This is a genomic window from Streptomyces sp. NPDC048434 (assembly GCF_043200375.1).
Taxonomy (GTDB): Bacteria; Actinomycetota; Actinomycetes; order Streptomycetales; family Streptomycetaceae; genus Streptomyces.
In genome coordinates, this window is the sequence record NZ_JBICXQ010000014.1 from 113197 (window position 1) to 169439 (window position 56243).

The following is a 56243-nucleotide window of genomic DNA, read 5'->3' on the forward strand; positions in this document are numbered from 1 at the left end:
GTGGTCGCGCAGCACCTGGACATAGGCCTCCCACTGGCTCAGGGCGAGCGCGGGGTCGACCGGGCTCCGCTCGATATGGGTGACCAGACCTTCGGCGATGCGGAGGCCGGGACGGCGGACGAGCGCCTGCTTGCTGGGCATGCGGCTCCTTTCGGGCGTGAACTCGGCGGCTATGGTCAGGAGTCGGTGCGGTAGGTGGCGCGCAGGGCGTCCTCGACGGCGGCGAGGGCGGCACGGTGGTCCAGGCCCAGGCGCAGCGCGCGGCGGGCGTAGCTCTCGGCGGCCGCGGCGGCCTCCTTGTCCGCGGCCTCGCCGGCCGCCGCGATGAAGCTGCCGTTGCGGCCGCGGGTTTCGATCACGCCGTCGGTCTCCAGGGCGCGGTAGGCCTTGGCGACGGTGTTGGCGGCCAGGCCGAGGTCGTCGGCGAGGCCGCGGACGGTGGGGAGTTTGTAGCCGACCGGGAGGCCGCCGTCCCTGGCCTGGTCCGCGATCTGGGTGCGTACCTGCTCGAACGGCGCGGCGGCCGCCGCCGGATCGATGGTGATGGTCAAGGTCTGCGGGGACACGGTGGCGCTCCTGGTGCTGGTGGTGGGCGGGCGGATGCGCGACGGTCCGTACCCCTGGGGCCGTCCCCGGGAATGCGTGACGTGCTCACACCCGTCGGTGCGCGGTTTTGTCGCACCCATTGTGCGTCAGGAGGGCCCGCCGTGCGGGGAGGTGTCATCCCTCGGGGGGTGTCACGGGGTGTCACGGTGCGAGGGCGGTGCCCGTGGTGCGCGGCCGGGCGTTCCGATCGAGGGCCGGCTCGACGCCGGGCCGGAGGGGCGGATGCCGCAGGCCGCGCCGTCGGGCCTGCGGTGGCCTCCGCGGATGCCGCAGGCCGGTGGCCTCCGCGGTGGCCCGACGGCGATGCCCGCCCTCCACCACGCCTGCGGCTACCGGCCGTTCACCGGAACAGGGCGGTACGTGCGGGAGCTGACGGGGGAGGACCGGCGCGCCGTCCGTGCCCGCCCGTTCAGCCGCTCGGCCACGCCCCGTCGAGAGGGACCGCACGGGAGGGGGCCGACGGATCGTGGGCGACGGCGTCGCCGGGCCGGTGCCAGTGGAGCAGGAAGCGGTGGCCCGCGCGCAGTCCGTCCAGCCCGGCGCGGCAGTACGCGACCATGTCGTCCGGCAGCGCGTCCAGCCGGAACCACGCCAACTCCGCGCACTTGTCCGGCTCGCGGTTCCACGGCTCGCCGCCCGCGCCGTACGCCGCCTCGAAGAACCAGCCGATCCGGGGCCGCGCCGGGGGCGGGGCGCAGTGCTGCATGACGAGCGCGACCCTCAGGTCCTCGGGCGCCAGCCGCAGCCCGATCTCTTCCGCGGCCTCCCGGATCACGGCCTCCCTGACGTCCTCGCCGTCCTCCGCATGGCCCGAGGGGGCGTGCAGCAGACCGTCCGCATAGCCGGTACCGGCCCGGCGGGCGAGCAGCACCTCCTCGCCGCGGCGCAGGACGAGGTGGACATCGACCACCTCGGTGTGCCGGCGCGGGAGCTCGGCGATCAGCACATACCGCTCGTCGGCCACCTCCTTGCCCCACAGCGCCGGATCGTGCGAAAGGCTCTCCACGGAGGTCCGTGACACCAACGGCTCGACCAGGGCCGCGAGTTCGGCGGCCGGGATACCGATCGGGTCGGACTCGCCCCAGCGGCCCTCGACCAGCACCAGCCGGCCGCCGGGAGCGAGCAGCCCGGCCCAGCGGCGCAGCGCGGCCCGAGGATCGGGCAGCGCCCACAGGACATGGCGCACCAGCACGACATCGAACCGCCGCTCCCCCACGGGTGGTTCGGCGGCCTCCCCGACGAGAAACGCGGCGTCCCGGCCCGCCGGCTTGCCGCGCGCCTGGGCGATCATGCGCGGTGAGCGGTCGACGCCCGTGACCCGGTGGCCCTGCTCGGCGGCGAGCAGGGCCAGGCTTCCCGTGCCGCATCCCAGGTCGAGGACGTCGGCGGGAGAGGACGGGAGCCAGGAGCGCAGCCGGGCGGCCCAGGCGGAGCGGACGGCGGGGTCGCGCAGGCCGTGGTCGGGCTCGTCGTCGAAGGAGGCGGCGGCCGCTTCCCAGTAGGCGGCGTCGGTGGTGGGCAGGGTCGATTCCCCCTGGCCGGCAGGGAGGTTGAGGGGTTCGGCGGTGGGCTGAGGGGCCGGGTCGGCGGGCGCGTCGGTACTCATACGTCCATGGTGCCGTCGGCCACTGACAACGGGGCGGGGGAACGCGTTCCGGCCGCGTGCCGGGCGGCCTGCGGCGGGCGCCGGGAAGAGCGCCCGGACAGGGTGAGGGAGTACCGTTGTAGGGGCCGGTCGGATGCGACGGCGCCGCCCTGGAATGAGCGTCTGCCGCATGGTGGGACCGGCATTGGATTGGTCGGATGAGTGCCTCCCAGAGCAGCCGTCTCTCCGGAGACGGGGTCTTCGACCTCACACGGACGGCCGTGGTGATGGCCGATCGCGCAGGGGTGGCGCAGAGCTGGACCGAGGGCGCCGAGCGGCTTCTCGGCTATGCGGTGTCCGAGGCCGTCGGCAAGCCCCTGGCGGAACTTTTCGCCGGTGTGGGCGCCGGCTCGGAGCGGGACGGCAGGTGGGAGGCCCGGCTGGCGTCGGCGGACGGCTGGAGCGGGCTGGAGGCCGTACGTCACAAGGACGGGCACCGGCTCGACCTGGAGTTCCGTGTCCTGCCGATCATGGGTGCCCAAGAGGACTTCTCGCGTCTCGTCCTTGCCGCTGAGATGGCACGGACGCCCTGGTCAGGGGCGAGCCGGTCGTTCCTGGAGGGCATTCTCGGCATGTCGCCGATCGGTGTGGCCATGGTGAACGCCGATCTGCAGTTCGTCTGGCTGAACGACGCCCTGGAGCAGATGGGCGGCACCAGCCGCGAGGAGCGCCTCGGGAAGCGCCTGGGGGACGTACAGCCGGGCCTGGCCGTGGAATCCATCGAGGCGGAGATGCGCCGGGTGCTGCGTACCGGCACCCCCTCAGTCGGCTACGAATACCTGGGGCGCCCGCAGTCCGATCCGCAGCGGGAGCGCGCCTACTCCACGTCGTTCTTCCGTCTGGAGGACGAGGCCGGTCAGGTGCTCGGCGTCTGCTACATGGTTCTCGATGTCACGGAAAGTTATCGGGCCCGGCAGCGGATGACGCTGCTCAACAAGGCCGGTGAACGCATCGGCAGCTCGCTGGACGTCTGGCAGACCGCCCAGGAACTCGCCGACGCGGCGGTTCCGGACCTTGCCGACTTCGTCACCGTCGATCTGCTCGACGCGCTGCTCCCCGGGGAGGAGGCGGCGCCCGGTCCGCTCGATGTGGCGGATCTGCTCACCATGCGCCGGGCGGGAGCGCAGTCCGTCCGCGAGGGCTGCCCCGAGGCGGTGGTCGCCGTCGGGGAGCCGGCCGCCTATCCCCCGTCGGCGCCCGTCGTCCTGAGCCTCACCGAGGGCGACTCCACCCTGCTCCAGACGCTGGATCTCGCCGACGACGGCTGGGCGGCCGAGGACCCGGTCCGGGCCGCGCATCTGCGGGAGCTGGGCTTCCACTCGCTGATGGTGGTGCCCCTCCGGGCGCGGGGCGTCTTCCTGGGAGCGGCCGCCTTCGCCCGCTGGCAGCCCACCGGACCGTTCCAGCCCGACGACCTGGTGCTCGCCGAGGAATTCGTCGCCCGCGCCGCGATATCCATCGACAACGCCCGCCAGTACACCCGTGAGCACACCACCGCGCTCGCCCTCCAGCACAGCCTGCTGCCACGCGATCTGCCCGAGCAGTGCGCGGTGGAGGCCGCCTGCCGTTATCTGCCGGCCGATTCGCTCAGCGGGGTCGGCGGCGACTGGTTCGATGTGATCCCGCTGTCCGGGGCCCGGGTCGCGCTGGTGGTCGGTGATGTGGTCGGTCACGGGGTGCACGCAGCGGCCACGATGGGGCGGCTGCGCGCCGCGGTACAGGCGCTGGCGGACCTGGACCTGTCCCCGGAAGAAGTGCTGGCGCATCTGGACGACATGCTCAACCGGGTCGCCCACGACGCGAACGCCGACGACGGGGTCATCGGAGCCACCTGCCTGTACGCGGTCTACGACCCCGTCAGCTGCTCCTGCACCCTGGCCCGCGCCGGTCACCCCGCGCCGCTGCTCGTCGGTCCCGAGGGGGCCGGCCGGCTTCTGGAGCTGCCGACCGGCCCGCCGCTGGGGCTGGGCGGTATGCCCTTCGAATCCGTCGAACTGCCGTTGCCGGAAGGGAGCCTGCTGGCCCTGTACACCAACGGACTGCTGCTGGGGAAGGCCCTCGATCTCGACGAGGGGATCACCAGGCTGCGTCATGCGCTGGCCGATCCGCAGGCTCCGCTGGAGGAGATCTGCGAGACGGCGATCGGCGGTCTGCCGGACGGGCGGCCGGTCGACGATGTGGCGCTGCTGCTGGCGCGCACCCGGGCGCTGCCCCGGACACAGCTGGCCACGTGGGAGATTCCCGCCGATCCGTCCGCGGTCGGCGAGGCCCGCAGGACCGCGGCCGGCCGGCTGCGGGAGTGGGGTCTGGAGGAACTCGCCTTCTCCACCGAGCTGATCGTCAGTGAGCTGGTCACCAATGCCCTCCAGCACGCCTCCGGACCGATCGGCCTGCGGATGATCCGGGCGCGGGAGCTGATCTGCGAGGTCTCGGACGCCAGCAGCACCTCGCCGCATCTCCGCCATGCGCGGACCACCGACGAGGGGGGCCGCGGACTGTTCCTCATCGCCCGCTACGCCCAGCGGTGGGGCACCCGCTACACCGCCCAAGGAAAGATCATCTGGGCCGAACTGCCGCTCGGCACCGCCCCCGGAGCCGGGCCGCCGAACGACCTGGACACGTTCCTCGAAGACCTCGACGACCCGGGCGACTTCAGCGGCGCCGAGGGCCGCTGAGCACACGCACCGGGGCGGGCCCGGGAGTTGGGGCCGCCGCGGCGGCTCCCGGATCGACCGTGACTCACGCTCCCTCGGGTTTCGCGGGCACACACAGCCACGCCAGGACGGCCGCGGTGAGGTACGCGAACGCGCCGATGGCCATGCTGGTTCTCAGCCCCGCACTGAAGTCCGTCGCCGTGGCCAGCAGGGTGCCGCCCAGGGCCACGCCGGTGGCGCTGCCGACCTGACGGGTGGTGTTGAACAGCGCGGAGGCGGTGCCCGAGTAGCCGGCGGGGGCGGCGCCCATCACGGTGGCGGTGGCGCCCGTGAGGGCGAAGGAGGTGCCGAAACCCGCAGCCATCATCGGAGCCACGAGCAGCGGGTAGGGGGAGTCGGGTCCCGCGGCCCATCCGGCCAGCCCCAGGGCTGCCAGGAGCATGCCGGACACCACCAGCGGGCGATGGCCGGTCCTGCGGGCCAGCCGCCCGGACAGGACGGAGGCGAACATGGTCATCGCGACCGCCGGGAACAGCGCCGCCCCGGTGCTCAGGGCGCTGAGGCCGCGCTGACGCTGAAAGGACAGGCTGGCGGTGAACACCATGCCGTAGAAGCCGAAGTTGAAGAGCGCGCCGATGAGGGCTCCGCCGCTCATCGCCCGGGAGCGCAGCAGGCTCGGCGGAAGGGCGGGGGCCCGGGCCAGCCGCTCGCGCACCGCGAACAGAACGGCGGCCACCACGGCCAGGCCCGCCCCGGCAAGGACGGCAGGATCGGTCCAACCCCGCCGACCGGCCTCGTTGAGCGCGGCGGTCAGCAGCACGACCGCCACCACGATCGCGCACTGCGCCGGCCAGTCCAGGGGCCGGTCGGTGCGCCTGGGCGATGGCGTCACATGCCGCAGCGTCAGCGTCACACACGCGACGCCGACGGGCACATTGATGAGGAACACCCACCGCCAGCCCACCGTGGTGACGAGCAGTCCGCCCAGCAGCGGCCCGGCGGAGGCGGCGACGCCCGCCATCGAACCCCACAGCCCGAAGGCCCGCGAGCGTGCGGCCGGTGCCGGGTACGCCTGCTGGAGCAGGGCCAGCGAACCAGGCACGATCAATGCCGCGCCGAGCCCCTCCACCAGCCGGGCGGCAACCAGGTACGGGGTACCCGGCGCGATCGCGCACGCGACCGAGGCCACCGTGAACACCGCCACGCCCGAGCAGAAGACACGCCGGTTGCCCAGCCGGTCGCCCAGCGCGCCGCCGGTCAGCAGGAGTCCGGCGAGGATCATGGTGTACCCGTTGGTGATCCATTGGATGCCGGTGAGCGACGCCGACAGCTCCCGGCCGATCACCGGCACCGCGACGTTGATGATCGTCACATCCAGGATCACGATGAAGTACCCGGCGCACACCGCCACCAGAGGCGCCCAGGACCGCTGCCCGGACCCAGAAGGCGCCGCAGTCTCACCTCCACGGGCCGACTCCGCACTCGTCACGTACCCAGCTCCATCCCGGCCGCGGAGGCCAGCCGCAAAAACCACCACAAGGGACATATTGCCCACACCGCGAGAACCAGACGCGGCAGCCGAGGGCCAGCTGGTGCCGTCGAGCGGCACCACCCGGGGGACCACACGAAGCGCACGCACCCGCACGCACCCGCACGCGGACGCTCACGAGCAACTCACGGAGCGTTCCCGGCCCCTGATGCCCGTTTCCTGCCCGCCTGTCTGTGCCCCCGCTTAGCCGCCCCTTAACTCCGCCATAAAGATCCTCAGGAACGGTCCACGAGGGGCAAATCCGCTGTTCAGCGGGGCTAGCGTGCTTCTCGTAAGGCGGCGCTGCGGGCCGTCGGCGCCGCTCACCGGGGGACGGCGCCGTGGCTCGTGTCCCGACCCCCCACCACTGTGCTGCCTCGCGCCCCCGCTCGACGCAACGAATGAAGGAGACCCCCACGATGACCGCTCGTCGTAAGGCCACCGGGATCGCGCTGGCCGGTATCGGCCCGCTCGTGCTCACCGTGCTCACCGCGAGCCCGGCCGCCGCGCACGGTTCGATGACGGACCCGGTCAGCCGGGTCTCGGCCTGCTTCGCGGAGGGGCCGGAGAACCCGAAGTCCGCGGCGTGCAAGGCGGCCGTGCAGGCCGGCGGCGCCCAGGCGCTCTACGACTGGAACGGCGTACGGGACGGCAATGCGGGCGGCCGGTCCAAGACCCGCATCCCGGACGGCAAGCTGTGCAGCGCCAACAGCCCCGAGTACAAGGGCCTGGACCTGCCCCGCGCCGACTGGCCCTCGTCCGCGATGAAGGCGGGCGGCCACACCTTCCACTACAAGGCCACCGCGCCCCACCGGGGTTCCTTCGAGCTGTACCTCACCAAGAGCAGCTATGACCCGGCCAAGCCGTTGAAGTGGTCCGACCTGGAGTCGAAGCCGTTCGCGAAGGTCACCGACCCGAAGCTGACCAACGGGGAGTACGTCTTCGACGGGAAGGTGCCCGCGCGGTCCGGGCGCCATCTGATCTACAGCATCTGGCAGCGGTCGGACAGCCCGGAGGCGTTCTACACCTGCTCGGACGTCGTCTTCGGGAAGGACAGCGGGGGTTCCGCGGCGAAGCCCGCGCCCAGCGCCTCGGCGCCGACCGCCACCCAGCTCGCGGCGGGCGCCGACAAGTCGTCGATGGACATGAGCCGGCACGGCCACAAGGGGAGCGCGGCGGGCACCCACACCGATGCGGTGGCGCCGGCGGACGCCGATGCCCCTGCGCCGGGCGGCAGCTCGAAGAGCGACGGCAACGCCGCGCAGCCCCAGGGCGCCGGCAAGCCGGTCGGCGGGCAGCAGCTGGCCGAGACCGGTGGTGACGGCTCCACCGCCCCGATGGCCATCGGCGGCGCCGCCGTCCTGGCCATGGGCGCCGGGGTGCTGTTCACCACCACCCGCCGCAGGGCCGCCCGCCACCGCGGCTGATTCCGCCGCCCGGCCCTCCGGTAAGCGACGCCGCCCCTTCCTTCGCCTCGGGGGCGGCGTCGCCCTGTTGTGAGCCGTTCGGCGGCAGCGGCTCACAACGAGGGCCGGCGCGCGGGGCGCCGCCGGCTGTCCGGCAGCGCCCCGCTTCGGCCCGACCGCCGCACCGCTGCCGCTGCCCGCGCCGCACTCCCCTGTGGTGCGGCGTGTGCGCCGGTGCGCTGCCGCCGGCGGCCGGACCGGCCTTCTGCCCCCGAACCCCGCGGGCCCGGCGCGCTGCTCTCCGACGCCGCGCCGGGTGATCCGCCGAGACCGGGTCAGCCGGTCAGCCGCCGCAGCAGCCGGACGTAGCGGCTCCAGCGGGCGGGCCGGGCGACGGTGCCCGTGCAGGCGCGTTCGGCGCGGTCCAGGCTGTCCTCCAGGGCCGCGTCGTGGAGCTGCCGGAAGGCCAGTGGCCAGCTGAGCCGGGCCGGGCCGCGGGCGTGCATGGCGAGGGTGTGGCGCAGCAGGGTGCGGTCCGGGCCGAGCGGGTGGACGGTGAATTCGTGGAAGCCGTGGAAGCCGCGCGGTGCGCTGAAGGTGAAGCGCACCCATTGGCCCGGGACATGGGCCGCCACGGTGTAGCGGACCGGGCCGTGGCCGCCGGCCGCGCCCGGCGCCAGCGGGCCGTCGAAGAGCATCGGGGGCCAGTCGCGGCGCGGCCAGAGCCGGTCGGCGTCGCCGGACAGACCGTCGATCAGCAGCCCGGCCTCGGCCCGGGGCACCGGCAGCACCCTCTCGTGCACGTTGTAGACGCCCATCGCGCCCCCTCCCGTACCTGGTCAGCACCTCGTTCTAGAGGAACGTCTCCAATATAGTGGAGAGTACCCTCTAGAACATGGCCAGGCCACCCCGCTTCGATACGTCGCAGCTCCTCGACGCCGCCGTACGGCTGGCAGCCGAGTCGGGACCCTCGGGCGTCACCATGTCCGCGGTCGCGGCGGCCGTCGGCGCACCCAGCGGCTCGCTCTACCACCGCTTCGCCGGCCGCTCGGCACTGCTCGCCGAGGTGTGGCTGCGTACCGTCGAGGACTTCCAAGAGGGCTACTTCGAGGCCCTTGAATCGTCGGACGACCCGCGCACCGGAGGCCGGGCGGCCGCCCGGCACATCGTGGCGTGGAGCCGCACCCACCCGGCGGAGGCCTCGCTGCTTCTGTACGGGGCCCATGACTTCGGGCGGGACGGCTGGTCCGACGAGCATCTGCTCCGCGCGGAGGAGGGGAACATGCGGGTACGGGCGGCCGTGGCGGCGCTCGCGGGGGCGCTGGGGCTGCACGGCAGACCGGGCCTGGACCGGGTGACGCTCGCCGTCATCGATCTCCCGCTGTCGCTGGTACGCCGCCATCTGCGCGGCGGATCGCCGCTGCCCCCGCACGCCGAGGATCTGGCGGAGCAGTGCACCGACGCCCTGCTGGCCGTCGCCTGACGGAAGCCGTCCGCCCCGTACGGAGCGCGGTCCGGCCCCCGCGCGGGCGGCGGGCCGGACCGGCTCCCGGTCAGCCCGACGTGCAGGTGGTCGGGGTGGCGTGCGCCGGGTCGAGCGCGTTGGCCGTCTCGTGGAAGGCGACGCGGTCGACGAGGCCGATGGCCACATGCTCGGAGATGTCGGCGGCGCACAGGTCCTGGAGCACGACGTTGTGCACATCGGGGCCGTTGAGGAACTGGGTCCGGTAGGGGGTGACGACCTCGTCGTACTTGGTCGAGATCACGGTGTAGTGCACCCCGGGGACGGTGTCGCCGCCGTCGTTGAGGCGGTTGAGGATGTCCGACCCGACCATCTGGTCGGACAGTCCCGGGGTCAGCTTTTCGAGGTACTGCTGGGCGCCGGGGAAGTAGGGCAGCAGACGGGTCAGGCCGTCCAGGTCGGTGCCGTGGTTGTCGGGAGCCAGCCCGACCAGCGCGTTCACCTTGCCCGCACCACCGTGGAACTTCATGTACACCCGCGGCATCATGCCGCCCTGCGAGTGGCCGACGAGATCGACCTTGGAGGTGCCGGTGGCGGCCAGTACCCGGTCGACGTAGTCGGCGAGCTGCTGGGCGGAGGCGTCGACCGGCCCCAGCCCGTGGAAGAACGGGACGCCGGGCAGCTGCCCGTAGTCCAGGGAGAAGACGCAGTAGCCGCGGGCCACCAAGTAGGGCGCGAGGCCGAGCCAGTTGTCGATGGCGTTGCCCAGGGTGCCGTGTACCAGGACCACCGGCCGCGGGTGATCGGCGGAGGGCTTGCAGGAGTAGTTGTTCCAGCCGCTGCGGACGGTGGGGGCGTCGGCGGCGGCGGGCACGGTGGTGGTGACACCGAGGGCCAGGGCGAGGGCGGGGAGGAGGGTGAGCGTTCTTGACCAGCGCAGCTTCATACGATGCTCCTTGCGGGGTGAGGGGGACTCCGAAGTGCTCGGTGAGCCGTTCACCTGCGATCCGGATCGCAAGGGCCAATGCAGTTGACTGGCAAGTAAGTTACGGCCGGGTAAGCACGGTGTACCAGCGGTGTGACGGTGAAGGAAGCCACACATGACCCTCACCGGACGTCCGGGGTGCGCAGCGCCGGTTGTGTGCCTGCGCCCGGTGGTGTACGTCGCGGCCGGCTCGGACACCGGAGCCGTCCCGTACAGTCGACAACGCCTTGACCAGCGATGTGACATGAGGGGGACAGCGATGGGGACGGCAGGTACGACGGAGGTGACCGGCGTCGTGGAGGTCGCTTCGGAGGCGGAGCTGCGCGAGCTGATCGGGGAGCCCAGCTCCCATGCGGCCAACAAGACCCGGCACCGGCTGCACGATCTCGACCGCCGGTGGCTGGCCCGCTCACCGTTCTGTGTGATGGCCACCGCGGATGCGCAGGGCCGGTGCGATGTCTCGCCCAAGGGCGACCCCGCGGGCTTCACCCATGTCCTGGACGACACCACCCTCGTGATCCCGGACCGCCCCGGCAACAAGCGCCTGGACGGCATGGTGAACATCCTCGGCAATCCGCAGGTCGGGCTGAACTACTTCCTCCCGGGGCGCGGTGACACCCTGCGGATCAACGGCCGCGCCCGGCTGCTGCGCGATGCCCCGTTCTTCGACGAGCTGACCGTCAAGGGCAACCGCCCTCGGCTGGCGCTGCTGGTGGCGGTCGAGGAGGTCTTCTACCACTGCTCCAAGGCGTTCCTGCGCTCGGAGCTGTGGAATCCGGAGACCTGGCAGCCGGACGCACTGCCCTCGCGGGCCCGGATCGTCAAGGGTGTCGAGGCGCAGGACCGGGCGCTGGAGGAGCTGGAGCAGCACTACGGCCCGGGGTATGCGGAGAAGCTCTACGGCTGAGGCCGCGGCGCGGGGGCCGGGGTGTTACGGCCGGGCGGCCCCGGGGCCGAGCGGCTTGGCGCCCGGGGGCGGGAGCGTACGGCCGAGGGTCGCCGCGGGCCGTACGCTCCAGGCACCGAAGCGCGCCCTGGCCCGGTCGACGGCCGCCTCGATGCGGTGCGCCTTGTCGTCGGACGGGTCGAAGGTCAGCTGCCGCGCGGCGAGTTCGGCACGGCACAGGTCCTCCGCGCGCAGCGCCACGGACCGTACCCGCGCGCGCTGCAGTCCGAGCGCGGCATGCAGCGCGTAGGCCGCCCCGGTCAGCGCGGGCCCGTGCGCGGTCGGCCCGTCCAGCCGCCGGGTACGGGTCGTGGTGGAGCGGTCGGCGTAGCGGACGGTGAGGGTGAGCGCACGGGCCACCTGCCCGCTCGCGCGCATCCGGGCACCGAGCTCGTCGGCGAGTGAGAGCAGCGCCCGGCGGCGCCTGGCCGGGTCCAGCTCATCGTGGACGAAGCGGTGTTCCGCGCCCATCGAGCGGGCCGCGGCGTTGGGCGTCACCGGCGTCGGGTCGATACCGCGGGCCCGCTCGTACACGACGCGGCCGGTCTTCGCGCCGAGGATCCGCTGCAGGGTCGCGGGCGGTGCGGCAGCGATCCGGCCGACGCTGTCGAGCCCGTACGCACACAGGGCGCGCGCGGTCGCCGGGCCGACGCCGTGCAGCGCCGAGGCCGGCCGGCGGCCGAGGAACGCGGCGACGGCTTCGGTGTCATCGGGGACGGCCCGGATCTCCCCGGGCGCCGCGCCCTGAGCCGCCATCCGGGCGAGCAGCGGGTTGGCGCCGATCCCGATCGTGCACCGTACGCCGTGCCAGGCCAGCGCGCGCACCCGCACCAGCTCGGCGATGCCCGCCGCGTCCCGGTCGAAGTAGCGCAGCGCACCGCGCACATCCGCCAGCGCGGCGTCCGGCGGCAGCGCCTCGATCACCGGGGTGAACTGCGCCAGGAGCCGCAGCAGTTGCTCGAACCGTCCGGCGCTCACGGGGGTGTCGTCGGCGGTCCGGAACCGTACGTGGAGCAGGCTCGGCCGCCGCGGGGCGCCGGGGGGCTCCGGCGGTGCGGCGGGCGGCCTCGGCGCGGCGGTCATCCCGCGCTCCCCGGGCTGGAGTGCCACAGCTTACGGCCGGTGGCGGCGCGTTCGCCCGGGGGCTGGAGGTCGGCCCACGGGTGCAGCTCATAGCCGGTCTCCAGCCGGATGGTGCGGCCGGGGGCGGCGGCCGGCTCGGGCTCCCGGTCCGTCGCGGGTCCCTCCCCCGGCTTCTTGCCCGGCCCGGCCGGCCCGTCGTCCGTACCGGCCGCCGCCTCGTCCGGCTCCTCCGGTCCCGTCGCGAGCCGGGCGGCGACCGCCTCCAGCCCGCCCTCACGGCGGAGTTCGGCCAGCTCGGCGAGGTTCCAGGCGGCGGCGCCGACCACACTGAGGCTGCGCGGACCGCGCCGCTGGACCGTACCGCGCACCAGCAGCAGCCAGGAGTGGAAAATCGTGTGTGCGCACGCCTCGTGGCTGTCATCGAAGAAGGCGCAGTCGACCAGTCCCGTGCTGTCGTCGAGGGTGGTGAAGATGACCCGGCGGCCGGAGCGGACCGGCGGTGTCTGGGTGGCCGCCTTGGCGCCGGCGACCAGCACCGTCTCGCCGTGCCGGGCGCTTCGCAGCAGCCGGGCCGGCAGCGCGCCCAGCTCGGCGAGGAACTCCCGGTGGTCGGCCATCAGATGGCGGGAGGTGTCCATGCCGAGGACGCCCAGCTCGGCACTGAGCCGTTCGACCTCGCTGAGGTCGGGCAGCCCCGCGGGCTCGACCGGATCGGCCGGCGCCGCCCGCTCCGTGCCCGCGGCGTCGAGGGCCCCGGACGGCAGCGTCAGCTGACCACCGGACGCCTGCCGCCCCTGGTGGTGCAGCTCGGCGAGGTACAGCAGCAGGTCCCGCCGGTTCGCGCCGAAGGCGTCCAACGCGCCCACCCGGGCGAGGCGTTCGGCCACCGGGCGGCTCGGCCTGGCCCGCTGCCACAGGTCCTGAAGGGAGTGGTAGGGCTGCCCGGCCGCGATCCGCCGCGCCTCGGCCTCGCTCATGCCGTGCACATCGCAGAGCGCGAGCCGTAGCCCCCAGACCGCGCCGGAGCGGGGTCCGCCGGCACCGGAACCGGACACCAGTTCGATCCGATGGGCGACCGCCGACCGGTTCACATCCAGCGGCAGCACCGGCACCCCGCGCCGCCGCGCATCCGCGAGCAGCAGCCGCTTCGGGTACATCCCGGGGTCATGGGTGAGCAGTCCGGCGTAGAAGGCCGCGGGGTGGTGCGCCTTGAGCCAGGCGGACTGGTAGGTGGGCACCGCGAAGGCCACCGCATGCGCCTTGCAGAAGCCGTACGAGCCGAAGGCCTCGACGATCTCCCAGGTGCGCGCGATGACTTCGGACGAGTAACCACGCCCCTCGGCGCGCTGCGCGAACCAGGCACGGAGCCTGCCCTGCAGCTCCGGATGCGACAGCGCACGCCGCTTCTCGTCCGCCTCGTCCCGTGCGCAGCCCGTCATGATCCGCAACAGCTCGATGATCTGCTCGTGGAACACCACCACCCCGTAGGTCTCGCGCAGCGGTTCCTCCAGGTCCGGGTGCGGATAGCGGACCGGCTGACGGCCGTGCCGGGCCTCGATGAAGGGCCGCACCATATCGGCGGCGACCGGCCCCGGCCGGAACAGCGAGATATCGACCACCAGGTCGTGGAAGGTGGCGGGCTGCAGCCTGCCGACCAGGTCGCGCTGGCCCGGCGACTCGATCTGGAAGCAGCCGAGCGTCTCGGTCGAGCGGATCAGGTCGTAGGTCGCCCGGTCGCCGGGCGGCACCTGCGCGGGGTCGTCGAGATCGATCCGGCGCCCGCCGGTCCGGCTGATCTCGGCGACCGCATGCGCCATCGCGGACTGCATCCGTACGCCCAGCACATCGAGCTTGAGCAGCCCCAGGTCCTCCACGTCCTCCTTGTCGAACTGGGACATCGCGAAGCCCTCGCCGCTGGTCGGGACGACCGGCGTACGGTCCAGCAGCGTGGCATCGGAGAGCAGCACCCCGCACGGGTGCATGGCGATCCCGCGCGGCAGCGCGTCCAGCGCCTCGACCAGCTGCCACAGCTGCTCACCGCCGGCCTCCCGCACCCCGCGCAGCTCCGGCAGCTCGGCCAGCGCCGCCCGCGCATCGCGGGCGCGGATGTGCGGGAAGGCCTTGGCCAGCCGGTCCACCTGCGCCGGGTCCATGCCCAGGGCGGCGCCCACGTCCCGTACGGCGTGCCGTACGCGGTAGGTCTCGGGCATCGAGACCGTGGCGACCCGCTCGGCGCCGAAGCGGTCGAAGATCGCGCGGTAGACCTCCAGTCGGCGGGCGGACTCGACATCGATATCGATGTCCGGCAGCGCCGCCCGGCGCTCGGACAAGAAGCGCTCCATCAGCAGCCCGTGCTCGACCGGGTCGGCGTGTGCGATGCCGAGGAGGTGGTTGACCAGGGACCCGGCGCCGGATCCGCGGGCCGCGACCCGGACACCCATCTCCCTTATGTCGTCCACGACCTGAGCGACCGTCAGGAAGTACGAGGGGTAGCCGAGCCGTTCGATCGTGCGCAGCTCGTCGTGCAGCCGCGCCCAGCGCCCGCGGTCGCGGTCGTAGCCGCGCAGCACCATCCCGGCGGCGCAGCGCGAGCGCAGCACCCGGGCGGCGGTGCGGTGGCCCGCGCCGACCAGCCGCGGTTCGGGGAAGTGGACACGGCCGAGCCCGATGTCGTCCTGCGGGTCGACCAGACACGCGCCGGCGGTCTCCTCGGTCATGGTGAGCAGCCGGTGGGCCAGGTCGCGCCGGTATCCGGCCGCCTCGGCGATCCGCTCGGCGGTGTGGCTCATCGTGGCGGCGTCCTTGAGCCAGCGCTCGCCGCTGTCCCAGGCCTCGGGCCGGCGCCGGTCCACCGGCACCAGACGACGGGCGGAGTCCAGGACGTCGGCGACCGGCCCCTGGCCGGGGTCGGCATAGCGGACCGCGTTGGTCAGGACGGCGCGGACGCCCTGGTCGACGGCGAAGCCGAGGGTGCGGGCGGCCAGCCGCGGGGAGCCGGGGCCGCTGCCGGGCCGCCCGTGGTCGACGACCTCCAGGCGCAGTGCCTCGCCGTACAGCTCACGCCAGGGAGCGAGGAGCCGGGCGGCGCGGTCGGGGCGGCCGGCCGCCAGCGCCCGGCCGACCTCGGAGTCCGGCCCGAGCAGCACGGTCAGCCCGTCCGTGGCGGATTCCAGGGAGCTCCACGGGAGAACGGGCTGCTCGGCCCGGCCGGCGTGGGCGGCAGAGACCAGCCGGCACAGGGCGGCCCAGCCGGCCGCTCCGTCGCGGGCCAGGAAGACGGCGCGGGCGGCGGACTCGTCGAGGAAGGCGCCGCCGCGCACCGGGGTGCGTCGCCGCGCGGTGGCGGTGCCGGCCGCGGGTCCCGACGCGCGCTCCGCCACGGCGAGTTCGGTGCCGAACAGCGGGCGGATTCCGGCCTCGGCGGCGGCCTTGGCGAACCGTACGGCCCCGGAGAGCCCGTCCCGGTCGGTCAGTGCGAGGGCGTCCATCCCGCGTTCGGCGGCGCGCTCGGCGAGCCGCTCCGGATGGGAGGCGCCATAGCGCAGGGAGAACCCCGAAGCGGTGTGCAGATGCGTGAACCCGAGCATCCGCACCTCCTGTACCTCATCCGCCCCCCGGCTGACCCTGTGTCCCCCGTTCCTCCTCTCCACCATAACCCGCTCATCGAACATTCGTACGAAGGCGCGCCCGGGGGCGCCCTCGCACCATCCGCCGATCAGCCCCACCCGCTCTGCACACCCCCACCACCGACCGGAAGATAGCGGAGCGAAAGCACCAAAAGCACCGGACCGGCAGCCGGAAGTGTGGCGAGGAGCGACCGCATGGCCACGACGGACGACGGCACCCGCACCACCTTCCTCAGGGAGGTGAAGAGCGCGGTGACACCCCATGCCTCGCTGCTGGTGCTCGGGGTGCTGGGGCTGATGATCGCGTTCATCACGTCGTACACCGGCGCCTTCCACCACCCCAGGCCGGCCGATGTCCCGTTCGGCGTCGTCGCCCCCGCGCAGGCCGGCGGGAAACCGGTGGACACACTGGACCGGCTGCCCGGCTCTCCCCTGGACCCGCGCGCACTGCCCTCCGAACAGGCCGCGCGCCGGCAGCTCGCGGACCGGACGATCGACGGCGCACTGCTCGTCGACCCGCACGGCAGCACCGACCGGCTGCTGGTGGCCGGCGGCGGTGGCGCCTCCCTCGCCCAGGCGGTCGAACTGGTCGTCCGCTCGGCGGAGAAGGCCGAGCACCGCACCGTACGCACGGTGGATGTGACCCCGGCGGCCCTGGGCGACAGCCGCAGCCTGTCGTCCTTCTACCTCGTCGTCGGCTGGTGCGTCGGCGGCTATCTGTGCGCCGCGATCCTCGCGATCAGCGCCGGGGCGCGTCCCTCCAACGGGCACCGGGCGGTCATCCGGCTGGCCGCGCTCGCCCTGTTCGCGATCGCCGCCGGGCTGGCCGGCGCGATCATCGTCGGACCGGTCCTCGGTGCGCTGCCCGGCACCTTCTTCGGGCTGTGGGGACTGGGCGCCCTGGTCGTCTTCGCGGTGGGTGCCACGACCCTGGCCTGCCAGGCCCTGCTGGGCATCATCGGCATCGGCCTGGCGATCCTGCTGATCGTCGTCCTCGGCAACCCGAGCGCGGGCGGCGCCTACCCCTATCCGATGCTGCCGCCGTTCTGGCGTGCCCTGGGTCCCGCCCTCCCTCCGGGGGCGGGCACCTGGGCCGCGCGCTCCCTCGCCTACTTCCGCGGCAACGCGGTCACCGGCCCGCTCCTGGTGCTGTCCGCCTGGGCGGTGGGCGGCACCTTGATCACCCTGGCACTTTCGATCTTCCGCAAGAAGGGCGAGACCTCCTCATGACCATCTCCGCCAACCGGCTGTCCCACCCCGCGGTACGGGCCCTGGTCACGGCCGTCAACAGCAATGACGAGCAGGCGTTCTTCGCCGCCCTCACCCCGGACGCCACCATGTCCGACGACGGGTCCGACCGGGATCTGCGCGAGTGGTGCGAGCGGGAGATCTTCACCACCCGGGGACACCTGGACGTGCAGTCCGAGTCGCATGAGGGGCTGTCCCTCGTGGCGGACTACCGCAACGACACCTGGGGCGAGATGCGTACCCGCTGGCGGTTCACGGTGGAGGACGGGAAGGTGAGCCGGTTCGAAACCGGCCAGGCGTGACGTCCGGCGGACGGGACGTCCGGCAGGCCTGACGTCCGGCAGGGCGTACGGCCCCTGTACGGGAGGGCGCGGGGAAACCCGGCCGGGTTTCCGTCCACGAGCCCTGGCTCACATATGCGTTCCGCCGTCGATCCGGATCTCCGTGCCGGTGATGAACGCACCGTCCCGCGAGGCGAGCATCGCGATGACACCCGCGACCGTCTCCGGGCCGGCGAAGCCCTCACCGATGGCCGGGGTGAGCTTGGTGAACAGGCTCATATCGGCGTCCTCGGGCAGCCCCGGGCCACGGCCGCTGGTCATGCCGCTGGCGATGGAGCCCGGCGCCACGCACACCGCGCGCAGCCCCTGCTTGCCGTACTCGCTCGCGATGGCGTGCGTCATGGACTGGATGCCGCCCTTGCTCGCCGCGTACGCCGACATGTACGGATGCGCGAACGAGGCGCTGGTGGAGCTGAAGTTGACCACGACCGGCGCCCGGCCTTCCAGGAGCGCGGGCAGCGACTCACGGATCATCAGGAACGTGCCGGTCAGGTTGACCGAGATGACCTGGTTGAAGTCGTCCAGGCTGGTCTCGTGGGTGTGCGAGGAGCGCAGGATGCCAGCCGCGTTGACCAGGACGTCCAGGCCGCCGAGACCGGCCACCGCGGCGGCGACGGCGGTGCGGACCGCCGCCTCGTCGGCTATGTCCAGCACCGTGGTCGCCAGCCGCCCGGCGGTGCCCTCCTCGGCCGCACGGTCGGCGGTGACCTGCAGACCCGCCGCGTCGAGGTCCGCAGCCACCACCCGGCCGCCCTCGGCGAGGATCCGGTGGACGGTGGCCCGGCCGATGCCCGAGCCGGCTCCGGTGATCAGGATGCGGCGGCCGTCAAAGCGGTTCATGCTCCAGCTCCGTTCTTGAAGGTATCCGCGCACCGTACGCCTGCATGGCACAACGTGCCACTTTCGCCTGACGTGCCGATACGGCACGGCGCTCCGTAAGCTGAGGCCATGCCGACCGCACGCCGCCCCGCGCCGCTCCCCCGCCCCTCGCTCACCGAGCGGCGCAAGGCCGAGACCCAGCTGGAGATCGCCCGTACCGCGGCGGCCCTGTTCGCGGAGCACGGCACCGCCGTCACCGCCGACGACATCGCCCGCGCCTCGGGGGTCGCGCTGCGCACCTTCTACCGCTACTTCCGCACCAAAGAGGACGCGGTGGCACCGCTGCTCGCCGTCGGAGTGCGGCAGTGGATCGACGAGCTGGCCGCCCCCTCGGCCGGGCCGGACGCACCCCCCGTACGCGAGGTGCTGGAGCGGACCGCCCGCCGGTCGCTGACGCCCGCCGACGAACCGGCCGCGGAGGCGCTGCGCTGCACCCGGGGACTGCTGCGGGCGATGCCGGGCGATCCCGCGCTGCGCGCGGTCTGGCATCGGGTGCACCACGACACCGAGGAGGCACTGGTGCCGGCCCTGGCACGGCTGACCGGCGCGGGACCGCTGGAGGTACGGCTGGCCGCGGCCGCCGCGAATACCGCGACGCGGGTCGCGATGGAGGAGTGGGCGGCGGGAGACGGGGCGCCGGACGGGCCGCAGGGGCCCGCCGCGCTGGTAGCCCGGTGCATGCGGGCACTGACGGCCGGGCTGCCGCAGCTCGACGGGGCGCACGGCCACGAGGGCGGGGAGGGGCCGGGCGGGGGTGGGACGGACCCGGGCGGCGGTACGCACCGGGGCAGCGGGACGGACCCGGGCAGCGGTAGGCACCGGAGCGGCGGTACGCACCGGGGGCGGTAGCGCGGCAAAGGCGGCAGGGAGCGCGCCGAGCATGTCGGCGGCGGGCCTGGAACGGCGCGACAGCCGGGGCCCGGGGCCGGCAAGGCGGCGGGCCGGGGCCGACAAGACAGCGGGCGACGGGCCGGCAGCGGGCGCCACACCGGTAAGGCAGCGCGCCGCCAAGACGGCAGGCGCCGCGCCGGTAAGGCGAGCGACCGATGGCCGGTTCTTACCTCGGCGGGCGCGCCGGGCTGCACGGAGGGCGCCTCCGGCCCCCCTCTTCAGCCAATCGCCGGAGATCGAAACCCGCCCGAACGGCCGGTCGGCGGCCGGATTCCTTTCTTCCGGGTCCGGGCGACCCTTGCCACGGGCATGACCGGCACAGCATCCCCGCTGGCCGCACCCCCTTTTCACCCGACCGCCCCGCACCACCCCCGGCCCGTTCGCGCCATTACTCTCAGCTTTCAGCTAATGACTCAAAGCGATCGCCTTGTGCTCACTCAGGATGCTTTCGGGATGCGGTTGGGCCAGACTCCCGTCCGGTATCTGCACCTTCGAGCAAGGGAGTGTTCGTCATGCGGTACATCACTGGGGCTGTCGCGCTTGGCGCGGCGCTGGTTCTGGGCACGCTGGCCACCACCGCACAGGCCGCCGCCCCGGCGCAGCCGACGCGGACCGGTGGCCTCTACGCCCCGACGGAACTGGTGCTGACGATGGGCCAGGGCGAAAGCCGTGCGACCGCCACGGTGCAGCGCGCGGTGACGCTCAGCTGTATGCCGGTGGCGACTGGAAGCCACCCGAACCCGAAATCCGCCTGCGCCCAACTGCGCGCGGTGGCAGGTGACTTCAACGCGGTGACCACCACTGCGTCGGACCGCCTGTGCACCAAGGAGTGGGCCCCCATCGTGGTCACCGCGGACGGTGTGTGGCAGGGCAAGCGGGTCTCGTACACCTACACCTTCGCCAACCCCTGTGCGATGAACAACGACAGCGACGCGGTCTTCGAATTCTGACCGGAGCGGCTGCAGGTCCCCGGGCACCGGAGAGTGGTGCCCGGGGACCGTCGCGTGCGGCAGGCACCGCGGGCCGGCGCCGTCCCCGGACGTCGAGCGCGTCCCGGAGCCGGCGCCGGGCGCCGGGCGGTGCGGTGCGCCGCGGGTCAGCCGATCTCCGCGCCGTAGGCCTTCAGGGCCTCCGGGACCGGCTGGAAGAAGGTTTCGCCGCCGGCGGAGCAGTCACCGCTGCCGCCGGAGGTGAGGCCGATCGCGGCGTCGCCGTCGAAGAGCGCGCCACCGCTGTCACCGGGCTCGGCGCAGACATCCGTCTGGATCAGACCGTCGACCGTGCCCTCCTGGTAGTTGACGCTGGCGTTCAGCGCCTTGACGGTGCCGTCGTGCACCTGGGTGGTGCTGCCGCTGCGCTGCACCTTCTCACCGACGGTGGCCTCCGCGGCCTTGGTGATCTTCTGCGTGCTGCCGTTGTAGAGGTCGACCTCGCTCGGGTGCGCGGTGTCGCCCGTGTACTTGGCGAGGGAGTAGTCGTCGCCCGGGAACTTGGAGTCCTCGGTGGTCGCGATCGCCGAGCCGCCCTGCTTGTCGGACCAGCTCTTGATCTCGTTGCCGCAGTGGCCGGCCGTCAGGAAGTACGGCTGGCCGTCCTTGACGACGTTGAAGCCGAGCGAGCAGCGGGCGCCGCTCCCCCAGATCGCGTCGCCGCCGCCGATGAAGGGTTTGAACTCACCCTTGCTGTGGCGCATCTCGACCTTGTCGCCGAGGCTCTTGGCGACCTTGGTGAGCCGGTCCAGCTTGGTGCCCTTGACCGTGCGGTCGGCGGTCACCACGACCTTGTTGCTCTGCGGGTCGATGCCCCAGGACGTGCCGGGGATGGTCGCCTTCGACTTCAGCGTCTGCCGGGCCGAGTCGAGCTGGGCGAAGGTATGGGCGACAAGTCTGGCTTCCGCCCCCTTTGCCCGTACGGCGCGGGCCGCGGCCTTGTTCACGACGTTGACCACGAGCTTCTTGGCCTTGGCGTCATAGAACGCACCGGCCGTGTCCGCCTTGAGGTGAGAGGCCAGGGTGGACGCCGCGGCGGAGGTCAGCTTGGCGAGCGCCGGGGTGGGCGCGGGACCCTGGGACGCATTGGCGTTGGCGAGGGTGACAGTGGCGGTGGCGGCGAGCGCAAGGGCTCCCGCACCTGCGACGACGGCGCGTCGGTTGGGTATGCGACGGTGCTTCAACTCGGAGCCTCCGTGGGGGGAAGGGCCCGGAAACTGTGGGGAGTTGCACGGGCCCGGAGAGTGAGGAATCAGGGCAGGAACGGATTCGCCCGACGAGCGGGTACTGGGGGAGTTGCGTCCATGCCAATGCGCGGAGCCGAGTATTCCCATCCGCCTCACTCGCGCACAAGACCGAGTTCCGGTCTCACATATGGGAGTTCACGGATTCACCACACGACGGTCACACCGATGCCCGCACACCTCGGTCTCGAGTGCGGACATCAGCAGGCGCGCGAGGCGCTCGACGGACGGCAACGTGTGAGGACTATAGCTGGCCGGAAATCGGCGGCCGGGAACCGGCCCCCGCACAGCAGAGATCGCCATAAGTACCCACATCAACAGGCACGTACGGCGATCAGGCGGACATCAAGGACTTAGCGCACACCGTCGCTACGGCAGCTCCTCCGCCTCCGGGAGATCCTCCAGCTCCGGCGGCAGCGGGCCCCCCTCGCCGGTCTCGACGGCCGCACGCGAGCGCGAGGACCCGGGCTTCGCGGCCGGGCCGCCCGGCGGCTGTGCGGCACCCCGCTCCGCTTCGGCCGCCGCGGTCTGCGCCTGGGCCTGCAGCCCGGAGCGCTCCAGGAACCGCAGCAGCTCCACGGGGAACGGCAGGACGAGGGTGGAGTTCTTCTCGGCGGCGACCGCCACCACGGTCTGCAGCAGTCGCAGTTGCAGCGCCGCGGGCTGGTCGGACATCGCCTCGGCCGCCTCGGCCAGCTTCTTCGAGGCCTGCAGCTCGGCGTCGGCGTTGATCACGCGGGCGCGACGGTCCCGGGTCGCCTCGGCCTGGCGGGCCATCGACCGCTTCATCGTCTCCGGCAGCGAGACGTCCTTGATCTCCACCCGGTCGACGGTCACCCCCCAGCCGATGGCCGGGCTGTCCATCATCAGCTCCAGGCCCTGGTTGAGCTTCTCCCGGTTCGACAGCAGGTCGTCCAGCTCGCTCTTGCCGATGATCGACCGCAGTGAGGTCTGTGCCATCTGCGAGACCGCGAAGCGGTAGTCCTCGACCCGGATGACCGCGTCGGCGGCGTCCACGACCTTGAAATAGACGACCGCGTCGACCCGGACGGTCACATTGTCCCGGGTGATGCCTTCCTGGGCGGGCACCGGCATCGTGACGATCTGCATATTGACCTTGCGCATCCGGTCGACGCCCGGAACGATCATGGTGAATCCCGGCCCGCGCACCTCGGAGGCCAGCCGCCCCAGCCGGAGCACCACACCCCGCTCGTACTGCTTGACCACCCGCGCCGCGGCCACGACATACACGGCACCCACGGAGGCCAGCGCCACCCCGGCCGTCACCAGTTCTTCGACCATCACGGCTCCCTGAAATGTGCCGTACACGTCCGAATCGCGTTGTTTCCATGGTATGCCCGGCCCGGGAAGGCGGTCGAGGCCGGCGCCGGGCGCGCCCGGGCCCCCGTCCGCCGGCGGACGGGGGCCCTTGTAGCGCCGGACCCGGGCCCGGCGATCGGTGCAGGTGTCCCTCCGTGCGGGCCCCGGTGCGCACCGGGGCCGTCCGTACGGAAGTCAGCCGGCCGGCGTCAGTAGACGCTCACGCCGTAGGCGCTCAGTGCCTCGGTGACGGGCTGGAAGAACGTGGTGCCGCCGGAGGTGCAGTCGCCGCTGCCGCCGGAGGTCAGGCCCAGCGCCGTGCTCCCGGAGTAGAGCGGGCCGCCGCTGTCGCCGGGCTCGGCGCAGACGGTGGTCTGGATGAGTCCGGAGACGACGTCACCGCCGCCGTAGTTGACGGTGGCGTTCAGCGCGGTGACCTTGCCGCTGTGGATACCGGTGGTGGAGCCCCGGCGGGTGACCGACTGGCCGACGGAGGGGGTGGCGGCGCTGGTGATGTCCTGGCTGCCGACGGTGCCCCCGTGGGACACCGAGCCGGTGTACTTGATGATGCCGTAGTCGTTGCCGGGGAAGCTGCTGCCCGCGGTCGGGCCGATACTGGCGCCGGAGCTGGTGGTCCACGGCGGGTTGCCGTCGGTGCAGTGCCCGGCGGTCAGGGCGTAGTAGGTGCTGCCGCTGCGGACGTTGAAGCCCAGCGAGCAGCGCCAGCTGGGGGCGTAGATGGGGTCGCCGCCGGAGATGAACTTGCGGAAGGTGCCCGCGATGCGGTCGATACGGACCGCATCGGCGTTGCCGCCCGCGGCCTGCTCGATCTTGGCTACCCCGGCCTGGGAGACCGTGCGGTCGGCGGTGACGACCAGGGTGTGGGTCTTGCTGTCGATCCGCCAGGCGGTGCCCGCGACGTCCGCGGTGCGCACCGCCTTGCCGACGGCGGTGAGCTGGGTGGCGCTGAACGTCCTTGCGGGGGCGGGGTCCTGTGCGTTGGCGGTCGGCATGGCGATGGCGCCGACGGCCACCAGTCCGGACGCGACGGCGATCAGCCGGGTGCGTCTCGCTACGCCGCTGCGGGGGGTGGTGCGCTCGTTCCTCACTGATTCCTCCGAGGGGGATCGGGGGGCCGCCGGTGGGCAGCCCGTGAGGCGCAGCCGAAGGGCACGCGGGAATCCGCACGTTCATTTTCAGCGTGCCCCTGACAAGCGCTGAGCGGAGTTTCGGGCGCACCACCCCCGCAGCGCAAGAGGGCCACCCGAAAGACTTGTGCCGGATACACGGGTGTCACCGTGCCGGAGCCCCCAACACTCCGCCCCGGCAGCCTCGTTAAAGGCTGCCGGGGCGGCGCTGACCCCCTCGGTCAGGGCTGGGACGGATCAGCGGACGATGCGGTTCCACACCCCGGCCGGTGCACCACCCGTGCACCGTCGGGGCCGGTGCCCTCGCCGGGCCGGAACGTGCCTGCCACCGGCTGGCCGGTGGGTATTGGCCCAGGCGAGCGGCCGTACGGCGGGGACACGGTGGCCAGGCGCCCGGTGTGCCCGTCCTGCGCTTCCTGGTGGGCGGGGGTGGTCATGGCCGTCGGCCCTTCGCTGCGGGGTGTGCGGGCTCCGGCAGCCCCAGGTGGGAGCGCAGCGTCGTGCCGGCGTACTCGGTGCGGTGGACGCCGCGCTCCTGGAGGAGCGGTACGACCCGGTCGACGAACGCGTCCAGACCACCGGGGGTCAGATGGGGCACCAGGATGAAGCCGTCGGCGGCGTCGGTCTGCACAAAGGTGTCCATCTCCGCCGCGACGGCCTCCGGTGTGCCGATGAAGGACTGCCGGCCGGTGGTCTCGATGACCGTCTCCCGCAGGGACAGGCCCTTGGCCTGCGACAGCGCCCGCCACTTGTCGGCCACCGCCTGCGGATCGGTGATCCTGACGCGGCCCTGCGCCAGCTCGCTGCCCGGGTCCGGGTCGATGTCCGGGAGCGGCCCGTCGGGGTCGTACGAGGACAGGTCCACGCCCCAGATCTGCTCCGCCGCCAGCAGCGCGTTCTGCGGGGAGACCTGCTGCCCGCGGATCTCGGCGGCGTGCTCCTGGGCCTCGGCCGCGGTGTCGCCGAGGACGAAGGTGACCCCCGGCATGATCTTGAGGTCGCCGGGCTGCCGGCCGTACGCCGCGAGCCGGCCCTTGACGTCGGCGTAGAAGGCGCGGCCGGCCTCCGGCCCGCTGTGCCGGGTGAAGATGATGTCGGCGGCGGAAGCGGCGAACTCCCGCCCTTCGGGCGAGTCCCCCGCCTGGATGACGACGGGGTGGCCCTGCGGGCTGCGCGGCACGGTGAACTCCCCGCGGACGGTGAAGTGCGCACCGTGGTGGTCGACCGGACGGGGCCGCCCGTCGTCCGTCCAGGAGTCCCACAACTCGCGTGCCGTGGCGACGAATTCGGCGGCGCGGGTGTAGCGGTCGGCACGGTCGAGGTAGCCGCCGCGGCGGAAGTTCTCGCCGGTGAAGGCGTCGGAGGTGGTGACGACGTTCCAGGCCGCCCGGCCGCCGCTGAGGTGGTCGAGGGAGGCGAGCCTGCGGGCCAGTTCATAGGGTTCGTTGAAGGTGGCGTTGACCGTGGCGGCCAGGCCCAGCCGCTCGGTGACCGCTGCCAGCGCATTGAGCACGGTGAGCGACTCGGGCCGGCCGACCACGTCGAGGTCGTGGATGCGGCCCTTGTGCTCGCGCAGCCGCAGCCCCTCGGCCAGGAAGAAGAAGTCGAACAGTCCGCGCTCGGCGGTGCGGGCCAGATGCTCGAAGGAGGAGAAGGCGATCTGGCTCTCCGACCGGGCGTCCGCCCAGACGGTGGTGTTGTTGACGCCGGGGAAGTGCGCGGCCAGATGGATCTGCTTGCGGGCCGGAGAGTCCGGTTCGGTCGGGGACATCAGGAGGCCTCTCGGGCGGCATAGCGGTTGGCGGGGCGCGGCAGTCCGAGGCGCTCGCGGAGCGTGGTACCGGGGTGGAAGCGGCGCAGCAGGCCGCGGTGCCGGAGCACGGGGACGGTGCCGTCGACGAGCCGCGCGAGGTCGCGCGCCGGGTCGGCGGGCCGCAGGTGGAAGCCGTCGGCGGCGCCGTCGGCGTGCCAGTCGCCGATCAGGTCGGCGAGCCCCACGGCGTCGGCCGGGCTGTCCAGCTCGACCGGCAGCGAGGCGAGGACGAGCAGACGGTCGGGGTCCCGGCCGTGTGCACGGGCGCGGGCGCGCAGTTCGGCGCGAATGGCACCGGCGGTCCCCGGATCCTCCGCACGGACCAGCGCGACATCGGCATGGGCGGCGGCCACCTCCCCGGCGGTCCGGTCCGCCGGCGCCGCGGCGTCCTCCCCCGCCGCGCCCACCTCGACGACGATGACCGGCCGGCCCTGCGGGGGCCGGGGCACGATGGAGGGGCCGCGGACGGAGAAGGAGCTGCCGGTGAAGTCGACGCGGTGGAGCTTGTCCCGGTCGATGAAGCGGCCGGTCGCCCGGTCGCGGATCTCCGCGTCGTCCTCCCAGCTGTCCCACAGCCGGGCGGCGACATCGGCGACCTCACCGGCCTCGCGCCAGACCTCGGCGGGCGGCGCCGCGCTCCGGCGGCCGAAGAGCGCGGCCTCGGCCTCGGTGGTGGACACCTCGACGGACCAGCCGGCCCGGCCGCGGCTGACCCAGTCCAGGGTGGAGACGGCGGTGGAGACATGGAACGGCTCGGTGTGGGTGGTGCTGACGGTGGGCACCAGGCCGATCTGTTCCGTGGCGGGCGCGACCCGGGCCAGTACGGCGAGCGCGTCGAGTCCGGGGCGGGCGAAGCTGTCGCCGAGGGTGACGAAGTCGAGGGTGCCGCGCTCGGCGAGCCGGGCGAGCGCCACGAAGTGCGCCGCGTCGTAGGGGGCCGGGTCGTCGGGGCGTTGTTGCGGGGCGTCCAGCGCGACGGCCAGATGCAGGGGGCGTGGGGGCAGGGACATGGGCGGGGCTTCCTTTCTGCGCCGGGCGCCGGTCAGCCGGCGGTCCTGGGCAGGCCGGGCGGATTGATCTGCGAGGTCTTCAGGTGCTCTCCGGTCAGCCCCCAGCGCGCCAGCACCTTGCCGTAGCGGCCGTTGTCGATGACCTTCCGCAGGGCGGCGGCATAGGCCTTGACCAGGCCGCTGCCCTTCTTGGTGGTGGCGGCGATCTTGCCCTGGACGCGGTCGCCGCCACCGGAGAAGGTGCCGGTGATCTCCGTCTGCCCCGCGGTGTTCACGTGGTACGCGGCGGTCGGGTTCGGGCCGAAGTAGCCGTCGATACGGCCCGATTGGAGCGCGAGGTAGGTGTCGGAGGGCTTCTGGAAGTACTTGATGTCGACCGGTTTGCGGCCGGCCTTCTCGTTCTCCTTGCTCCAGTCGACCAGGATCTTCTCCTGGTTGGTGCCGGTGCCCACCGCGATGGTCTTCCCCGCGACGTCCTTGGCGCCCCGCACCTTCCAGCCGCTGCCCTTCTTGGCTTCCATGGCCAGCTGGTCGAGCCGGTAGGTGGCGAAGTCGTACTTCTCCTTGCGCTCCTCGGTGACCGTGACATTGGCGAAGACCGCGTCGAGCTTGCCGCTGTCCAGGCCGACGAAGAGGTTCTCCCAGGACAGCGGGTCGAAGCGGGGTGTGAGGCCGAGGGTGTCGGCGACGAGGGTGGCGATGTCCTCCTCGACACCGATGAGGGTCTTGTCATCGGTGGCGTAGAAGCTCAGCGGCGGACTGGACTCGGCGCCCACACCGATCCGCAGCACACCGGTCTTCCGGACCCTGGCGGGCACCAGCGCGGCGCTCCGCGGGTCCTTGGCGCCATGGACCCGGTGCTGGTCGGGACCGATATTGATCTTCGGCCCCCGGCCTCCGGCGGCGGCATTCACGTTGCTCCCGCCCGACGCGGCGGTGCCGCCGCAGGCGGTGAGCGCCACGGAGCCGGCGGCGAGCACAAGGGCGGCGGTCAGGGTGCGGCGGCGGATCAACGGATGACTCCTCATGTTCAAAGGACCTTGGCGAGAAAGGACTTGGTGCGCTCATGGCGCGGACGGTCGAGGACCTCGCCGGGCGGGCCCTGCTCGACGATCCGTCCGTCGTCCATGAAGACGACGGTGTCGGCCACCTCGCGGGCGAAGCCGATCTCATGGGTGACGACGATCATCGTGGTGCCCTGGTGCGCCAAGTCCTTGATGACATCGAGGACTTCGCCGACCAGCTCCGGATCGAGCGCGGAGGTCGGCTCGTCGAAGAGCAGCAGCTTGGGTTCCAGGGCGAGCGCACGGGCGATGGCGACGCGCTGCTGCTGGCCGCCGGAGAGCGTCCTGGGATAGGCGTCCGCCTTGCCGGCCAGCCCGACCCGGGCGAGCAGCGCCCGCGCGGTCTTCTCGGCGTCCTTCTTCGGGCGGCGGAGCGCGGCGACGGGTGCCTCGGTGATGTTCTCCAGCACGGTCAGATGCGGGAAGAGGTGGAAGTTCTGGAAGACGAAGCCGATCTCGGTGCGCTGCTTGAGGATCTCGCGTTCGCGCAGCTCGTAGAGCTTGTCCCCGGACCGCTTGTAGCCCACCAGCGCGCCGTCCACGCTCACCGAGCCGCTGTCGACCTTCTCCAGGTGGTTGATGGTGCGCAGCAGGGTGGACTTGCCGGAGCCGGACGGGCCCAGGACGACCGTGACCTCGCCGGTGCGGACCTCGAGGTCCACCCCGTTGAGCACATCGAGTGAGCCGAAGCTCTTGTGGACCGAGCGGATGTCGACCATGGCGCCCTGCGCGCTCATCGGGTGGCTCCCTTGGAGAAGTGACGTTCGACGTAGTGCTGGAGGACGGAGAGCACGGTGGTCAGGAGGATGTACCAGGCGGTGGCGACCATCAGCAGGGGCACGACCCTGCCGTTCCGTCCGTAGATGACCTGGACCTGGTAGAAGAGTTCGCCGATCGCCATGACGGAGACGATCGAGGTGCCCTTGAAGAGGGAGATGACCTCGTTGGTCGCGTTCGGCAGGATCGAGCGGGCCGCCTGCGGCAGCACGATGCGGCGCAGCTGCCGCAGCCGGGGGATGCCGAGCGCGGCGGCCGCCTCCAGCTGTCCGCCGTCCACGGCGAGCACCCCGCCGCGGACGATCTCGGCGGCGTACGCGGCCTGGTGCAGCGCCAGCCCGAGCACCGCCGCGCCCATCGCACCGACCAGGCCCATGGTGTCGAAGTGGAAGAAGCCGGGGCCGAAGGGGATACCGAAGTCCAGGCGCTTGTAGAGATAGGCGAGGTTGAACCAGAACAGCAGCTGGACGATCAGCGGGATGGAGCGGAAGGCCCAGATGTAGCCGAAGGCGACCCATCGCAGGAAGGGGCTCGCGGACAGCCGCATGAAGGCCAGCACGATGCCCAGCGCAAAGCCGAGGGCGGTGCCGTAGACGGTGAGCTGAAGGGTGGTCCAGACCGCCTTGAGCACCGTCTCAGCGGTGAAGAACTGGGCGAACACCCCCCATTCCCATGCCGGGTTGGTGATCAGGCCGTGCACGAACTGGGCGATCAGCACCGCCGTCACCACGATCGCGGCCCAGCGCCAGGGGTGGCGTACGGGCACGACCTTCAGGGCCGCCGGGTCGTCCGTAGGGGAGGGTCCGGCCCGCTCGGGTGCGGTCCGTTCCAGGGGTGGGTCATAGGTCAGCGGCATGGGAGTCCTCGGGGGTGGGTGCGGTGCCGGAGGCGGGGACGGTGACGGGAACGGGCGGGGCGGCCCGGTCCCGCAGGAAGGTGAGCAGCGCCCGCGCGGTGGCGTCGTTCTGCCGGAAGGCGGGTGCGTTGGTACGGGGCCGGGCGAAGGCGCCGCCGGAGCGGGCGTCGGTGTGCGGGCCGAGGGCGAAGCGGCGCGGGTGCGGGCGGCCGGCCCGGTCCAGGATCCGGGCGTCGGCGGCGGCCACCGCCAGCAGCCCGGTGGGTGTCGTGGCCGCGCCGTCGGCGTACAGGGCGCGCAGCAGGGCGTCGCGGGTGTGCTCGACGGTCGCCGCCGGCAATCGCGCCTCCACCAACGCCCGTGCCTCGACCGACTCCCCCGGCACACTGGCGCTTCGCGCGCGGAACACCCCGCGCCCCGCCTCGGCGGTGACGGTGGTGCCGGCGCCGAGGAAGCGGACCACCCCGGCCCGGGACAGCGCGAGCAGCTGCCGCAGCCGGGGGCCGGGCGGGCCGGAGGCGAGGTAGCTGAAGAAGCCGTGCCACCAGGGGCCGTGGTCGCCGATCCGCACCAGCTGGCCGTAGACCGACAGCAGCGCGAGGAAGACCGCCAGGTCGGGGCTGTGCAGGGGGTCGTGACGGCGGGCCAGATCGGCCTCGATATAGCCGCGCAGCCCCTCCTGCAGCGCCTCGGTGTCGGGGTAGCGCAGGCCGTCCAGCGGATGGTCCAGGGCATCCAGGTCGAGGCGGTCGGCGGGGTCCGGGACCGCGGCGCCGACCAGGGCCTGGAGTGCGGCGCTGCCGGGGTCGGCGGCGGCGTACTTCTCCTCGAAGTCCGGCCAGTTCATCCGGGTGCGCCCGGGATGGGCGGTGAACAGCCGGTGGTAGTGGGCGAAGCCCAGCTCCTTGTCGATCAAGGGCCAGACATCGAGCCGGAAGTCGAACCCCTCGGGCCGGGCGAGCAGCGCATCGACCTGCGCGGGCCCGAAGAAGCGGGGCAGCGGCGGCCGTTCGCCGTCCGGTTCATAGTCGATCTTGGAGTGGTAGGGCACTCCGCGCCGTGACCCGACGTGCAGGACGGGCTCGCGCCCCGAGGGCTGGTAGACGAGCTGCCCGTCGGCGCCGGTCGTGTAGGTACCGCCGCGGCCCTCGGTCAGCAGCACCATCAGATCGACGAAGGCCAGCCCGAAGCCGCGGACGAGCACCGGCTCACCGGGCCGCAGTGCGCTCAGCTCGCTGTCGGCGGTGAAGGCCGGCGGCAGATACGTCAGATCGTGCCGGTTCGCGAAGTCGGTCAACTCCCGCTGTTCCGAGGTGAGTTCGGACTCCAGATGCCCCAGTGTGAGCACCACGAGGTCGGCGGGGAGCGGTGAGCTGCGGCCCGCCAGATGCACCTGCTGCCGCCCGTCGCGCGAGCCCGAGACCCGTACCGCCCGCTGCCGGTGCTCATGGACGGCGACGGCCGGCGGCAGCGCGGCCACCGACCGCTCGTACACCCAGCTCAGATAGGCGCTCTGCAGCCGCCGACCGGCGAAGTCGCGGGGCCCGAGCGCCGCGAGACCGCCGGCCGGTCCGGGAGCGACGGGGATCTCACCGTCCCGCACCGCGCGGGCCCACTCGGCGAGCGAGGGGCCGGGCCGCACCGGCCCGTCCAGTTCGACGCTCTCATCGGTGAACATGGTGACGTCCTCGGCCGTGGAGTTCATCCACAGCAGCGGCGACTGGCCGGCGCGCCAGATACGGCCGCCGCCCGGCGGATGGGGATCGACGAGATGCAGGTCGAGGGGCGTGTCGCCGAGAAGCTCGGGGGCGTTGGCGGCGATCCGCTCGATCAGTCCGGTGCCGCGCGGCCCGGCCCCCACGATCACGACGGACGGCCGCGCCGGCGCACCCAGATCCGGCCTCATCGGGCACCGGCCGTACCGCGGGCGTAGTGCCGCTCCAGGTAGTACTGGCCGACGCCGAGCACGGAGGTGACCACGACGTACCACAGGGTGGCGACCAGCAGCAGCGGGACGACCTGGTAGGTGCGGTGGTAGACGAGCTGGACGGAGTAGAGCAGGTCCTGGACCGCGATGACGCTGACGATGGAGGTGCCCTTGAGGGTGCCGATCAGCATGTTGCCGGCCGGCGGCACGATGGCGCGCATCGCCTGCGGCAGCACGATGCGGCGCAGCCGCCGCCAGGCGCCGAGCCCCAGCGACTGAGCGGCCTCCAGCTGGCCCTTGTCGACGGAGAGGATGCCGCCGCGGACCACCTCGGCGGCGTAGGCGGCCTCGTGCAGGGTGAGGCCGACCACCGCGATGGTGACCGGGCCGAGCAGGTTGACGGTCTTGATGCCGAGGATCGTCGGGTAGAGCGCCCCGATGTTGAACCAGAACAGCAGCTGCACCAGGACCGGCATCGACCGGAAGAGCCAGACGTACCCCCAGCTGACGCCGCGCAGCACGGGGTTGGCGGACAGCCGCATCGTCGCGAGCAGGGTGCCCAGTACGAAGCCCAGCGCCATGACGAGCACGGTCAGCCAGAGGGTGAGCCCCAGGCCGCGCAGTACGGCGGTGGTCAGGAAGTAGTCGGCGACCACGTCCCACTGGAAGGCGTCATTGCGTGCGACGGAGAGGACGGCCGGGACCAGCAGGGCGAGGACGGCGGCGGCCGCGGCCCACTGGCCGGTGCGGCGGCGCGGCACGACCCGGGGGACGGTGCGGTCCGTGTCATCGGGGGGAGCCGCGGCGGATTCGGGGTGAGCGGCGAGGGTGTCGGAAGGCATGCGAAGGCTCCGTGGATGCCGAGAGCGAGCACGGGAGTGGAGCGCCTTCACACAGGCGGAACGGGCCGTGCCCCTCAGCACGACCGGCCCTTGAGGTTATGAGGTGAACACGCCTCGCTGTCAAGGCCGTCCGAACTGTGAGCCGTGGATCACTTCATGGTTGACGCGGAAACGGATGCCTGTTCCACTTAGTCGCATGTATCTCTGGCAGCGGCTGGTCACCCGCGACCACATCGACTTCGGTCGTGTGTGGTCGTCGTCCTGTTGAGCTGACGCCCTGCCCTGAAGCCCGCCGCCGATAAGGCCGGGCCGTTCCGCGGTTCCTCCTCTTCCGTCAACCGCGCGCCTTCACACTTCGCGCCGCCGTCCGGCGCACCCCCTCCCCTCGCCACACCCGCAGTTCGCCTTCGCCTTTTCCTGTCTTGTTGTTCCTTCGGCGTGCTCCAAGAAGGGCGCAGTATGCGCTTCGGCGTCATGACTTTGATCGACAACGTCCCGGACGTGCTGTCCGGGCACCTCCTCACCCCGCACGACCGCCTCCAGGAGGTCATTGAACTCGCGGTTCTGGCAGAGGAGTTGGGGTTCGATGCCTTCGGCGTCGGGGAGCGGCACGGAGCGCCGTTCCTGTCCAGCTCACCTCCCGCGGTGCTGGGCGCGATCGCCGCCCGTACGCACCGCATCCGGCTCTTCACCACCGTCACCGTGCTGTCCACCCTCGACCCCGTACGGGTCGCCGAGGACTACGCCACCGTGGACCAGCTCTCCGGCGGGCGGCTGGAGCTGACCATCGGCAAGGGCAACGCCCCCGAGCCCTGGCGGCTCTTCGCCCGGGAACCGGACGACCAGTACGCGTTGCAGGAGGAGAACTACGAGCTGCTGCGCAGGCTGTGGAGCGAGGAGCAGGTCACCTGGTCGGGCGACTTCCGGCCGCCGCTCGACGGCGCGACCACGCTCCCCCGCCCGTACCAGCAGCCGCCCACCGTCTGGCACGGAAGCGCCACCAGCGAACGCTCGGTGGAGCTGGCCGCCCTGTGGGGCGACCCGGTCCTCGCCGCCAACGTCATCCAGCCGGTGGCCAATTACGCCAAGCTGATCGACCGCTACCGCGCCCGCTGGGCGGACTACGGACACGATCCCTCGGCGGCGCTGGTCGGTTCGGGCGGCACGCTCTACGCCGCGGCCGATGACCGCACCGCCCGCCGGGAGTTCGCGCCCTACTACGAAGCGGCCGTCGCCGCCCGCGACGTACCAGGCAACAACACGCCCTTCCGCTCCCTGGACGAGGCCGCGGACCACGGCCCGGCCCTGGTCGGCTCGCCCGGACGGATCGCCGACAAGATCCGTGGGCAGCACGCCGCCTACGGTCATGCACTGCAGTTCTTCTCCGTGGACAGCGCCGGACTGCCCTTCCCCCGCAAGGCCGAGGTCCTGCGGCTGACCGCCGCCGAGGTGCTGCCGCAGCTGCGTGACGAACTGCCCGACGCGCTCCCGTGGCCGTCCGCCGCCACGGCGCCGGTGCCGTCGCCGGTCCCGGAGGCGGCCCGGTGACCGCCGCACCCGGTCCGCCGCGAACCACCCGTCCGACGATCCGGCACACCACGGTCAACGATCCGCTCGCCCGTCCCCTGCTGGACGAACTCACCCACGAATACAGCACCCGGTACGAGAAACCCGTCGATCTGAGCCTGGAGTACCCGGCAGCGGAGTTCGCCCCGCCCGAGGGTGCGTTCCTGCTGCTCCTGGAGGACGGCAGCCCGGTGGCCGGGGGTGCGTACCGCCGCTATGACGCGCGCACCGCAGAGTTCAAAAGGATCTGGACGCACTCCGCGCACCGCAGGCGCGGGCTGGCCCGGCGGGTCCTCGACGCCCTGGAGCGGGAGGCCGCGGGCCGCGGCTACACCCGCGTCTTCCTGACCACCGGCCCCCGCCAGCCCGAGGCCAAGGGCCTCTATCTGGCGGCGGGTTACCGGCCCCTGTTCGACCTGTCCGCCGCCCCGGAGTCGATCGGCCCGCTGCCGTTCGAAAAGCACCTGGAGATCCCGCGCCCATGACCCTCACCCCCCGCACCACCGCACTGCGCACCGCCGCGCTCCTGGCCGCGGCGGCCCTGGCCCTCACCGCCTGCGGCTCGGGCGGCCCGTCGGGCGCTGCCGGTGCCGCGGGCCCGTCGGCCGCCGACGCCAAGCTCCCCACCACGGATGTGGTCTCGGACGTCAGGAAGGACCCGGCCGCGGCGAAACTGCTCCCCGCGGCCGTCCGCGCGCGCGGCAGCCTCTCCCTCGCCACCAGCGTCGGCACCCCGCCCGGCGCGACCTATCTGGCCGACGGCAAGACCCTGGCCGGCCAGGACATCGACTTCGCGGACGCGGTCGGCAAGGTCCTCGGGCTGCGGATCGACCGCGAGGTGGCGAGCTTCGAGGCGATCCTGCCGGCTCTCGGCAGCGGCAAGTACGACGTGGGTACCGGCAACTTCGGCGTCACCGACGAGCGCCGCAAGACCATCGACTTCGTGACGTACATCAACGACGGCCAGGGCTTCGCGGTCCGCAAGGACAGCCCGCTGAAGAAGGTCGGCTCGCTGGAGCAGTTGTGCGGGCTGACGGTCGCCACCGGCGCAGGCACCACCTTCGAGGCGACGCTGGAGGAGAACCGGCACCGGTGCACGGCGGCGGGCAAGAAGCCCTACGACGTCAAGACCTACGCCGAGCAGGGCGCACTGTGGATCTCGCTCCAGCAGGGCCGCACCGATGTCGTGATGAGCACCATCAACGGGCTGCGCTACGCCGTGCGCGGGCAGCCGGGCCTGCGGTTCCTCAACGAGTTCAAGCGGCTGGACGTCGGCTTCGCGTTCGCCAAGGGCACCCCGCTGGCGCCCGCCTTCCGGGCCGCGGTCAACCGGCTGAAGAAGAACGGCACCTACGGGCGAATCCTGAAGAAGTGGGGCACCGGCCCCTCGGCGATCACGACCTCGCGGATCAGTCCGCCGGAGATCCGCTGACCCGGGGCCGTGGGACGATGGGGCAGCTGCCCTGGTCCCGCGCACGAACCGACCCCCGGGTCAGGTCCGCCTTCCGGTGACCACTTTCCGTCGACGGACGGTCAGGTACCGACCGTGGCGTTCTTCATACTGTCAGTTTCCTTACGGGGCGCATAAGGTGATGGCGCGCCACCCTCTTTGCACCAGATGTGTCACGAACCCCCCGTGCGGCGGCTATCCACTTGGCACACTGTCGGCCTCATGGACGACGATAGGGGTACACACACAGACACCGCGGGTGAGAGGAGGCGTCAATGGGATCGGTGCGCAAGGCGAGCGCCTGGCTTGGCCTCGTCGACGACAGTGATGACGAGCGCTACTACGACGACGACTACGCCGAGGGACCCGATGCCGGTGACTCGGGCGACAGCCCCTGGGTCACCGACCCCCGGGTCCGGGTGGCCGACGAGACCGCCCAGGACCAGGGCACTCGCATCGCCACGGTCACCCCGGAGAGCTTCCGGGACGCCCGCGGCATCGGCGAGCTCTTCCGGGACGGTGTCCCGGTGATCGTCAATCTGACCTCCATGGAGTCCTCCGACGCCAAGCGCGTGGTGGACTTCGCGGCCGGTCTGACGTTCGGTCTGCGCGGTTCCATCGAGCGGGTCGCCACCCGGGTGTTCCTGCTGACCCCCGCCGACTACAAGGTCGTCAGCGGCGAGGCCCGCGCCCACCGCAACGGCGGCTTCTTCAACCAGAGTTGAGCGCGACCCGCGTGTTTCCGGCCGGGGGTCCGGGGGCCCGCGGCGGCAGCCGCCGGTGTGCGGGCCCCCGGATCATGCAGCGCCCTGCGTCAACGGGCGAGGCCGCTCACCGGAAGGCGTCCAGGCCGGTGAGCGCCTTGCCGAGCACCAGCTGGTGCATCTCGACGGTGCCCTCGTAGGTGAGCACCGATTCCAGGTTGGTCGCATGCCGCATGACGGGGTACTCCAGCGAGATCCCGTTGGCGCCGAGGATCGTCCGCGACGTGCGGCAGATCTCGATCGCCTCCCGTACGTTGTTCAGCTTGCCGAAGCTGATCTGCTCGGGGCGCAGCCGCCCCGCGTCCATCCGCCGCCCCAGATGATGGGCCAGCAGGATCCCCTTGTGTAGTTCGACGGCCATGTCCGCGAGCTTGGCCTGGGTGAGCTGGAAGCCGCCGATGGGCTTGCCGAACTGCTCACGCGTCTTCGCGTAGTCCAGCGCCGCCTCGAAGCTGGCACGGGCGGCCCCCATGGAGCCCCAGACGATGCCGTAGCGGGCGTGGCTGAGACAGCCGAGCGGGCCGCCCAGTCCGGTGGCCCCGGGGAGCACCGCGTCGGCCGGCAGCCGTACGTCGTCCATGACGAGTTCGCTGGTCACCGAGGCCCGCAGGGACCACTTGTGCTTGATCTCGGGGGCCGAGAACCCCGGGGTACCGGTGGGGACCACGAAGCCGCGGATGCCGTCGTCGGTACGGGCCCAGACCACCGCGACTCCGGCCACCGAGCCATTGGTGATCCACATCTTGCGCCCGTTGAGCACCCAGTCCCCGCCGTCGCGCTTGGCGTACGTCCGCATCGCCGCGGGGTCGGAGCCATGGTCGGGCTCGGTCAGGCCGAAGCAGCCGATGATCTCGCCGGCCGCCATCCCGGGCAGCCACTGCTGCTTCTGCTCCTCGGAACCGAAGCGCCAGATCGCATACATGGCGAGCGAGCCCTGGACGGAGACCAGCGAGCGGATACCGGAGTCGGCGGCCTCCAGCTCCAGGCAGGCCAGGCCGTACTGGACGGCGGAGGCGCCCGCGCAGCCGTAGCCGGTCAGGGACATCCCGAGCGCACCGAGGGAGCCCAGCTCACGGGCGAGTTCACGGATGCCGGGCAGTTCGCCGCGCTCGTACCAGTCGGCGATCTGCGGCAGGACACGGTCGGCGGCCCACCCGCGGACGGTGTCGCGGACGGCACGGTCCTCGTCGGTCAGCAGATCGTCGAGGCCCAGGGGGTCGCTGGGGTCGAACGGCGGGACCGTCGAGGACTCTGAGGACGGCTTTGCGGACATGGCGGGCCTCCGGCGGGTTCAGCGCTCGCGAAAAACTAGCAGTGGTAGTTATTTCGCTCCCGACGGTACGGCCCGCGGTGCCGCGCGGCAAGGGTCACCGCCGCGCGGCGGGGCGGACGCAGAAGGGGAGAAACGCCGGTCAGCGGCCGGAGCTCGCCGGGGCGGGCTCCCCGTTGCCGAGGCCGGCGCCGGCCGCACCGTCGCCCGGAGCAGGCTCCCCGTCCGCCTCCGCCCGCTCCGTGGAGTCCGCCGCCCGGCGCGGCAGCCGCAGCGCGATCCCCGCACCGACCAGCAGCAGCACGGCGCTGGCGACGAGGGTGATGTGCAGCCCGCGGACGAAGGACTCCCGGGCGGTCTCACGCAGCGCGGCCTTGGCGGCCTCGCCCAGGCCCGCGGCCACCTTGTAGGCCTCGCCGAGGGAGTGCGCGGCCGAGACGGAGACCCGCCCGGGGACACCGTCGACATGGGTCAGGCCCGGGGCGTAGGCGGCGTTCATGACGCTGCCGAGCAGAGCGACACCGATACCGGCGCCGAGCTGGTAGGAGGTCTCCCCGATCGCGGCGGCACCGCCCGACTGCTCGGCGGGAGCCTCGCTGAGCATCGACTCGTACGCCCCGAACAGCGTGGACTGGAAGCCGAAGCCGAGCAGGACGAAGCCCGTGGACAGCAGCCAGGGCCGGTCCTGGCTGCTCATCGCGGTCAGACAGAGCACCGCGACGGCGGTCAGCACAAAGCCGAGGGACACCATGGCGCGCGGGCCGAGCGCCTGCAGCATCTTCGAGCCGGTCAGACCGGCGGCCATCGCGGCGAAGACCAGCGGCAGCATCCGCAGGCCGGTCTCCAGCGGGCTCAGCCCGAGGACGAGCTGGAGGTACTGGACGGCGATCAGCTGCAGGCCCACCAGGGCGAGCATGGCCAGCACGATGCAGCCGACGGAGGTACCGAAGGCGGGCCTGGCGAACAGCCGCATATCGATCAGCGGGTGCTTGCGCCGGCGCTGGCGGCGTACGAACAGGATCAGCAGCAGGACGCCGAGGGCGATGGGCAGGAGGGTGGTCAGGCCCCAGACGGGCGCACCGCTGCCGATCCGCTTGACGCCGAGGACGATGCCCAGCACACCGAGCGCCGCGACGATCGCGCCGATCACGTCCCAGGGGCCGTTGCGCTCACCGCGCGACTCCGGCAGCAGCCACCGGCCTATCAGCAGCATCGCGGCCATCATCGGGATGTTGATGAGGAAGACCGAGCCCCACCAGAAGTTCTCGACGAGGAAGCCGCCGAGGACCGGACCGACCGCGGCGCCGACCGCGGCCACCGCGCTCCACACGCCGATGGCGACCGCGCGCTCGCGCCGGTCGGGGAAGACCTGCCGCAGGATCGACAGCGTCGCCGGCATGATCATGGCGCCGCCGATGCCGAGCAGGGCGCGCGCCACCATCAGGATCTGCGGGTTGGGCGCGAGCGCGGCGGCGGCCGAGGCCAGGCCGAAGAGGCCATAGCCGAGAAGGAGGATGCGCCGGCGGCCGACACGGTCGCCGAGGGTGCCGAAGAGGATCAGCAGCGACGCCGCGATCAGCGGGTAGACGTCGACGATCCAGAGGAGCTCCACCGGGCCCGGCCGCAGGTCCTCGGTGACGGAGGGCACGGCGACGTACAGGATCGTGGTGTCCAGCGCGACGAAGAGCAGGCTGACGCAGAGCACGATCAGCACGGTCCAGCGGTTCGCGCCGCCGCCTGAAAGCCGGGGAACACCAGCCGTCCGTCCACTGCCGGACGCGGTTGTCCCGGACATGCAGCACCTCCAGTCATGCTCTCGCGACCACGGATCAGGGCGCGAAAACGCCCCGGGGGAACCGGCGGCACAAGCGAGTAGGGACGTCAGACTACGCGAGTCCGACAGGGTGCCGCGTGGCTCACCTCACGATGAGACGCTCATCGCAGCGCCGTGCGTTCCCCACCCCGCCGTCGGCAATCGTTCTTCGGCCACCTGGATAATCGTCCGGATGAACGATCTTGCCTCCGCCGCCGTTCCCGGCCGGCCGCTGTGCGACGTCCCCGCCGTACGGGCCGCGCTGCGCCGGGCCGCGCCCGCGCTGGCGGCCTTCTCCGCGATCCGGCTGCTGGGGCTCGTCGTCCTCGCGGTCTGGTCCGCGGTCAACGGCAAGGACTGGCACACGCTGCTGACCGCCCGCTGGGACGCGCTCTGGTACACCCGGGTCGCCGAGCAGGGCTATGGCTACACCGTGCAGTTGCCCAACGGCGATGTGCACTCCAACCTGGCGTTCTTCCCGCTGCTGCCGTGGCTGGAGCGCGGGCTGTCGGCCCTCTCGCCACTGTCGCCGGCCGACGCCGGGATGGTGGTGGCCTGGCTGGCGTCGCTGGCCGCGGCCTGGGCGCTGTACGCGACCGGCGAGCGGCTGCACGGACCGCGGGCCGGGATCGCCCTGGCGGCGCTGTGGGCCGCGCTGCCGGTCGGCATCGTGCAGTCGATGGCGTACTCGGAGTCGCTGTTCACCGCGCTCGCGGCCTGGAGCATGTACGCCGTGCTGACCGGGCGCTGGGGGTGGGCGGGGGTGCTGGCCTCGCTGGCCGGGCTGACCCGGCCGGTGGGTGCGGCGGTCGTGGCGGCCGTGTGGATCACCGCGGCGGTGACGCTGTGGCGGCAGCGGGCCGGCGGCGTACGGGGGCGCGCGGCACTGCGCGCCCAGCCGGGCATGCTGCCCGGTGTGCTGCTCGCCCCGCTCGGCTGGTGCGGCTACTTCCTGTGGGTGGCGGCGCGGCAGGGCTCGTTCACCGGCTATCTCGACGTCCAGGCGGGCTGGCACAACGGCTTCGACGGGGGCATCGGGTTCGGCACCTTCGTCTGGCACCAGTTGTCGGGGCCCGCGTTCGCGGCCGGACTCGGGCTGCTCATCGGCGTCGGGCTGGTGATCTGGCTGTACGTGCACGGCGTCCGGCAGGGCCAGCCGGTGCCGCTGGCGGTCTACGGCGGGACGGTGCTGCTGCTCGCGCTGACCGCCAAGGGCTACTTCGGGTCCAAGCCGCGGCTGATGCTGCCGGCCTATCCCCTGCTGCTGCCGCCGGCGGTGGCGCTCGCGCGGTGGCGCCCGGTCCGGTCCTGGCTGGTCGTCGGCCTGGTGGCGGCGGGCTCCGCGGCGTACGGGGCGTTCTGGCTGAACGGTTCGGGGCCGCCGTGACCTCCGGAGACTCCCCGTGACCGAATGATCCCTTTCCGTCACCGACGCTCCGGGGAAACTTCGCACGCCCCCCGAGCAAAGGACGGATAAACTCTGCCGGAGAAAAGCAGATAAGGCGCTCGGGGTGACGACACGCGGATCCCGGGAAGGGATTGAGAATCGCTGCGAATTCCCTTCCAAATCCCTGCGGCGAAGCCTCGATTGAGACGCATTCCACATCACATCGTCATTACAAAGCGCACAGTTTGACCAAGCACCTACATCACACGCGGTAACGTCGATTGAGTGCGTACCGATGACAAGCTCGACCAGATGGAGGAGCAGCGCCCGACCGATCGCGTCCGACCGCCCCGCATGACCCGGACCCGCCTGTGGCTGTTCGGGGGCACGCTGGCGGTGTACCTCGCGATCGTGGCAGGAGTGCTGGCCACTTCATGGCTGGTCACGTTCGACTGGCAAGTCATGTTCTTCAGGCCCTACAAGCAATGGCCTGAGATCCATGCCTTCCTCGACTACTTCGTTGTACTGGGGCAGCGCGGACCGACCGCGGTGGCCGTGGCTGCCTGGCTGGGCTGGCGCTGCTGGCGCCAGCGCAACCTCCACCCGCTGCTGGTGCTCGGCGCCTCGCTGCTGCTGCTGAACCTCACCGTGGGCGCCGCCAAGCTCGGCATGGGCCGGCTCGGCCCGCACTACGCGACCGTGGTCGGCGCCAACGAGATGTGGCTCGGGGGCGACATATTCCCGTCGGGCCACACCGCGAACGCCGTGGTCACCTGGGGTGTGCTGGCCTACCTGGCGACCACCTCGCTGCGCCGCCGCACGCTGTCGGTGATCGCCGCGCTGGGCGCGCTGGGCGTCGGCATGACCACCGTCTACCTCGGCACCCACTGGGTCAGCGATGTGCTGCTCGGCTGGGCGGCGGGGCTGCTGGTGCTGCTGGCGATGCCGTGGCTGGAGCCCGGCGTCACCTGGTTCGAGGACCGCCTCATGGGCGTCCTGCTGCGGCTGTGGCTGCGACTGCGCCCCGATTCGCTGCGCGGCCCACTGCCGGTCGGCTCGCTGGCTCCCGGGGTGTCCCGGCAGCGCATCGCCCCCGACGGCGAGGTGCTCGTCCGCGAGACGATCTCCGCGGGTACCGGCGGCCGGTCCGCCTCCCACACCCCGGACGGCTGGCCACACCACCCACCGCGCCCGTACACCATCCGTTCGGAGCGCGCCCCGGTCACCCCGGCGGGCAGCCGGCGACCGCCGCACGCGGACCGTGTTCCGCGCACCACACCGCTGAGCCCGACCTCCGGGCGCGGCCGCAACGCGAGCGGCTGAGCGCTCCACGAGCCGCGGGGCCGGTACGCACACCCCACCCCCGCAGCGAAGGCCCCGGCCGCTCCCCATGGAGCGGCCGGGGCCTTCGTCGTATGTGCGGAGCTCAGCCCTGCCAGGTGCGGTGCACCGTGCCGTCCTTGACCTCGAAATTGAGCCGGCCGGCCAGGTACTCCATGGTGATGATCGCGCCCGGGGGCAGCGAGCGGACGGTGGTCCAGCCCCGCCCCCTGGCCTGCTCTTCGGCGTCCTGCTGAGCAAGGCCGACATACGCCTCGATGTCGTCCTGAGGGTTGTCCGGAAGGTTCGGTACGTCAGCCATGACAGCCACCGTAGGCGCCCGCGACGGCCCGCGGAAGCCCGGCCCTCGCACGCCTCGGTGACTTTCCGGTCCGGCATTGGTCACACTTGTGTCACAGCGAACGCTCCGGCGTTTGCCGGAACATATGTCACCCTTACGCGCCGTGTGACGGCGCAACCGGGTGGAAAATTAAACAGCCGGAATTCCACCTTGATCAAATACAAAACGGGCACAGTCAACTCGGCGCCACGCGACAAGCCGTCCGAAAACAATCCCTCGAAAGCCCCGGATTCCCCTTACCGGACGTCCTTTATCGGCCGTCCGGGAATTGTCCAACGAGACACACTCCGCACACATTTCCCGCACATCGCCCCGCTTGCCGGTCCCGCGCCCTCCCGGCCCCGTCCGCCGGCCCGTCCGATGCCACCGGAACGGACCGGAGCGCCACCTCGCTCTGTGCCCCCCGCGCGAGCATCATGTCCCGGGCTCCAGTACACCTTCGACGAACGAGGTGCAGCGGATGGTTACGGACACCGACCGGGCGGACGTCCGTCCCCCCAGGGCGCAGAGCCGCGGGTCGGTGCTCGTCGACTGGCTGACGACCACCGACCACAAGAAGATCGGGCATCTCTACCTGATCACCGCGTTCGGATTCTTCCTGGTGGGCGGTCTGCTGGCGATGGTGCTGCGCGCCGAACTGGCCCGCCCCGGGCTGCAGATCATCGACGCGGAGCAGTTCAACCAGGCGCTGACCATGCATGGCACGATCATGCTGCTGCTGTTCGCCACCCCCGCCTTCGCCGGCTTCGCGAACGAGATCATGCCGCTGCAGATCGGCTCGCCCGATGTGGCCTTCCCGCGGCTGAACATGTTCTCGTACTGGCTGTTCCTCTTCGGCGGCCTGATCGTGCTGGGCAGCTTCCTCACCCCGTTCGGCGGCCCGGCCTTCGGGTGGACGGCCTACGCCCCGCTGAACTCGATGGTCCGCTCCCCCGGCGTCGGCGCCGATATGTGGATCATGGGGCTGGCGCTGGCCGGCTTCGGCACCATCCTCGGCGCCGTCAACTTCATCACCACGATCATCGTGCTGCGGGCGCCCGGGATGACGATGTTCCGGATGCCGGTGTTCACCTGGAACATCCTCTTCACCTCGATCCTGGTGCTGATGGCGTTCCCCATCCTGGCGGCGGCGCTGCTGGTGCTGGAGGCGGACCGGCAGTTCGGGGCGGTGGTGTTCGAGGCGCAGTGGGGCGGTGCGCTGCTGTGGCAGCACATGTTCTGGTTCTTCGGCCATCCCGAGGTCTACATCATCGCGCTGCCGTTCTTCGGCATCATCACGGAGATCATCCCGGTCTTCTCCCGCAAGCCGATCTTCGGCTACGTCATGCTGATCGGCGCGACGATGGCCATCACGGCCCTGTCGGTGATGGTCTGGGCGCACCACATGTTCGTGACGGGGGCGGTGCTGCTGCCCTTCTTCTCCATCATGTCGTTCCTGATCGCGGCGCCGACCGGGGTGAAGTTCTTCAACTGGATCGGCACCATGTGGCACGGCTCGGTCTCCTTCGAGACGCCGATGCTCTGGTCGATCGGGTTCCTGGTGAGCTTTCTGTTCGGCGGGCTGACCGGCGTCATCCTCGCCTCACCGCCGATGGACTTCCATGTCACCGACTCGTACTTCGTCGTCGGCCACTTCCACTACGTCGTCTTCGGGACGGTCGTCTTCGCCACGTACGCGGGCTTCTACTTCTGGTGGCCGAAATTCACCGGCAAGTTGCTCGACGAGCGGCTGGGAAAGATCCACTTCTGGACACTGTTCATCGGCTTCCACACCACCTTCCTCGTCCAGCACTGGCTGGGCGTGGAGGGCATGCCGCGGCGCTATGCCGACTATCTGGCCGCCGACGGCTTCACGGCCCTGAACACCCTCTCCACCGTCGGCTCCTTCCTGCTCGGCCTGTCCACGCTGCCGTTCCTCTACAACGTCTGGAAGACCATGCGCTACGGCGCCAAGGTCTCGATGGACGACCCCTGGGGCTTCGGCCGCTCCCTGGAGTGGGCGACCTCCTCGCCGCCGCCGCGGCACAACTTCACCACCCTCCCGAAGATCCGCTCCGAGTCCCCCGCGTTCGATCTGCACCACCCGGAGGTGGGGAAGCAGCCGACGCCGGCGCCGCCAGTGCCCGGGAGAGCCGGTCCCTGACCTCCCGAATGCGGTCGAGCAGTTCCGGCGGCTCACGGACCTCGAAGTCGAAGCCCGTCAGCACGATGTGGAACACCATCACCTCCAGGCTGTGCGCCCCGGTACGCAGCAGACAGGACTGGTCGTCGACGGCTTCGAGCGTCCCGGCGGCCGGGCCGATGCGCTCCGCGGCCTGCTCCAGCGGGACATGCAGCAGCACGGTGGCCTGCCGTGCGTACGCATGGGTGGAGATGCCCCGGGAGACATACGCGGCGAGATCCTGGGCCGGCGGTGTGCGGGGCGTGAAGCGCGGCCCGTGCGGCGGGGTGAGGGTGAGGCGGTCGGCCCGGTAGGTGCGCCAGTCCGCGCGGTCCGCGTCCCAGGCGACGAGGTACCAGCGGCGTTGGGCGCAGACCAGGCGGTGCGGTTCCACAGTGCGGCGGGAGACCGTGCCGTCGTGGGCGGTGTAGTCGAAGCGGAGCCGGTGGCAGTCCCGGCAGGCGTGCGCGAGTTCGGTGAGGAGGTTCGGGTCGACCCGGGGGCCGCCGCTGCCGAGCAGCGGGACGGTGAAGGCGTTCAGCGCACCGACCTGGCGCTGCAGCCGGTGCGGCAGCACCTGCTCCAGCTTCGCCAGCGCGCGTACGGAGGCCTCCTCGATGCCCTCGACGCCCCCTGCCGCGGCGGTCCGCAGTCCGACCGCGACCGCCACCGCCTCCTCGTCGTCCAGCAGCAGCGGCGGGAGCTCGGCGCCGGCGCCGAGCCGGTAGCCGCCGGCCGTCCCGGGCGCGGAGTGGACGGGGTAGCCCAGCTCGCGCAGCCGGTCGATGTCCCGGCGCACCGTTCGCGGGGTGACATCGAGCCGGCCGGCGAGCTCCGCGCCGGACCACTCCCGGTGGGCCTGCAGCAGCGAGAGCAGGCGGAGCAGACGTGCCGAGGTCTCCAACATGGCCCGAGTCTCGCAGCCCATGCGGACAGCTACGGTCCTCGGTTCGTCCCCACCACCGCGGGCGGTACTCCGTCAGCTCTCGGCAGGACCCGCGACCCGTACGGCCAGGTCGTTGTCGAGCGTGTAATACGGGCCGATCCTGAGCTGTTCCGCATCGGTGCGCACCGGCAGCGCGGGGTAGCTGAAGACCTGCTTCTTGTCGGCGACATCGTCCAGGAGGCGGGCGATACGCACCGGCCCGGCGCCCTCGGCGGGGCGCAGCCACAGGTCCCACGGCTCGCTGCCGTGCTCCCACCGGCCGGCCAGCTCCTCGTAGGGCAGCGTGAAGCGGAACTCCGGGCCCTCGACGGTCAGCGGGACGGTGACGGTGGCCGGTTCGGCGTCCGGGGCGGCGGGGTGGTGGCGCGCCCGGGCCTCGGCGCGGGCACCGGCCCCCGCGGAGGCGCCGTACAGCCGGCCGGAGACCGTTATGCCGCCGGGCGCGACAAGGATGTCACCGGCTTCGGCGTGCGGGCCGCGCAGCCAGCTGCGCAGCGCGAGATTGCCGAACTTGGTCGCGTACGGAATGCGCACACCGAGCCGGCCGATGCCCGCCAGCGGCCTGCGGTCCACCAGCGACCGCAGGTCGTTGACGCCCGGCAGCAGGCGCCGCGGGTCCCGGCCGTCACCGAGGTCGGCGTAGGCGTTCCAGCGGCCCTCGGCGAGGGCGACGGTGCTGGGCAGCACGGCACGCAGGCGCCCGGCGCCGTTCGGCCCGAGCGGCAGCCGTACCTCGTCGTCCGCACCGTCGCCGCCGCGCAGCCGCAGCACCAGCGCCGCGCTCCAGGCGGCAGGGGTGTCCTGAGGGGCGTTCAGGTCGAAGGTGAGGCCGCCCGCGGAGTCCGCGATGCAGTCGGCCCGCAGTTCCACCGGCTCCCCCTCGTCGCCCCGCTCCTCCGGCCGCTCGGGGCCGTCGGTTCCCTCGCTCACCGGAACCACGGGTTCCTGATCGATGGCAGAGGACTCCTTCATCTCGTCTCCGGTCACGGTCAGTTGGCTCGACGCCGTCATACCGTCCGCACCCCTCTCAGCCCGGCGCGGGCCGCATCCTTGGTGGCGTATGCGCCGCTGAGCAGGGCTCCCCGGGCGCGATGCAGGCTGCCGCGCAGCCGGTTGCCCCGCCCGCGGGCCAGCAGCTCGCCGAAGAGCTCCTCATAGCGTCCGGCGACCGCGGCGGGGTCGAAGCGGGCCGACGAGGCCAGCGCGGCCCCGCCCATCCGCTTGCGGGCGGCGTCGTCGTTGATCAGCGTGAGCAGCGAGCCCGCCAGCGCCTCCGGATTGCCGACCGGCACCAGCTTGCCGTCCACCCCGTCGTCGATGATCTCGCCGGGACCGTGCGGGCAGTTGGTGGCGACGACCGGCAGACCGCAGCGCATGGCCTCGACGATCGTCATCCCGAAGGACTCCAGGCTGGAGGAGACCGCCGCGATCGAGCCCTTGGCCCACTCGGGCTCCAGGGGGTTGGCCGGGCCCATCAGGAAGACATGGTTGTACAGGCCGAGTTCGTCGATCAGGGTGCGCAGTGCGGCCTTCTCGGCGCCGCCGCCGTAGATCCGCAGCCGCCAGTCGGGACGCTCGGCGGCGACCTGGGCGAAGGCCCGGATGAGGACGTCATAGCGCTTGACGCGGGCGAGCCGGCCGGCCGCGACGACCCACTTGCCGCTGCCGTCGGCGGGCGTGAGAGCCGGCTCCGGCACGCTGTTGGGCACCGCCTCGACGCGTACCCCGGGCAGCCGCAGCGTCCGGCGGTAGGCACGGGCATCGGCCTCGGTGACGGTGGTGACCGCGTCGAGGCGCGGATAGGCGCCGCGCAGTGCCAGCTTGAGCGCCCGGCTGTGGGTGTCCAGGGTGAGATGCTCCTGGCCTATCCGGACCGGGCCGCGGCGCGCCTGCCTGGCGATGTGCACATTGAGTCCGGGCCGGGTGCCGACCACCACGTCCGTCTCCGTCCGGCGCAGATGCTGGGCTATCCGGCGGTCGGTGAGCTCGCTGTACTGGCCGAAACGGCCCTCGGCGGCGGGAAATATCCTCGCGGGACGGGCATGTGCGGGATCGGCACCGTCGTAGTCGGGGCTGTTCTCCCTGATGTCCACGAGATGCCGCAGCGCGACCCGCGGGCCGAGGTCGAAGACCGGCTCGTCGCGGTGGCGCAGTACGGACACGATCTCCACGTCGTGCCGCTCGGCGAGCGTGCGCGCAAGGTTGAACGTCGTCCGGATCGTTCCCCCGATGCCGTAGGCATTATGAATCAGGAATGAGATGTGCATCCGTCCCCGTGTCCCCTGGTCTTCCGGTCGTTCTGGTCTCCCCGTGGGACACGTCGCGCCCCCCTCCCGACGGCGCGACGCATCCCCTGCTGAACGGTAGGACCGCGAAGAGGGGTTCCTGGTTGGGCCTTTCGCCAAGTTGTTCCGCAAAAGTTAGGTCATCGGTAGCCGGGGCATGGAACCTCCCGGCTTCGAATCCCCTCCGCCTCCGCCGTGTCACCAGGCCTTCCGGCGGATCGGGACCGGGCGGCCCCCGGCGGGGTCGTCACACCGTGGTCGTCCAGCCGTCAGGCGTCGTGAGCCGGACCGGAGTTCGACGACGCCTTGTGGGGAAGCCGCAGCTCGGTGCCGACCGACAGCCGGTTCGGATTGCGTCCGATGACCTTCCGGTTGGCCTTGTAGAGCGCCTTCCAGCCGCCCTTCACGCGGTACTTGTGGGCGATCTCGCCGAGCGTCTCCCCGCGCCGCACGGTATGGGTCCGGACGGGGGCGGTCAGCCCGTAACGCCGGGCACACTCGGGCCAGGCTCCCCACCCCTGCGCGGCCTGCACCCTCTTCGCGATCTTGATCTGCTCGTCGCGGGAGGCGAGGTCGGCCCGCTCCGCGAAGTCGAGGCCGCCGAAGGCCTCCCAGGTGGGCTGCCAGAACTGCAGCCCGCCGTAGAAGGTGTTGCCGGTGTTGACGTGCCAGTCACCACTGCTCTCGCAATCGGCCAGGCACCCCCACGGCCACTGGTCGCCGGCGCAGGCGTGCGAGGTCTTGCCGCCGGGGCCGCCGCCGGTCCCGTCAGCGGCGGCGGCGCCGGGCAGGCACAGCACCAGGGCGGCAGCCGCCGCGGTGAGCAGCCCGACGGATCCCACGAAGCGCCGAGGCGCCGAAGAGTTGTCCGACATAGCCGGTGACGGTAAGCAGCAGTCGGCCGCTGACCAGCGCGCCACGCCCTCAGGGCCCCGCCCCCACCCGGTCCGGTGTACGGAACGCCGCCGACTGCACCAGGTTCTGCGCAAGAGTTGGCGTTATGTGACCGCTTCTGGGGCGGCTTTCCACGGTTTTCCGCTGTGCGGGGATTGGTTCGATTCTGTTCCCGCCCTCGCGTGACTCCTGCCGCAGGTCACCCGTTGTCCTTGTACGAGCCGGCGACCACCCGGCAGAAGCACAGAGATCGAGGAGCCACCCGTGCCGCGCATGCTCGACGTCAGCGACGACGTTCGCGCCGAGATCGGCGACGAAGAAGCCGACCGCCTGCTGGCCGGTGGCGACGCCCCCGGCAGCTACGACTGCACCTCCTGCCGGACCCCCGGTGACAGCGAGCAGGAGCGCACCAGCACCGTCCTGTTCGTGGGCGAGGAGACCGCGGTGCTCGCGTTCGCCCATGCCACCTGCATCCCCTCGCAGGTCGTCCCGGTGTCGGAGGAGCAGCTCCAGGGAGCCGTGCGCTCCATCACCGGAGAGGAAACAGCCGCCCCCCAGAACCCCGCCCCGGCCGTCCCGCTCCCCACCGCCCCACGCCAGGCGACCCTCGGGATCACCTGCGGTCTGGTGCTGATCGAGAGCGACCTGCGCCCGGCCCTGGTGGTCGAGCCGGACGGCCCGATCGCCCGTCCCGGCTCGGCCGGCCCGGACGACGCCTTCCTTCCGCTGCTCCTGGAGCAGGGCTTCCACCCGGTGATGGACATGAACCAGCTCCCGGGCCCGAACCCGGGCTGGTCCGCGCTGCTGGCCATGGGCAAACTGCACGCGGTCCTGCAGCCGGGCAGCGCCGGCCAGCAGGCCGCCTGGTGGCAGGCCCACCAGCCGCTGGCCGTCTCCGACGGCTGGCGCGCCGCGGCCAACAAGGCGCAGTCGGTGGTGATGTACGCGGCGCCCGCGGGCTCCATCGGCCACCAGCCCCGCGAGGACCTGATGCGCCAGGCACTGGAGGACGCCGCGGCCAAGGGCGCCCTGGTCGCCGCGGAGATGCCGCTGGCCGGCACCTGACAGCCCCTCGGCACCCGATCGCGGGAGCAGGACCGTCATCCGGACGGTCATGCCCTCGCGATCAGCCATTTCCGCAGGAAAGCCGCATCCCGCGGCCTGCGAGGTCGTTGGCACATACGTGCACGCATACGACCCCTCCTCCCGCGCCCCCTACGCCCACCCGATCCCCGGCATGCGCCCGTCCCACGAACGCGGGACGAGGCACACCACGGACCATGGTTCGGCCACGCCGATCTATGACGCGCTGTACGCCGAGTACCGCCGCTCCTTCCGGGCGCTGCCAGGGGACCGTACGGACGAGCCGGAGATCTCGGAGGTGCTGCGCGATGCCGGGAATTGGAGCCGTACGGCGGCGTCCACGGGCCACTGGGAGGTCGTGAGCCGGCAGTCGTACCACCCGGGGGGTCATCTCCCGGCGGCGCTGCCGCCGGCACAGCGGGACGCCCGGCCGCACGGACGCTGATCGGTCCGCACGGCCAGGGAGCCGGCGCTACTTCTTCCTGCCGCGCTTCTCGCGCACCCGCACGGAGATATGGATCGGCGTCCCGTCGAAGCCGAACTCCTCGCGCAGCCGCCGCTCGACGAAGCGGCGGTAGCCGGCCTCCAGGAAGCCGGAGGCGAACAGGACGAAGCGCGGCGGCTTGGTGCCCGCCTGGGTGCCGAAGAGGATGCGGGGCTGCTTGCCGCCGCGGATCGGGTGCGGGTGGGAGGCGACGATCTCCCCGAGGAACGCGTTCAGCCGCCCGGTCGGGATACGGGTCTCCCAGCCGGCCAGCGCGGTCTCGACCGCCGGGACCAGCTTCTCCATGTGGCGGCCGGTGCGCGCGGAGACGTTCACCCGCATCGCCCAGGGGATCTGCACGAGGTCCCGCTCGATCTCCCGCTCCAGGTAGAAGCGGCGCTCCTCGTCGAGGGTGTCCCACTTGTTGTAGGCGATGACCAGGGCGCGTCCGGCCTCCACGGCCATCGTGATGATGCGCTGGTCCTGGACGCTGATGGACTCGGACGCGTCGATCAGGACGACCGCGACCTCGGCCTTCTCGACGGCCGCCGCGGTCCGCAGCGAGGCGTAGTAGTCGGCGCCTTCCTGGAGGTGCACCCGGCGGCGGATACCGGCGGTGTCCACGAACTTCCAGGTCTTGCCGCCCAGTTCGATCATCTCGTCGACCGGGTCGCGGGTGGTGCCGGCAACCTCGTTGACGACCACCCGCTCCTCGCCGGCGACCTTGTTCAGCAGCGATGACTTGCCGACGTTCGGCCGGCCGATCAGCGCGATCCGGCGGGGGCCGCCGAGTGCGGTGCCGAAGGTCTGCGCGGGCGCCTCGGGCAGCGCGTCGAGGGCGGCGTCGAGCATGTCGCCGGTGCCCCGGCCGTGCAGCGCGGAGACCGGGTGCGGCTCGCCGAGGCCCAGCGACCACAGCATGGCGGCGTCGGCCTCACCCGACGGGCCGTCGACCTTGTTGGCGACCAGGACCACCGGCTTGCCGGCGCGGCGCAGCAGCTTGACGACGGCTTCGTCGGTGTCGGTCGCGCCGACCTTGGCGTCGACGACGAAGACGACCGCGTCGGCGGCATCGATGGCGAACTCGGCCTGCAGCGCCACGGAGGCGTCGATGCCGAGGACGTCCTGCTCCCAGCCACCGGTGTCGACGACCTTGAAGCGGCGGCCGTTCCAGTCGGCCTCGTAGGTGACGCGGTCGCGGGTGACGCCCGGCTTGTCCTCGACGACCGCTTCACGGCGGCCGATGATGCGGTTCACCAGGGTCGACTTGCCGACGTTGGGGCGGCCGATGACGGCGAGGACGGGCAGCGGGCCGTGGCCGGCCGCGGCGATGTCACCCCCGACCTCCTCGAGGTCGAAGCCCTCCTCCGCGGCGAGCTCCATGAACTCCGCGTACTCGGCGTCGCCAAGCGCACCGTGCTCGTCGCCGGTAGGGATCTGGTCGTTCATGAAGTCCGTTCCTCGTTCATCATCGTGATCGGTGGGCCGCTCGTCCGCGGCCCACTACTCAAGTGTGGGTCAGCGCCCGGTCAGGCGCCTGGCCCCCGCCAGGTGGGCGGTCAGCCGCTCCTGGATCCGTACGGTCGCCTCGTCGAGCGCCTTACGGGTACGCCGCCCGCTGCCGTCGCCCGCCTCGAAGGCGTCACCGAAGACGACATCGACACGGGACCGCAGCGGCGGCACGGCCGGCGTCAGCCGACTCTGCCGCTCCGTGCTGCCGAGCACCGCCACCGGCACCACCGGGGCCCCGGAGCGCACCGCGAAGTACGCCAGGCCCGCCCGCAGGGAGGCGAAGTCGCCCTCACCGCGGGTGCCTTCCGGGAAGATCCCCAGCACGCCGCCCTGGTCCAGCACCCCGAGGGCGTCGGTGATCGCCTTGCGGTCGACGGTGTTGCGGTCCACCTTCAGCTGCCCGATGCCCCGCAGGAACGGGTCCAGCGGGCCGACGAAGGCTTCCTTCTTGATCAGAAAGTGCACCGGCCGCGGCGCGGTGCCCATCAGCATCGGGCCGTCGATGCCGTGCGAGTGGTTGACGGCGAGAATCACCGGGCCGGCCGACGGCACCCGCCAGGCGCCCAGCACCCGCGGCCGCCACAGCCCGTACATCAGGCCGATGCCGATCCGCCGGCCGACCGCGGCGCCCGCCTCGCTCGGGGCCCCGCCGCTGTCGGTCACCGGGCGACCCGCCCTGCCTTTTCGGCGCCGGCGCCCTCGATGAGGGTGACCACGCACTCGATGACCTGCTCCAGCGTCAGCTCGGTGGTGTCGACCTCGACGGCGTCGTCCGCCTTGGCCAGCGGGGAGGTCTTCCGGCCGGAGTCGGCGGCGTCCCGCTTGATCAGCGCCTCGCGGGTGGCGGTCAGGTCGGTGGCCTCCTTGCCCTTGAGCTCGCCGCTGCGGCGGGCCGCGCGCGCCTCGGGGGAGGCGGTGAGGAAGACCTTGAGGTCGGCGTCGGGCAGGACGGTGATGCCGATGTCCCGGCCCTCGACGACGATGCCGTGCGGCGCCTCGGCGGCGATGCTGCGCTGCAGATCGGTGATCAGGGCCCGTACCTCGGGAACGGCGCTGACCGCGCTGACCGCGGCGGTGACCTCCTGGGTGCGGATCGGGCCCGCGGCGTCCAGGCCGTCGACCGTGATGGTCGGCGCGGACGGGTCGGTGCCGGAGACGATCACGGGCTTGGCTGAGGCGTCGGCCACCGCGGTCGCGTCATTGACGTCGATGCCGTTGGCCAGCATCCACCACGTGATCGCGCGGTACTGGGCGCCGGTGTCGAGGTAGCCGAGGCCCAGCTTGGCGGCGACGGCCTTGGACGTGCTGGACTTGCCCGTGCCTGCGGGGCCGTCGATGGCGACAATCACTGCTGCCGGGGCGGTCCGAGCGGCGGTTTCCACGGTGACGAACACCTTTCTTGTACACGGGGCGGGGGTCCAAGGCCATAAGGGCCTCGGACAAGGTTACTGGCTCACCCGCACGGCGCCGTCCACGGTGTCATGGCCGGATGGACCAGCCCCGCTCCCGCAGCTCCGCGGTCAGCACCGGAACGGCCTGCGGCTCGACCATGAGCTGGATGAAGCCGGCCTGCTGTCCGGTGGCGTGCTCGATGCGGACGTCCTCGATATTGACCCCGGCCCGGCCGGCGTCGGCGAAGATCCGGGCCAGCTCGCCGGGCTGGTCGCCGATGTAGACGGCGACGATCTCGTAGGTGGCCGGGGCGGCGCCGTGCTTGCCGGGCACCCGTTCCCGGCCGGCGTTGCCGCGGCGGAGCACGTCCTCGATGCCGCCGGCGCCGCCGCCGCGCTTCTCCTCGTCGGCGGACTGCAGGGCGCGCAGGGACCGTACGGTCTCGTCCAGGTCGGCGGCGATCTCGCCCAGCACATCGGCGACCGGGCCGGGATTGGCGGAGAGGATGTCGATCCACATCCCCGGATCGGAGGCCGCGATCCGCGTCACATCCCGGATGCCCTGGCCGCAGAGCCGTACGGCGGTCTCGTCGGCGCCCTTGAGGCGGGCGGCCACGAGGCTGGAGACCAGCTGCGGGGTGTGCGAGACGAGGGCGACGGCGCGGTCGTGGGCGTCCGCGTCCATCACCACCGGGACGGCCCGGCACAGGGCGATCAGCTCCAGGGCGAGGTTGAGCACCTCGGTGTCGCCGTCGCGGGTCGGAGTGAGCACCCAGGGCCGGCCCTCGAAGAGGTCGGCGGTGGCGGCCAGCGGGCCGGAGCGCTCCTTGCCGGCCATCGGATGCGTGCCGAGGTAGCCGGAGAGCTCGCAGCCCCTCGCCTCCAGCTCGCGGCGCGGGCCGCCCTTGACGCTGGCGACGTCGATGTAGGCGCGGGCCACCCCGCGCCGGATGGCATCCGCCAGCGCCGCCGCGACATGGGCCGGCGGCACGGCCACGATGGCCAGATCGACCGGTCCCGGGGGCGCCTCGGCGGTGCCCGCACCGAGCGCGGCGGCCGTCAGGGCCTGCGCCTGGTCGTGGTCCTCCAGGAACACCTGGACGCCGCGCGCATGGAGCGCCAGCGCCGCCGAGGTGCCGATCAGGCCCGTTCCGATGACGAGTGCGGTCCTCACTGCGCGATGTCCTTTCGCAGCGCCCCGGCCGCGCCGAGGTAGACATGGGCGATCCCGGCCTTGGACAGCCCGGTCTCGACATGGGCGAGCACCCGCACCACGCGCTCCATGGCGCCGGTGATGTCCAGCTCCTGGGCGCAGATCAGCGGGACGTCCGTGATGCCCAGGGCGCGCACGGCGGCGGCCGGGAAGTCGCTGTGCAGATCGGGGGTGGCGGTGAACCACACACTGATCAGGTCGTCCGCGCGGAGGTCGTTGCGCTCCAGGATGGCGGTGAGCAGCTCGCCGACCTGCTCCTGCATGTGTCCCGCGTCGTCCCGCTCCAGCTGGACGGCCCCGCGGACCGCTCGTACCGCCACGTCACTGCTCCCCTGCGTTCTGTGCCGCTTCACGCCCCTGGTGCGCGCACTGATCAGCGTAACCAGCCGCACGGACAATCCGTACGCGGCGGCCGGCCGGCGAGACGGCCGGGGGGGCGGGGGCGGCGGTCCGTGCGCGCCGCGACCGGCCGCCCACCGATAGTGACCAGGCTTCCGGAGGGAAGCATTCCGCCCCCGAAACCTGGTGACATTCGCCATCCCACCAGCGACAATCGCCGCCATGTCCGAAGCCGCCGCAGCTCACACCCTGGTCGCCGAGCACACCGTCTACGCATGTGTGATGGGCTCGCGCGCCTTCGGTCTGGCCACGGAGTCCAGTGACACCGACCGGCGCGGGGTGTATCTCGCACCCACCCCGCTCTTCTGGGGCTTCGAGAAGCCGCCGACCCATGTGGAGGGACCGCGCGAGGAGGAGTTCTCCTGGGAGCTGGAACGGTTCTGCCATCTGGCGCTGCGCGCCAACCCCACCATCCTGGAGTGTCTGCACTCCCCCTTGGTGGAGCGGATCGACGCCACCGGCCACGAGCTGCTCGCGCTGCGCGACGCCTTCCTGTCGCGGCAGGCCCACCGCACCTTCACGGGCTACGCCGGCGGTCAGCTCAAGCAGCTGCGCGCCGACGTACGGCAGCACGGCGCGCCCCGCTGGAAGCACGCCATGCATCTGCTGCGGCTGCTGGCCTCGTCCCGCGATCTGCTCCGGACCGGCGTGCTCACGCTGGACGTCGGCCAGGACCGGGAGGAGCTGCTGGCGGTCAGGCGCGGTGAGGTGGCCTGGGACCGGGTGGAGCGCCGGATGGCGAGGCTGTCCGAGGAGGCCGAGGCCGCGGTGTCCGGCTCGCCGTTGCCGGCCGAGCCGGACCGCGGCCGGGTGGCCGACTTCCTGTTCCGGGCCCGGAAGGCCTCAGCGCTCGGCTGAGGCGCCCGCCGTCCTGGCCCGGACGATGAGGTCGTGCAGCGCCTCGCGGGCGCCGGGGGCGTCCGGCAGGGCGGTGGCGTCCTGGGCGGCGTCCAGCCGGGCGTGCAGCGCCTCGATGTCCGTACGCAGCCGCGCCGGGTCCACCACCTCACCGGCCGCGCCGTGTTCGGCCTCCTCCTTGGCCGCGATCAGCTCCGGTATGTAGGCGGGCGCGGCCAACTCGTCGGCCAGCGTGGGCAGATGGGGCTGCACCCGGCCGCTGTCCATGAGGTGGATGCCGGTGAGCAGCACCCGCAGCGTGTACAGCAGCGGCTTCAGCTCGCCGGTCTTCCCGAACAGCCGCCACTGGGTCGTGGCGAAGCCCCGGTAGTGGTGGGCGTGGTGGGCGGTGAGCAGGTCCGGCACCAGCGCGATCAGCTCGTCGTGCACGGGAGTGGTGTGCACGACCAGGGGCGAGAGCAGCTGCTCCAGCACGTAGCCGTTGCGCCGCAGCAGCAGCCGGGCGAATTTGCGCAGGTCGTGCGAGACCAGATCCAGCTCGGTGCGGCCCTGGTGCCACATCCGGGTCCGGGTCTCCTCGGGCTCGTGCAGCCCGAGGAGGGCGGCGGCCGGCAGGAGGTGGGCGCCGCGCAGATCGACGTCGGAGTCCCGGGACGGGAAGCCGTACAGATGGGCGCCGGAGACCGTCGCGAAGACCAGCGGATCGTCCTGTTCCGCGACCACGGCGCCCAGGTCGACGGCGGGCAGCCCGGCCTCCCGGAGGACGGCCGCCCTGCCGGCGGCTGTCGGGTTCTCA

Annotated in this window: 50 protein-coding genes and 1 pseudogene (3 of these 51 cut by a window edge); 18 read left to right on the forward strand and 33 right to left on the reverse strand. The window is 72.2% G+C overall.

Annotated features, from left to right (window positions below; all coding sequences use genetic code 11):
- The 3 genes from ddaH to ACGFWI_RS18460 form a co-directional block, all read right to left on the reverse strand.
- On the reverse strand, window positions 1-141 hold the beginning of the coding sequence (gene ddaH, locus ACGFWI_RS18450) for a dimethylargininase (protein WP_393907016.1). The gene continues 636 nt to the left of window position 1, outside the view; 141 of the gene's 777 nt are visible here — the first part of the coding sequence; it begins with the start codon at window positions 139-141; its stop codon lies beyond the left edge, outside the window.
- A 35-nt stretch (window positions 142-176) separates the two neighbouring features.
- Complete coding sequence (locus tag ACGFWI_RS18455; protein ID WP_393907017.1) at window positions 177-566, reverse strand: GntR family transcriptional regulator; 390 nt, start codon at window positions 564-566, stop codon at window positions 177-179.
- A gap of 449 nt (window positions 567-1015) precedes the next feature.
- Window positions 1016-2212, reverse strand: coding sequence for a methyltransferase domain-containing protein (locus ACGFWI_RS18460; protein WP_393907018.1), 1197 nt, complete (start codon window positions 2210-2212; stop codon window positions 1016-1018).
- A 197-nt stretch (window positions 2213-2409) separates the two neighbouring features.
- Here ACGFWI_RS18460 and ACGFWI_RS18465 point away from each other — a divergent pair, with 197 nt between their 5' ends.
- On the forward strand, window positions 2410-4926 hold the full coding sequence (locus ACGFWI_RS18465; RefSeq protein WP_393907019.1) for a SpoIIE family protein phosphatase: 2517 nt from the start codon (window positions 2410-2412) through the stop codon (window positions 4924-4926).
- Window positions 4927-4990: 64 nt separating this feature from the next.
- Here the strand turns inward: ACGFWI_RS18465 and ACGFWI_RS18470 are convergent, their stop codons facing one another.
- Entirely contained in the window at window positions 4991-6394 is a 1404-nt protein-coding gene (locus tag ACGFWI_RS18470) for an MFS transporter (protein WP_393907020.1), read from the reverse strand.
- A gap of 458 nt (window positions 6395-6852) precedes the next feature.
- Here ACGFWI_RS18470 and ACGFWI_RS18475 point away from each other — a divergent pair, with 458 nt between their 5' ends.
- Entirely contained in the window at window positions 6853-7860 is a 1008-nt protein-coding gene (locus ACGFWI_RS18475; protein WP_393907021.1) for a lytic polysaccharide monooxygenase, read from the forward strand.
- A 314-nt stretch (window positions 7861-8174) separates the two neighbouring features.
- Here the strand turns inward: ACGFWI_RS18475 and ACGFWI_RS18480 are convergent, their stop codons facing one another.
- Window positions 8175-8657: an SRPBCC family protein gene (locus ACGFWI_RS18480; RefSeq protein ID WP_393907022.1), complete on the reverse strand. Its 483-nt coding sequence runs from the start codon at window positions 8655-8657 to the stop codon at window positions 8175-8177.
- Window positions 8658-8734: 77 nt separating this feature from the next.
- Between ACGFWI_RS18480 and ACGFWI_RS18485 the strand changes: the two genes are divergently transcribed.
- Window positions 8735-9322, forward strand: coding sequence for a TetR/AcrR family transcriptional regulator (locus ACGFWI_RS18485; RefSeq protein WP_393907023.1), 588 nt, complete (start codon window positions 8735-8737; stop codon window positions 9320-9322).
- Between the two features lie 70 nt (window positions 9323-9392).
- Here ACGFWI_RS18485 and ACGFWI_RS18490 read toward each other — a convergent pair whose 3' ends face one another.
- A complete protein-coding gene (locus tag ACGFWI_RS18490) occupies window positions 9393-10247 on the reverse strand; it encodes an esterase/lipase family protein (protein WP_393907024.1) in 855 nt (284 codons plus the stop codon).
- A gap of 298 nt (window positions 10248-10545) precedes the next feature.
- On the opposite strand from ACGFWI_RS18490, the gene ACGFWI_RS18495 reads away from it, so the two are divergent.
- On the forward strand, window positions 10546-11193 hold the full coding sequence (locus ACGFWI_RS18495; protein WP_393907025.1) for a pyridoxamine 5'-phosphate oxidase family protein: 648 nt from the start codon (window positions 10546-10548) through the stop codon (window positions 11191-11193).
- 24 nt (window positions 11194-11217) lie between these two features.
- On the opposite strand, the gene ACGFWI_RS18500 is transcribed toward ACGFWI_RS18495, so the two are convergent.
- Together ACGFWI_RS18500 and ACGFWI_RS18505 are read right to left on the reverse strand one after the other, a co-directional pair.
- Window positions 11218-12315 carry a helix-hairpin-helix domain-containing protein gene (locus tag ACGFWI_RS18500; protein WP_393907026.1) on the reverse strand — a complete coding sequence of 366 codons (1098 nt, stop codon included), beginning with the start codon at window positions 12313-12315 and terminating at the stop codon, window positions 11218-11220.
- The gene (locus tag ACGFWI_RS18505; RefSeq protein WP_393907027.1) at window positions 12312-15902 is read right to left on the reverse strand and encodes a DNA polymerase III subunit alpha; all 3591 of its coding nucleotides are present in this window, start codon (window positions 15900-15902) and stop codon (window positions 12312-12314) included. Before ACGFWI_RS18505 ends, ACGFWI_RS18500 begins: the two co-directional genes overlap by 4 nt.
- Before the next feature lie 234 nt (window positions 15903-16136).
- Here ACGFWI_RS18505 and ACGFWI_RS18510 point away from each other — a divergent pair, with 234 nt between their 5' ends.
- A complete protein-coding gene (locus ACGFWI_RS18510) occupies window positions 16137-17171 on the forward strand; it encodes a DUF3533 domain-containing protein (RefSeq protein WP_393907028.1) in 1035 nt (344 codons plus the stop codon).
- Window positions 17168-17491 (forward strand): nuclear transport factor 2 family protein, encoded by a 324-nt coding sequence (locus tag ACGFWI_RS18515; protein WP_393907029.1) that lies wholly within the window; start codon window positions 17168-17170, stop codon window positions 17489-17491. Before ACGFWI_RS18510 ends, ACGFWI_RS18515 begins: the two co-directional genes overlap by 4 nt.
- A gap of 108 nt (window positions 17492-17599) precedes the next feature.
- Here ACGFWI_RS18515 and ACGFWI_RS18520 read toward each other — a convergent pair whose 3' ends face one another.
- On the reverse strand, window positions 17600-18370 hold the full coding sequence (locus ACGFWI_RS18520) for an SDR family NAD(P)-dependent oxidoreductase (RefSeq protein WP_393907030.1): 771 nt from the start codon (window positions 18368-18370) through the stop codon (window positions 17600-17602).
- Window positions 18371-18478: 108 nt separating this feature from the next.
- Between ACGFWI_RS18520 and ACGFWI_RS18525 the strand changes: the two are divergent.
- Together ACGFWI_RS18525 and ACGFWI_RS18530 are read left to right on the forward strand one after the other, a co-directional pair.
- A pseudogene (locus ACGFWI_RS18525) lies at window positions 18479-19126 on the forward strand (TetR/AcrR family transcriptional regulator); the annotation flags it as partial.
- A 686-nt stretch (window positions 19127-19812) separates the two neighbouring features.
- Window positions 19813-20250, forward strand: coding sequence for a subtilase-type protease inhibitor (locus ACGFWI_RS18530; RefSeq protein WP_393907031.1), 438 nt, complete (start codon window positions 19813-19815; stop codon window positions 20248-20250).
- A 146-nt stretch (window positions 20251-20396) separates the two neighbouring features.
- On the opposite strand, the gene ACGFWI_RS18535 is transcribed toward ACGFWI_RS18530, so the two are convergent.
- From ACGFWI_RS18535 to ACGFWI_RS18580, 10 genes are all read right to left on the reverse strand, one after another.
- Window positions 20397-21473 (reverse strand): S1 family peptidase, encoded by a 1077-nt coding sequence (locus ACGFWI_RS18535; protein WP_393907032.1) that lies wholly within the window; start codon window positions 21471-21473, stop codon window positions 20397-20399.
- 429 nt (window positions 21474-21902) lie between these two features.
- Window positions 21903-22835 carry a slipin family protein gene (locus ACGFWI_RS18540; RefSeq protein WP_393907033.1) on the reverse strand — a complete coding sequence of 311 codons (933 nt, stop codon included), beginning with the start codon at window positions 22833-22835 and terminating at the stop codon, window positions 21903-21905.
- A 227-nt stretch (window positions 22836-23062) separates the two neighbouring features.
- Window positions 23063-23962: a S1 family peptidase gene (locus ACGFWI_RS18545; RefSeq protein ID WP_393907034.1), complete on the reverse strand. Its 900-nt coding sequence runs from the start codon at window positions 23960-23962 to the stop codon at window positions 23063-23065.
- A gap of 472 nt (window positions 23963-24434) precedes the next feature.
- Window positions 24435-25772: an NtaA/DmoA family FMN-dependent monooxygenase gene (locus ACGFWI_RS18550; protein ID WP_393907035.1), complete on the reverse strand. Its 1338-nt coding sequence runs from the start codon at window positions 25770-25772 to the stop codon at window positions 24435-24437.
- Complete coding sequence (locus ACGFWI_RS18555) at window positions 25772-26824, reverse strand: LLM class flavin-dependent oxidoreductase (RefSeq protein WP_393907036.1); 1053 nt, start codon at window positions 26822-26824, stop codon at window positions 25772-25774. The genes ACGFWI_RS18550 and ACGFWI_RS18555 overlap by 1 nt, the downstream gene beginning before the upstream one ends.
- A gap of 32 nt (window positions 26825-26856) precedes the next feature.
- Window positions 26857-27834: a transporter substrate-binding domain-containing protein gene (locus ACGFWI_RS18560; RefSeq protein WP_393907097.1), complete on the reverse strand. Its 978-nt coding sequence runs from the start codon at window positions 27832-27834 to the stop codon at window positions 26857-26859.
- A 20-nt stretch (window positions 27835-27854) separates the two neighbouring features.
- Window positions 27855-28625, reverse strand: a complete 771-nt coding sequence (locus ACGFWI_RS18565) for an amino acid ABC transporter ATP-binding protein (RefSeq protein ID WP_393907037.1) — start codon at window positions 28623-28625, stop codon at window positions 27855-27857.
- Window positions 28622-29521 carry an amino acid ABC transporter permease gene (locus ACGFWI_RS18570; RefSeq protein ID WP_393907038.1) on the reverse strand — a complete coding sequence of 300 codons (900 nt, stop codon included), beginning with the start codon at window positions 29519-29521 and terminating at the stop codon, window positions 28622-28624. Before ACGFWI_RS18570 ends, ACGFWI_RS18565 begins: the two co-directional genes overlap by 4 nt.
- Window positions 29505-31427: an FAD/NAD(P)-binding protein gene (locus tag ACGFWI_RS18575; protein WP_393907039.1), complete on the reverse strand. Its 1923-nt coding sequence runs from the start codon at window positions 31425-31427 to the stop codon at window positions 29505-29507. The genes ACGFWI_RS18570 and ACGFWI_RS18575 overlap by 17 nt, the downstream gene beginning before the upstream one ends.
- On the reverse strand, window positions 31424-32290 hold the full coding sequence (locus ACGFWI_RS18580; RefSeq protein WP_393907040.1) for an amino acid ABC transporter permease: 867 nt from the start codon (window positions 32288-32290) through the stop codon (window positions 31424-31426). The genes ACGFWI_RS18575 and ACGFWI_RS18580 overlap by 4 nt, the downstream gene beginning before the upstream one ends.
- A 459-nt stretch (window positions 32291-32749) precedes the next feature.
- Between ACGFWI_RS18580 and ACGFWI_RS18585 the strand changes: the two genes are divergently transcribed.
- From ACGFWI_RS18585 to ACGFWI_RS18600, 4 genes are all read left to right on the forward strand, one after another.
- On the forward strand, window positions 32750-33838 hold the full coding sequence (locus tag ACGFWI_RS18585) for an LLM class flavin-dependent oxidoreductase (protein ID WP_393907041.1): 1089 nt from the start codon (window positions 32750-32752) through the stop codon (window positions 33836-33838).
- Complete coding sequence (locus ACGFWI_RS18590; protein ID WP_393907042.1) at window positions 33835-34341, forward strand: GNAT family N-acetyltransferase; 507 nt, start codon at window positions 33835-33837, stop codon at window positions 34339-34341. The genes ACGFWI_RS18585 and ACGFWI_RS18590 overlap by 4 nt, the downstream gene beginning before the upstream one ends.
- Window positions 34338-35288: an ABC transporter substrate-binding protein gene (locus tag ACGFWI_RS18595; RefSeq protein ID WP_393907043.1), complete on the forward strand. Its 951-nt coding sequence runs from the start codon at window positions 34338-34340 to the stop codon at window positions 35286-35288. Before ACGFWI_RS18590 ends, ACGFWI_RS18595 begins: the two co-directional genes overlap by 4 nt.
- Before the next feature lie 293 nt (window positions 35289-35581).
- Window positions 35582-36031: a cell division protein SepF gene (locus ACGFWI_RS18600; RefSeq protein WP_393907044.1), complete on the forward strand. Its 450-nt coding sequence runs from the start codon at window positions 35582-35584 to the stop codon at window positions 36029-36031.
- Window positions 36032-36137: 106 nt separating this feature from the next.
- Here the strand turns inward: ACGFWI_RS18600 and ACGFWI_RS18605 are convergent, their stop codons facing one another.
- Together ACGFWI_RS18605 and ACGFWI_RS18610 are read right to left on the reverse strand one after the other, a co-directional pair.
- Window positions 36138-37343: an acyl-CoA dehydrogenase family protein gene (locus ACGFWI_RS18605; protein WP_393907045.1), complete on the reverse strand. Its 1206-nt coding sequence runs from the start codon at window positions 37341-37343 to the stop codon at window positions 36138-36140.
- A gap of 139 nt (window positions 37344-37482) precedes the next feature.
- A complete protein-coding gene (locus ACGFWI_RS18610; protein ID WP_393907046.1) occupies window positions 37483-39135 on the reverse strand; it encodes an MFS transporter in 1653 nt (550 codons plus the stop codon).
- A gap of 211 nt (window positions 39136-39346) precedes the next feature.
- Here ACGFWI_RS18610 and ACGFWI_RS18615 point away from each other — a divergent pair, with 211 nt between their 5' ends.
- Together ACGFWI_RS18615 and ACGFWI_RS18620 are read left to right on the forward strand one after the other, a co-directional pair.
- Window positions 39347-40540 (forward strand): hypothetical protein, encoded by a 1194-nt coding sequence (locus ACGFWI_RS18615; RefSeq protein ID WP_393907047.1) that lies wholly within the window; start codon window positions 39347-39349, stop codon window positions 40538-40540.
- A 285-nt stretch (window positions 40541-40825) separates the two neighbouring features.
- On the forward strand, window positions 40826-41863 hold the full coding sequence (locus tag ACGFWI_RS18620) for a phosphatase PAP2 family protein (RefSeq protein ID WP_393907048.1): 1038 nt from the start codon (window positions 40826-40828) through the stop codon (window positions 41861-41863).
- A 103-nt stretch (window positions 41864-41966) separates the two neighbouring features.
- Here the strand turns inward: ACGFWI_RS18620 and ACGFWI_RS18625 are convergent, their stop codons facing one another.
- On the reverse strand, window positions 41967-42182 hold the full coding sequence (locus ACGFWI_RS18625) for an I78 family peptidase inhibitor (RefSeq protein ID WP_088796989.1): 216 nt from the start codon (window positions 42180-42182) through the stop codon (window positions 41967-41969).
- Window positions 42183-42681: 499 nt separating this feature from the next.
- On the opposite strand from ACGFWI_RS18625, the gene ctaD reads away from it, so the two are divergent.
- Complete coding sequence (ctaD, locus tag ACGFWI_RS18630) at window positions 42682-44364, forward strand: cytochrome c oxidase subunit I (protein WP_393907049.1); 1683 nt, start codon at window positions 42682-42684, stop codon at window positions 44362-44364.
- On the opposite strand, the gene ACGFWI_RS18635 is transcribed toward ctaD, so the two are convergent.
- From ACGFWI_RS18635 to ACGFWI_RS18650, 4 genes are all read right to left on the reverse strand, one after another.
- Complete coding sequence (locus ACGFWI_RS18635; protein WP_393907050.1) at window positions 44252-45289, reverse strand: helix-turn-helix transcriptional regulator; 1038 nt, start codon at window positions 45287-45289, stop codon at window positions 44252-44254. The genes ctaD and ACGFWI_RS18635 overlap by 113 nt on opposite strands.
- Before the next feature lie 72 nt (window positions 45290-45361).
- Window positions 45362-46339 carry a hypothetical protein gene (locus ACGFWI_RS18640; protein WP_393907051.1) on the reverse strand — a complete coding sequence of 326 codons (978 nt, stop codon included), beginning with the start codon at window positions 46337-46339 and terminating at the stop codon, window positions 45362-45364.
- Complete coding sequence (locus ACGFWI_RS18645) at window positions 46336-47595, reverse strand: glycosyltransferase family 4 protein (RefSeq protein WP_393907052.1); 1260 nt, start codon at window positions 47593-47595, stop codon at window positions 46336-46338. Before ACGFWI_RS18645 ends, ACGFWI_RS18640 begins: the two co-directional genes overlap by 4 nt.
- Window positions 47596-47882: 287 nt before the next feature.
- Entirely contained in the window at window positions 47883-48488 is a 606-nt protein-coding gene (locus ACGFWI_RS18650) for a transglycosylase family protein (RefSeq protein ID WP_393907053.1), read from the reverse strand.
- 283 nt (window positions 48489-48771) lie between these two features.
- On the opposite strand from ACGFWI_RS18650, the gene ACGFWI_RS18655 reads away from it, so the two are divergent.
- Complete coding sequence (locus ACGFWI_RS18655) at window positions 48772-49572, forward strand: hypothetical protein (RefSeq protein ID WP_393907054.1); 801 nt, start codon at window positions 48772-48774, stop codon at window positions 49570-49572.
- 118 nt (window positions 49573-49690) lie between these two features.
- Window positions 49691-50035 (forward strand): hypothetical protein, encoded by a 345-nt coding sequence (locus ACGFWI_RS18660; protein WP_393907055.1) that lies wholly within the window; start codon window positions 49691-49693, stop codon window positions 50033-50035.
- Window positions 50036-50062: 27 nt separating this feature from the next.
- Here the strand turns inward: ACGFWI_RS18660 and der are convergent, their stop codons facing one another.
- The 5 genes from der to aroH all read right to left on the reverse strand — a co-directional run bounded on the left by der (window position 50063) and on the right by aroH (window position 54510).
- Window positions 50063-51523: a ribosome biogenesis GTPase Der gene (der, locus tag ACGFWI_RS18665; RefSeq protein ID WP_393907056.1), complete on the reverse strand. Its 1461-nt coding sequence runs from the start codon at window positions 51521-51523 to the stop codon at window positions 50063-50065.
- 69 nt (window positions 51524-51592) lie between these two features.
- A complete protein-coding gene (locus ACGFWI_RS18670) occupies window positions 51593-52249 on the reverse strand; it encodes a lysophospholipid acyltransferase family protein (protein ID WP_393907057.1) in 657 nt (218 codons plus the stop codon).
- On the reverse strand, window positions 52246-52980 hold the full coding sequence (cmk, locus tag ACGFWI_RS18675) for a (d)CMP kinase (RefSeq protein ID WP_393907058.1): 735 nt from the start codon (window positions 52978-52980) through the stop codon (window positions 52246-52248). Before cmk ends, ACGFWI_RS18670 begins: the two co-directional genes overlap by 4 nt.
- 85 nt (window positions 52981-53065) lie before the next feature.
- Complete coding sequence (locus ACGFWI_RS18680; protein WP_393907059.1) at window positions 53066-54151, reverse strand: prephenate dehydrogenase; 1086 nt, start codon at window positions 54149-54151, stop codon at window positions 53066-53068.
- Entirely contained in the window at window positions 54148-54510 is a 363-nt protein-coding gene (aroH, locus tag ACGFWI_RS18685; protein WP_393907060.1) for a chorismate mutase, read from the reverse strand. Before aroH ends, ACGFWI_RS18680 begins: the two co-directional genes overlap by 4 nt.
- A gap of 241 nt (window positions 54511-54751) precedes the next feature.
- Here aroH and ACGFWI_RS18690 point away from each other — a divergent pair, with 241 nt between their 5' ends.
- Window positions 54752-55447, forward strand: coding sequence for a DNA polymerase beta superfamily protein (locus ACGFWI_RS18690; RefSeq protein WP_393907061.1), 696 nt, complete (start codon window positions 54752-54754; stop codon window positions 55445-55447).
- Here ACGFWI_RS18690 and ACGFWI_RS18695 read toward each other — a convergent pair.
- Window positions 55433-56243: the 3' portion of a DNA polymerase beta superfamily protein gene (locus ACGFWI_RS18695; RefSeq protein WP_393907062.1), read on the reverse strand. It continues 5 nt past the right edge of the window; only the last 811 of its 816 coding nucleotides appear in the window; the start codon falls outside the window, past its right edge; the stop codon is at window positions 55433-55435. The genes ACGFWI_RS18690 and ACGFWI_RS18695 overlap by 15 nt on opposite strands.
- Window positions 56241-56243 carry the 3' portion of an ADP-ribosylglycohydrolase family protein gene (locus ACGFWI_RS18700; RefSeq protein ID WP_393907063.1) on the reverse strand. Its footprint extends 1011 nt past the window's final position, so the window shows 3 of its 1014 coding nt (coding positions 1012-1014); the start codon falls outside the window, past its right edge — the gene reads right to left on this strand; it ends in the stop codon at window positions 56241-56243. The genes ACGFWI_RS18695 and ACGFWI_RS18700 overlap by 8 nt, the downstream gene beginning before the upstream one ends.

Bases quoted from the DNA above. Each gene is read 5' to 3' on its own strand.
- ACGFWI_RS18460 (WP_393907018.1), bottom strand. From the start codon at position 2,212: ATGAGTACCGACGCGCCCGCCGACCCGGCCCCTCAGCCCACCGCCGAA.
- ACGFWI_RS18465 (WP_393907019.1), top strand. From the start codon at position 2,410: ATGAGTGCCTCCCAGAGCAGCCGTCTCTCCGGAGACGGGGTCTTCGAC.
- ACGFWI_RS18475 (WP_393907021.1), top strand. From the start codon at position 6,853: ATGACCGCTCGTCGTAAGGCCACCGGGATCGCGCTGGCCGGTATCGGC.
- ACGFWI_RS18480 (WP_393907022.1), bottom strand. From the start codon at position 8,657: ATGGGCGTCTACAACGTGCACGAGAGGGTGCTGCCGGTGCCCCGGGCC.
- ACGFWI_RS18485 (WP_393907023.1), top strand. From the start codon at position 8,735: ATGGCCAGGCCACCCCGCTTCGATACGTCGCAGCTCCTCGACGCCGCC.
- ACGFWI_RS18490 (WP_393907024.1), bottom strand. From the start codon at position 10,247: ATGAAGCTGCGCTGGTCAAGAACGCTCACCCTCCTCCCCGCCCTCGCC.
- ACGFWI_RS18495 (WP_393907025.1), top strand. From the start codon at position 10,546: ATGGGGACGGCAGGTACGACGGAGGTGACCGGCGTCGTGGAGGTCGCT.
- ACGFWI_RS18500 (WP_393907026.1), bottom strand. From the start codon at position 12,315: ATGACCGCCGCGCCGAGGCCGCCCGCCGCACCGCCGGAGCCCCCCGGC.
- ACGFWI_RS18505 (WP_393907027.1), bottom strand. From the start codon at position 15,902: ATGCTCGGGTTCACGCATCTGCACACCGCTTCGGGGTTCTCCCTGCGC.
- ACGFWI_RS18510 (WP_393907028.1), top strand. From the start codon at position 16,137: ATGGCCACGACGGACGACGGCACCCGCACCACCTTCCTCAGGGAGGTG.
- ACGFWI_RS18515 (WP_393907029.1), top strand. From the start codon at position 17,168: ATGACCATCTCCGCCAACCGGCTGTCCCACCCCGCGGTACGGGCCCTG.
- ACGFWI_RS18520 (WP_393907030.1), bottom strand. From the start codon at position 18,370: ATGAACCGCTTTGACGGCCGCCGCATCCTGATCACCGGAGCCGGCTCG.
- ACGFWI_RS18530 (WP_393907031.1), top strand. From the start codon at position 19,813: ATGCGGTACATCACTGGGGCTGTCGCGCTTGGCGCGGCGCTGGTTCTG.
- ACGFWI_RS18540 (WP_393907033.1), bottom strand. From the start codon at position 22,835: ATGGTCGAAGAACTGGTGACGGCCGGGGTGGCGCTGGCCTCCGTGGGT.
- ACGFWI_RS18550 (WP_393907035.1), bottom strand. From the start codon at position 25,772: ATGTCCCCGACCGAACCGGACTCTCCGGCCCGCAAGCAGATCCATCTG.
- ACGFWI_RS18555 (WP_393907036.1), bottom strand. From the start codon at position 26,824: ATGTCCCTGCCCCCACGCCCCCTGCATCTGGCCGTCGCGCTGGACGCC.
- ACGFWI_RS18565 (WP_393907037.1), bottom strand. From the start codon at position 28,625: ATGAGCGCGCAGGGCGCCATGGTCGACATCCGCTCGGTCCACAAGAGC.
- ACGFWI_RS18570 (WP_393907038.1), bottom strand. From the start codon at position 29,521: ATGCCGCTGACCTATGACCCACCCCTGGAACGGACCGCACCCGAGCGG.
- ACGFWI_RS18575 (WP_393907039.1), bottom strand. From the start codon at position 31,427: ATGAGGCCGGATCTGGGTGCGCCGGCGCGGCCGTCCGTCGTGATCGTG.
- ACGFWI_RS18580 (WP_393907040.1), bottom strand. From the start codon at position 32,290: ATGCCTTCCGACACCCTCGCCGCTCACCCCGAATCCGCCGCGGCTCCC.
- ACGFWI_RS18585 (WP_393907041.1), top strand. From the start codon at position 32,750: ATGCGCTTCGGCGTCATGACTTTGATCGACAACGTCCCGGACGTGCTG.
- ACGFWI_RS18595 (WP_393907043.1), top strand. From the start codon at position 34,338: ATGACCCTCACCCCCCGCACCACCGCACTGCGCACCGCCGCGCTCCTG.
- ACGFWI_RS18600 (WP_393907044.1), top strand. From the start codon at position 35,582: ATGGGATCGGTGCGCAAGGCGAGCGCCTGGCTTGGCCTCGTCGACGAC.
- ACGFWI_RS18605 (WP_393907045.1), bottom strand. From the start codon at position 37,343: ATGTCCGCAAAGCCGTCCTCAGAGTCCTCGACGGTCCCGCCGTTCGAC.
- ACGFWI_RS18610 (WP_393907046.1), bottom strand. From the start codon at position 39,135: ATGTCCGGGACAACCGCGTCCGGCAGTGGACGGACGGCTGGTGTTCCC.
- ACGFWI_RS18615 (WP_393907047.1), top strand. From the start codon at position 39,347: ATGAACGATCTTGCCTCCGCCGCCGTTCCCGGCCGGCCGCTGTGCGAC.
- ACGFWI_RS18625 (WP_088796989.1), bottom strand. From the start codon at position 42,182: ATGGCTGACGTACCGAACCTTCCGGACAACCCTCAGGACGACATCGAG.
- ctaD (WP_393907049.1), top strand. From the start codon at position 42,682: ATGGTTACGGACACCGACCGGGCGGACGTCCGTCCCCCCAGGGCGCAG.
- ACGFWI_RS18635 (WP_393907050.1), bottom strand. From the start codon at position 45,289: ATGTTGGAGACCTCGGCACGTCTGCTCCGCCTGCTCTCGCTGCTGCAG.
- ACGFWI_RS18640 (WP_393907051.1), bottom strand. From the start codon at position 46,339: ATGACGGCGTCGAGCCAACTGACCGTGACCGGAGACGAGATGAAGGAG.
- ACGFWI_RS18645 (WP_393907052.1), bottom strand. From the start codon at position 47,595: ATGCACATCTCATTCCTGATTCATAATGCCTACGGCATCGGGGGAACG.
- ACGFWI_RS18650 (WP_393907053.1), bottom strand. From the start codon at position 48,488: ATGTCGGACAACTCTTCGGCGCCTCGGCGCTTCGTGGGATCCGTCGGG.
- der (WP_393907056.1), bottom strand. From the start codon at position 51,523: ATGAACGACCAGATCCCTACCGGCGACGAGCACGGTGCGCTTGGCGAC.
- ACGFWI_RS18690 (WP_393907061.1), top strand. From the start codon at position 54,752: ATGTCCGAAGCCGCCGCAGCTCACACCCTGGTCGCCGAGCACACCGTC.